Source organism: Lysinibacillus composti (genome assembly GCF_016908465.1).
Lineage (GTDB): Bacteria > Bacillota > Bacilli > Bacillales_A > Planococcaceae > Ureibacillus > Ureibacillus composti_A.
The window spans coordinates 57,672-112,139 of sequence record NZ_JAFBDY010000013.1 but is presented as its reverse complement, the minus strand read 5'-3'; the positions used below and the strand labels follow the sequence as shown (position 1 = coordinate 112,139).

The 54,468-nt window shown below is 35.2% G+C and carries 50 protein-coding genes, 1 pseudogene and 1 riboswitch (1 of these 52 cut by a window edge); of the genes and pseudogenes, 35 read left to right on the top strand and 16 right to left on the bottom strand.

The features are described from left to right. On the top strand, nucleotides 1-216 hold a 216-nt coding region (locus tag JOD29_RS13740), incomplete at its 5' end, for a hypothetical protein (protein WP_205101687.1). A gap of 201 nt (nucleotides 217-417) precedes the next feature. On the opposite strand, the gene JOD29_RS13735 is transcribed toward JOD29_RS13740, so the two are convergent. The 7 genes from JOD29_RS13735 to dnaA form a co-directional block, all read right to left on the bottom strand. Then, nucleotides 418-1,494 (bottom strand): HD-GYP domain-containing protein, encoded by a 1,077-nt coding sequence (locus JOD29_RS13735; RefSeq protein ID WP_124765759.1) that lies wholly within the window; start codon nucleotides 1,492-1,494, stop codon nucleotides 418-420. A 250-nt stretch (nucleotides 1,495-1,744) separates the two neighbouring features. Then, nucleotides 1,745-4,312, bottom strand: coding sequence for a DNA gyrase subunit A (gyrA, locus tag JOD29_RS13730; protein WP_124765756.1), 2,568 nt, complete (start codon nucleotides 4,310-4,312; stop codon nucleotides 1,745-1,747). A gap of 27 nt (nucleotides 4,313-4,339) precedes the next feature. Continuing rightward, on the bottom strand, nucleotides 4,340-6,268 hold the full coding sequence (gyrB, locus tag JOD29_RS13725; protein WP_124765754.1) for a DNA topoisomerase (ATP-hydrolyzing) subunit B: 1,929 nt from the start codon (nucleotides 6,266-6,268) through the stop codon (nucleotides 4,340-4,342). Nucleotides 6,269-6,371: 103 nt separating this feature from the next. Beyond that, nucleotides 6,372-7,484 carry a DNA replication/repair protein RecF gene (gene recF / locus JOD29_RS13720; protein ID WP_124765752.1) on the bottom strand — a complete coding sequence of 371 codons (1,113 nt, stop codon included), beginning with the start codon at nucleotides 7,482-7,484 and terminating at the stop codon, nucleotides 6,372-6,374. A gap of 2 nt (nucleotides 7,485-7,486) precedes the next feature. After that, nucleotides 7,487-7,711 (bottom strand): S4 domain-containing protein YaaA, encoded by a 225-nt coding sequence (gene yaaA / locus JOD29_RS13715; RefSeq protein ID WP_124765750.1) that lies wholly within the window; start codon nucleotides 7,709-7,711, stop codon nucleotides 7,487-7,489. A gap of 354 nt (nucleotides 7,712-8,065) precedes the next feature. Then, nucleotides 8,066-9,202, bottom strand: a complete 1,137-nt coding sequence (gene dnaN, locus JOD29_RS13710) for a DNA polymerase III subunit beta (protein ID WP_124765748.1) — start codon at nucleotides 9,200-9,202, stop codon at nucleotides 8,066-8,068. Nucleotides 9,203-9,372: 170 nt separating this feature from the next. Beyond that, entirely contained in the window at nucleotides 9,373-10,716 is a 1,344-nt protein-coding gene (gene dnaA / locus JOD29_RS13705; RefSeq protein ID WP_124765746.1) for a chromosomal replication initiator protein DnaA, read from the bottom strand. A gap of 531 nt (nucleotides 10,717-11,247) precedes the next feature. On the opposite strand from dnaA, the gene rpmH reads away from it, so the two are divergent. The 11 genes from rpmH (at nucleotide 11,248) to JOD29_RS13650 (ending at nucleotide 22,144) form a co-directional block, all read left to right on the top strand. Next, nucleotides 11,248-11,382, top strand: coding sequence for a 50S ribosomal protein L34 (rpmH, locus tag JOD29_RS13700; protein WP_004233310.1), 135 nt, complete (start codon nucleotides 11,248-11,250; stop codon nucleotides 11,380-11,382). Nucleotides 11,383-11,475: 93 nt separating this feature from the next. Further along, the gene (rnpA, locus tag JOD29_RS13695) at nucleotides 11,476-11,820 is read left to right on the top strand and encodes a ribonuclease P protein component (protein WP_124765744.1); all 345 of its coding nucleotides are present in this window, start codon (nucleotides 11,476-11,478) and stop codon (nucleotides 11,818-11,820) included. Nucleotides 11,821-11,943: 123 nt separating this feature from the next. Beyond that, nucleotides 11,944-12,711 (top strand): membrane protein insertase YidC, encoded by a 768-nt coding sequence (yidC, locus tag JOD29_RS13690; protein ID WP_124765742.1) that lies wholly within the window; start codon nucleotides 11,944-11,946, stop codon nucleotides 12,709-12,711. Beyond that, nucleotides 12,708-13,484: an RNA-binding cell elongation regulator Jag/EloR gene (jag, locus tag JOD29_RS13685; RefSeq protein WP_124765740.1), complete on the top strand. Its 777-nt coding sequence runs from the start codon at nucleotides 12,708-12,710 to the stop codon at nucleotides 13,482-13,484. The genes yidC and jag overlap by 4 nt, the downstream gene beginning before the upstream one ends. Before the next feature lie 274 nt (nucleotides 13,485-13,758). After that, a complete protein-coding gene (mnmE, locus tag JOD29_RS13680) occupies nucleotides 13,759-15,144 on the top strand; it encodes a tRNA uridine-5-carboxymethylaminomethyl(34) synthesis GTPase MnmE (protein WP_124765738.1) in 1,386 nt (461 codons plus the stop codon). Between the two features lie 52 nt (nucleotides 15,145-15,196). Continuing rightward, nucleotides 15,197-17,092: a tRNA uridine-5-carboxymethylaminomethyl(34) synthesis enzyme MnmG gene (gene mnmG / locus JOD29_RS13675; RefSeq protein ID WP_124765736.1), complete on the top strand. Its 1,896-nt coding sequence runs from the start codon at nucleotides 15,197-15,199 to the stop codon at nucleotides 17,090-17,092. 344 nt (nucleotides 17,093-17,436) lie between these two features. Then, nucleotides 17,437-18,153, top strand: a complete 717-nt coding sequence (gene rsmG / locus JOD29_RS13670) for a 16S rRNA (guanine(527)-N(7))-methyltransferase RsmG (protein WP_124765734.1) — start codon at nucleotides 17,437-17,439, stop codon at nucleotides 18,151-18,153. A 347-nt stretch (nucleotides 18,154-18,500) separates the two neighbouring features. Further along, on the top strand, nucleotides 18,501-19,391 hold the full coding sequence (gene noc / locus JOD29_RS13665) for a nucleoid occlusion protein (protein ID WP_124765732.1): 891 nt from the start codon (nucleotides 18,501-18,503) through the stop codon (nucleotides 19,389-19,391). Nucleotides 19,392-19,697: 306 nt separating this feature from the next. Continuing rightward, nucleotides 19,698-20,459 carry a ParA family protein gene (locus JOD29_RS13660; protein WP_124765730.1) on the top strand — a complete coding sequence of 254 codons (762 nt, stop codon included), beginning with the start codon at nucleotides 19,698-19,700 and terminating at the stop codon, nucleotides 20,457-20,459. Continuing rightward, the gene (locus JOD29_RS13655; protein ID WP_124765728.1) at nucleotides 20,452-21,303 is read left to right on the top strand and encodes a ParB/RepB/Spo0J family partition protein; all 852 of its coding nucleotides are present in this window, start codon (nucleotides 20,452-20,454) and stop codon (nucleotides 21,301-21,303) included. The genes JOD29_RS13660 and JOD29_RS13655 overlap by 8 nt, the downstream gene beginning before the upstream one ends. Nucleotides 21,304-21,436: 133 nt before the next feature. Then, nucleotides 21,437-22,144, top strand: a complete 708-nt coding sequence (locus tag JOD29_RS13650; protein ID WP_124765726.1) for a DUF554 domain-containing protein — start codon at nucleotides 21,437-21,439, stop codon at nucleotides 22,142-22,144. Here JOD29_RS13650 and yyaC read toward each other — a convergent pair. Then, a complete protein-coding gene (yyaC, locus tag JOD29_RS13645; RefSeq protein WP_239585721.1) occupies nucleotides 22,061-22,690 on the bottom strand; it encodes a spore protease YyaC in 630 nt (209 codons plus the stop codon). The two genes, JOD29_RS13650 and yyaC, sit on opposite strands and share 84 nt — an antisense overlap. Nucleotides 22,691-22,802: 112 nt before the next feature. On the opposite strand from yyaC, the gene JOD29_RS13640 reads away from it, so the two are divergent. The 3 genes from JOD29_RS13640 (at nucleotide 22,803) to ychF (ending at nucleotide 25,161) form a co-directional block, all read left to right on the top strand. Continuing rightward, nucleotides 22,803-23,732, top strand: a complete 930-nt coding sequence (locus tag JOD29_RS13640; RefSeq protein WP_124765724.1) for a mechanosensitive ion channel family protein — start codon at nucleotides 22,803-22,805, stop codon at nucleotides 23,730-23,732. Next, nucleotides 23,732-23,935: a DUF951 domain-containing protein gene (locus tag JOD29_RS13635; protein ID WP_124765722.1), complete on the top strand. Its 204-nt coding sequence runs from the start codon at nucleotides 23,732-23,734 to the stop codon at nucleotides 23,933-23,935. The genes JOD29_RS13640 and JOD29_RS13635 overlap by 1 nt, the downstream gene beginning before the upstream one ends. 125 nt (nucleotides 23,936-24,060) lie before the next feature. Further along, complete coding sequence (gene ychF, locus JOD29_RS13630; RefSeq protein ID WP_124765720.1) at nucleotides 24,061-25,161, top strand: redox-regulated ATPase YchF; 1,101 nt, start codon at nucleotides 24,061-24,063, stop codon at nucleotides 25,159-25,161. Between the two features lie 29 nt (nucleotides 25,162-25,190). Here the strand turns inward: ychF and JOD29_RS13625 are convergent, their stop codons facing one another. Then, nucleotides 25,191-25,709 carry a DUF3267 domain-containing protein gene (locus JOD29_RS13625; RefSeq protein ID WP_192894235.1) on the bottom strand — a complete coding sequence of 173 codons (519 nt, stop codon included), beginning with the start codon at nucleotides 25,707-25,709 and terminating at the stop codon, nucleotides 25,191-25,193. Nucleotide 25,710: 1 nt separating this feature from the next. On the opposite strand from JOD29_RS13625, the gene JOD29_RS13620 reads away from it, so the two are divergent. The 9 genes from JOD29_RS13620 to JOD29_RS13580 all read left to right on the top strand — a co-directional run bounded on the left by JOD29_RS13620 (nucleotide 25,711) and on the right by JOD29_RS13580 (nucleotide 33,724). Beyond that, nucleotides 25,711-25,860 (top strand): hypothetical protein, encoded by a 150-nt coding sequence (locus JOD29_RS13620; RefSeq protein ID WP_205101686.1) that lies wholly within the window; start codon nucleotides 25,711-25,713, stop codon nucleotides 25,858-25,860. 165 nt (nucleotides 25,861-26,025) lie between these two features. Beyond that, complete coding sequence (gene rpsF, locus JOD29_RS13615; RefSeq protein ID WP_124765716.1) at nucleotides 26,026-26,316, top strand: 30S ribosomal protein S6; 291 nt, start codon at nucleotides 26,026-26,028, stop codon at nucleotides 26,314-26,316. 44 nt (nucleotides 26,317-26,360) lie between these two features. Beyond that, entirely contained in the window at nucleotides 26,361-26,936 is a 576-nt protein-coding gene (gene ssb, locus JOD29_RS13610) for a single-stranded DNA-binding protein (protein WP_124765714.1), read from the top strand. A gap of 54 nt (nucleotides 26,937-26,990) precedes the next feature. Continuing rightward, on the top strand, nucleotides 26,991-27,227 hold the full coding sequence (gene rpsR, locus JOD29_RS13605; RefSeq protein ID WP_122972062.1) for a 30S ribosomal protein S18: 237 nt from the start codon (nucleotides 26,991-26,993) through the stop codon (nucleotides 27,225-27,227). A 274-nt stretch (nucleotides 27,228-27,501) separates the two neighbouring features. Then, the gene (locus tag JOD29_RS13600; protein WP_124765713.1) at nucleotides 27,502-28,443 is read left to right on the top strand and encodes a YybS family protein; all 942 of its coding nucleotides are present in this window, start codon (nucleotides 27,502-27,504) and stop codon (nucleotides 28,441-28,443) included. A 12-nt stretch (nucleotides 28,444-28,455) separates the two neighbouring features. Next, nucleotides 28,456-30,429: a DHH family phosphoesterase gene (locus tag JOD29_RS13595; protein ID WP_124765711.1), complete on the top strand. Its 1,974-nt coding sequence runs from the start codon at nucleotides 28,456-28,458 to the stop codon at nucleotides 30,427-30,429. Then, the gene (rplI, locus tag JOD29_RS13590; protein ID WP_124765709.1) at nucleotides 30,426-30,872 is read left to right on the top strand and encodes a 50S ribosomal protein L9; all 447 of its coding nucleotides are present in this window, start codon (nucleotides 30,426-30,428) and stop codon (nucleotides 30,870-30,872) included. The genes JOD29_RS13595 and rplI overlap by 4 nt, the downstream gene beginning before the upstream one ends. Nucleotides 30,873-30,884: 12 nt before the next feature. Beyond that, entirely contained in the window at nucleotides 30,885-32,243 is a 1,359-nt protein-coding gene (dnaB, locus tag JOD29_RS13585) for a replicative DNA helicase (protein WP_124765707.1), read from the top strand. A 194-nt stretch (nucleotides 32,244-32,437) separates the two neighbouring features. Beyond that, on the top strand, nucleotides 32,438-33,724 hold the full coding sequence (locus tag JOD29_RS13580) for an adenylosuccinate synthase (RefSeq protein ID WP_124765705.1): 1,287 nt from the start codon (nucleotides 32,438-32,440) through the stop codon (nucleotides 33,722-33,724). A gap of 490 nt (nucleotides 33,725-34,214) precedes the next feature. Here JOD29_RS13580 and JOD29_RS13575 read toward each other — a convergent pair whose 3' ends face one another. Then, entirely contained in the window at nucleotides 34,215-35,027 is an 813-nt protein-coding gene (locus JOD29_RS13575; RefSeq protein WP_239585723.1) for a YitT family protein, read from the bottom strand. Between the two features lie 538 nt (nucleotides 35,028-35,565). Between JOD29_RS13575 and JOD29_RS13570 the strand changes: the two genes are divergently transcribed. The 9 genes from JOD29_RS13570 (at nucleotide 35,566) to rlmH (ending at nucleotide 45,373) form a co-directional block, all read left to right on the top strand. Next, nucleotides 35,566-37,047: a peptidoglycan DD-metalloendopeptidase family protein gene (locus tag JOD29_RS13570; protein ID WP_124765701.1), complete on the top strand. Its 1,482-nt coding sequence runs from the start codon at nucleotides 35,566-35,568 to the stop codon at nucleotides 37,045-37,047. A 220-nt stretch (nucleotides 37,048-37,267) separates the two neighbouring features. Then, entirely contained in the window at nucleotides 37,268-37,978 is a 711-nt protein-coding gene (gene yycF, locus JOD29_RS13565) for a response regulator YycF (RefSeq protein ID WP_124765699.1), read from the top strand. Between the two features lie 5 nt (nucleotides 37,979-37,983). After that, nucleotides 37,984-39,828 carry a cell wall metabolism sensor histidine kinase WalK gene (walK, locus tag JOD29_RS13560; RefSeq protein WP_124765697.1) on the top strand — a complete coding sequence of 615 codons (1,845 nt, stop codon included), beginning with the start codon at nucleotides 37,984-37,986 and terminating at the stop codon, nucleotides 39,826-39,828. Beyond that, nucleotides 39,825-41,144: a YycH family regulatory protein gene (locus JOD29_RS13555; protein ID WP_205101685.1), complete on the top strand. Its 1,320-nt coding sequence runs from the start codon at nucleotides 39,825-39,827 to the stop codon at nucleotides 41,142-41,144. The genes walK and JOD29_RS13555 overlap by 4 nt, the downstream gene beginning before the upstream one ends. Continuing rightward, nucleotides 41,131-41,964: a two-component system regulatory protein YycI gene (locus JOD29_RS13550; protein ID WP_124765693.1), complete on the top strand. Its 834-nt coding sequence runs from the start codon at nucleotides 41,131-41,133 to the stop codon at nucleotides 41,962-41,964. The genes JOD29_RS13555 and JOD29_RS13550 overlap by 14 nt, the downstream gene beginning before the upstream one ends. Before the next feature lie 5 nt (nucleotides 41,965-41,969). After that, nucleotides 41,970-42,758: an MBL fold metallo-hydrolase gene (locus tag JOD29_RS13545; RefSeq protein ID WP_124765691.1), complete on the top strand. Its 789-nt coding sequence runs from the start codon at nucleotides 41,970-41,972 to the stop codon at nucleotides 42,756-42,758. Nucleotides 42,759-42,903: 145 nt separating this feature from the next. Next, complete coding sequence (locus JOD29_RS13540; RefSeq protein ID WP_124765689.1) at nucleotides 42,904-44,202, top strand: S1C family serine protease; 1,299 nt, start codon at nucleotides 42,904-42,906, stop codon at nucleotides 44,200-44,202. 188 nt (nucleotides 44,203-44,390) lie between these two features. Further along, nucleotides 44,391-44,555 carry a CxxH/CxxC protein gene (locus JOD29_RS13535; protein WP_124765687.1) on the top strand — a complete coding sequence of 55 codons (165 nt, stop codon included), beginning with the start codon at nucleotides 44,391-44,393 and terminating at the stop codon, nucleotides 44,553-44,555. Between the two features lie 338 nt (nucleotides 44,556-44,893). Beyond that, nucleotides 44,894-45,373, top strand: coding sequence for a 23S rRNA (pseudouridine(1915)-N(3))-methyltransferase RlmH (rlmH, locus tag JOD29_RS13530; protein WP_124765685.1), 480 nt, complete (start codon nucleotides 44,894-44,896; stop codon nucleotides 45,371-45,373). A gap of 66 nt (nucleotides 45,374-45,439) precedes the next feature. On the opposite strand, the gene JOD29_RS13525 is transcribed toward rlmH, so the two are convergent. The 3 genes from JOD29_RS13525 to JOD29_RS13515 form a co-directional block, all read right to left on the bottom strand. Then, nucleotides 45,440-46,759, bottom strand: a complete 1,320-nt coding sequence (locus JOD29_RS13525) for a GntP family permease (RefSeq protein WP_124765683.1) — start codon at nucleotides 46,757-46,759, stop codon at nucleotides 45,440-45,442. A 30-nt stretch (nucleotides 46,760-46,789) separates the two neighbouring features. After that, entirely contained in the window at nucleotides 46,790-48,076 is a 1,287-nt protein-coding gene (gene hisD, locus JOD29_RS13520; RefSeq protein WP_124765681.1) for a histidinol dehydrogenase, read from the bottom strand. A 180-nt stretch (nucleotides 48,077-48,256) separates the two neighbouring features. Then, entirely contained in the window at nucleotides 48,257-49,249 is a 993-nt protein-coding gene (locus JOD29_RS13515) for a LacI family DNA-binding transcriptional regulator (protein ID WP_124765679.1), read from the bottom strand. 344 nt (nucleotides 49,250-49,593) lie between these two features. Between JOD29_RS13515 and JOD29_RS13510 the strand changes: the two genes are divergently transcribed. Beyond that, nucleotides 49,594-50,457 (top strand): glycine betaine ABC transporter substrate-binding protein, encoded by an 864-nt coding sequence (locus tag JOD29_RS13510; RefSeq protein WP_124765677.1) that lies wholly within the window; start codon nucleotides 49,594-49,596, stop codon nucleotides 50,455-50,457. Between the two features lie 79 nt (nucleotides 50,458-50,536). Here the strand turns inward: JOD29_RS13510 and JOD29_RS13505 are convergent. From JOD29_RS13505 to JOD29_RS13495, 3 genes and pseudogenes are all read right to left on the bottom strand, one after another. Continuing rightward, nucleotides 50,537-50,692, bottom strand: a pseudogene (locus JOD29_RS13505) (coenzyme F420-0:L-glutamate ligase); the annotation flags it as partial. Continuing rightward, nucleotides 50,680-51,357, bottom strand: a complete 678-nt coding sequence (locus tag JOD29_RS13500; RefSeq protein ID WP_239585720.1) for a class I SAM-dependent methyltransferase — start codon at nucleotides 51,355-51,357, stop codon at nucleotides 50,680-50,682. The pseudogene JOD29_RS13505 and the gene JOD29_RS13500, both read right to left, overlap by 13 nt. A 272-nt stretch (nucleotides 51,358-51,629) precedes the next feature. Further along, nucleotides 51,630-53,285 (bottom strand): M20/M25/M40 family metallo-hydrolase, encoded by a 1,656-nt coding sequence (locus tag JOD29_RS13495; RefSeq protein WP_124765673.1) that lies wholly within the window; start codon nucleotides 53,283-53,285, stop codon nucleotides 51,630-51,632. A 167-nt stretch (nucleotides 53,286-53,452) separates the two neighbouring features. Beyond that, a riboswitch (Lysine riboswitch) is annotated at nucleotides 53,453-53,638 on the top strand. Between the two features lie 76 nt (nucleotides 53,639-53,714). On the opposite strand from JOD29_RS13495, the gene JOD29_RS13490 reads away from it, so the two are divergent. After that, nucleotides 53,715-54,468, top strand: the 5' portion of a protein-coding gene (locus JOD29_RS13490) for a transporter substrate-binding domain-containing protein (protein WP_124765671.1). 50 nt of this gene lie beyond the right edge of the window; 754 of the gene's 804 nt are visible here — the first part of the coding sequence; it begins with the start codon at nucleotides 53,715-53,717; its stop codon lies off the right edge, out of view.

Below are 54,468 nucleotides of genomic sequence, written 5' to 3'. Positions count from 1 at the left end.
GTATTAGGCACGCCGCCAGCGTTCGTCCTGAGCCAGGATCAAACTCTCCATAAAAGAAAATTTGATAAAGCTCAAATTTTAGCTGGCATCAATTTGATGTCCAAAATTTTTGTTTCTTATAAAGAAACATCTATAATCATTAACGTTCTGTTGTTCAGTTTTCAAGGTTCATTTACCGTCACCTCTTGGCGACTTACTTATAATATCAGGGATTAAAATATAAGTCAACACTTTACAATAAAAAAATATAATTAGATAGGTTTTAATTAATTGTTAATTAAAAGAAGCACACTACATATTTACTTAACAACAATTGTAGTGTGTTTTAAATAGTTCACTAATATTTTAATAATTTAAAATGTTTCATGTGAAACATTCGTTATCAAATTTAATCCTGACTCTGACTCTCAGTATAGATTAGATGATTCGTGAAATGTACAAATTCCGATGCGAGGCCAAATCAATAATTTCAGAAGTACTCATTAATTTTACTAGTGGTCTAGTTGGAGAATATGAATTATTAAACATTACCTCACCTTTTTCAAGGTTAGATAATTCAACTGTTGTACCGATTGGTATATGAGCAATAGTTGAAATTAATGCACTCACCACTTTTATATCAAACTTTCCAAATTCAGATTCCTTAATCATCTCCACCACTTTAAAGGGGGATTCTTTAGCTCGATAGATTCGTTCACTAGTCATAGCATGAAAAGTATCAGCCACCGCTATTATTTGTGAAAAAAATGAGATATCATCACCTAATTTTTTACCTTCTATATACCCACTACCATCCAACCTTTCATGGTGCTGATAAATGGCTACTTTCATTTCTTTTTTTAGAGCAGTTAAATCCTTCACCATATTAAAACTATATAAAGGATGTCTTCTAATCTCTTTAAATTCTACCTCAGAGAGAGATCCCTTTTTATCTCTAATACGTTTTGCAATTTTAGACATACCACAATCAGCTAGTACTCCAGCGATTGCTACCTGTAAAATATAACCTCGATCAAACCCAAGTTTACTTGCCAAAATAGATGATATGATCCCTGTTGCAATACAATGATGATACAGATACTTCTTTGGAACAGAATAATTATTTAGCTTATAAACTTTTGTACGATCTTTAAGGACCTCATCAACTAGTGGTAATATAATTGTTCTTACTTTTGCAATATCAATTATTGATCCTGCTTCCCAACTTAGAAATTCCCTTTCAAATTGATTAACCGCACTTTTGTACATCATTTCAAAAGATAATTCTTGTACAATTGTTTCTTCAGTAGATGATTGTTTTTTTTGTTGATTTTCCTCTCCATCTTCAATATAAACAATTACTTTGGAAATATTAAATGCACTAAAGATTTGTAAATGTTCATTTGTTATTTCGGTATCCTTAAATAGAATTGGATGCTGAGTATTAGCATAGATGTCCTCTGCTACAACTTCACCCAGTTGGAGATCTGAGACTTTAATATATGTAGCTTCCAAACTAAAAACTCCTTTAGTAATTATTATTAAAACAATTTTAATAAGTTATAAAAAAATTATACTATACTCTTAATTTAATATTATGGATTTACATAAAATAATTAATTTTAGCATTTTGAGGAATTCCATAAGAAAATGCTGTATACCATTGTTAAATAAACTATAAATGAATATCCTTAATTGTATATCCAAAATCGGTACTTCCCCAACAAAAAAGGAACCGTGCTTTTCAAAACACGGTTCCTTTAATTTATTCAGTATCGTTATCAGTATCATCTAAGACGTCAGATTTCTCATCCTGATCGACTACATCTGTTATAGATTTATTTTCCTGAACTTCTACCCCATTAGATTCTTCATCCAATTCACCTTCTGGAGTTTCGTCTTCTTCTTCTTTTTTCACACGTGCCACTGTTGCTACGTATTCTTCATCGCCTAAACGAATTAAACGAACACCTTGAGTACTTCTACCAACAACAGAAATATCATTTACATCCATTCGTATTAACATACCGTTAATTGTGATTAACATAATATCTTCTGTACCATCAACAGTTTTTACCGTACACATCGGGCCATTTTTATCAGTGATTTGAATTGTCTTTATTCCTACACCACCACGACTTTGTAAACGGTATTCGGATTCAGGAGTTCTTTTACCATAGCCTTTTTCAGTTACTACTAAAATTTCATGATCTGGTTCAATAATCTCCATGCCGACTACATAATCATCTTCACGCAGTTTAATTCCTCGAACACCAGCTGCAGTACGTCCCATCGAACGAATATCTGTTTCATTAAAACGGATAAGCATTCCATCACGTGTACCAATAATTATTTGTTTTTTACCATCTGTTAAGCGAACTGAGATTAGTTCATCGTCATCATGTAGACTAATTGCGATTAATCCATTTTTTCTTATATTGGCAAACTGTGTAAGTGGCGTACGTTTTGTAATACCAGTTTTTGTTGTGAAGATGAAATAAGCATCTTCTTGATATGACTCAGAACGGATTACCGCTGTAACTTTTTCTTCTTTATCTAAATTTAATAAATTTACAATCGGCAACCCTTTTGCTGTACGTCCATATTCAGGAATTTCATATCCCTTAGTAAGGAATACTTTCCCTTTTGAAGTGAAGAAAAGAATTGAATCGTGTGTTGAAGTGAATAGTAAATGCTCAACGAAATCGTCTTCATGGGTACCCATTCCTTGAACTCCACGACCACCACGTTTTTGACTTCTATACGTATTTGCAGCTAGTCTTTTTATGTAACCGTTATGCGTTAGGGTAATAACTGAGTCTTCACGTGGAATTAAATCTTCGTCTTCAATCATTTCCAGACCGCCAGCTATAATTTCAGTACGGCGTTCATCATTGTAACGTTCTTTAATTTCCGTAATTTCCTTGCGAATGATTTCTAATACTTTTCCTTCATCCGCTAATATTGCTTTCAATTCTGCAATAAGTATTTGAAGTTCCTGATATTCATTTTCAATTTTTTCACGTTCCAGTCCACTTAAACGAACAAGACGCATATCTAAAATTGCTTGTGCTTGTCGATCAGATAAATTAAAGCGCTCCATTAATACTGGTTTTGCTTCCTCACCTGTACGAGAAGAGCGGATTATCGAGATAATTTCATCAATATGATCAAGTGCTATACGTAAACCTTCTAAAATATGCGCACGATCTTCTGCCTTTTTCAGTTCATATTTAGTACGACGAGTAATTACTACTTTTTGATGTTCTAAATAGTGATATAGGACTTGTTTTAATCCTAATACTTTAGGTTGACCATCAACTAAAGCCAGCATATTTACACCGAAGTTTGATTGCATTGCTGTTTGTTTATATAAATTATTTAATATAACATTGGCATTTGCATCTTTACGTACTTCGATAACTATGCGCATCCCTCTACGGTCAGATTCATCACGTAAATGAGTAATACCATCAATTCTTTTATCGCGAACTAATTCTGCTATTTTCTCAATTAACTTCGCCTTATTGACTTGATATGGAAGCTCGTGAACTAAAATTGTTTCTTTACCATTCGGTTTAACTTCAATTTCAACCTTTGCTCGAACAGTAATGGAACCACGTCCAGTCTCATACGCTCTACGTATTCCACTACGCCCCACTATGATTCCCCCGGTTGGGAAATCTGGACCAGGGATAATTTCCATTAATTCCTCTGTAGTAATAGCAGGATTTTCAGATAATGCTATTACTGCATCTATGGTTTCACCTAATTGATGTGGTGGAATATTCGTTGCCATACCAACTGCTATCCCAGATGCGCCATTTAGTAAAAGATTTGGAATCCGCGCAGGTAAAACAACTGGTTCTTTTTCATTACCATCATAGTTGTCTTGATAGTCAATTGTGTCTTTATTAATATCTCGTAACATTTCCATTGTGATCTTGGACATACGAGATTCTGTATAACGCATTGCGGCTGCGCCATCACCATCAACAGATCCAAAGTTTCCATGTCCATCAACTAACATATATCGGAAGCTAAAGTCTTGAGCCATACGCACCATTGCGTCATAAATAGAAGAGTCACCATGAGGATGGTATTTCCCCATAACATCCCCAACAATACGAGCAGACTTTTTATATGGTTTATCCGAAGTATTCCCTAACTCATGCATACCGTATAAAATACGACGATGTACTGGTTTCAAACCATCACGAACATCTGGTAATGCTCGCGATACAATAACACTCATTGCATAGTTTAAGAATGACGTTTCTACTTCTTCACTAATTTTAATTCCTTTAACTCCTGAATGATTACCTTCAGCCACTTAAGTACCCTCCCTTCAAAAGCAAAACTAAATATCTAAATTTTGTACATAAACAGCGTTATCCTCGATGAATTGCCTACGCGGTTCTACTTCGTCACCCATTAAATGATGGAAAACTTGATCCGCTTTAATAGCATCATCTAATTCAATTTGAAGTAGTGTACGATGTTCTGGGTCCATTGTTGTATCCCATAATTGTTCAGCATTCATTTCCCCTAGCCCTTTGTATCGTTGTACAACAGGTTTTGGATTAGCTGATAAACGACTTAATATTTCCTGAAGTTCTTCATCAGAGTAACAATACTCAACATGTTTCCCCTGTTTTACTTGATAAAGCGGTGGTTGTGCAGCATAAACATAACCCGCTTCAATAAGTGGGCGCATAAAGCGGAAGAAGAAAGTTAATAGTAAGATACGAATATGTGCACCATCAACATCAGCATCAGTCATAATAACAATTTTATGATATCTTGCCTTCTCTAAATCAAACTCTTCTCCAATACCTGTACCAAATGCTGTAATCATTGCGCGGATTTCTGTATTAGATAAAATTCGGTTTAAATTTGCTTTTTCAACATTAAGGATTTTACCGCGCAACGGCAGTATTGCTTGGAAGTAACGGTCACGTCCTGACTTAGCAGAACCACCTGCCGAGTCACCCTCTACAATATAAATTTCAGATTCAGCTGGATTTGTAGAAGAACAATCTGCTAATTTACCTGGTAAACTAGATACTTCTAAAGCGGATTTACGACGTGTAAACTCACGTGCCTTTTTCGCTGCAACACGTGCTCTTGCTGCCATAGTTCCCTTTTCAACTATCTGTCTAGCTACTGATGGATTTTCTAATAAGAATCGTTCAAAACCATCCGAGAATAGAGAATTGGTAATGGAGCTTACCTCTGAGTTACCAAGCTTCGTTTTTGTTTGCCCTTCAAATTGGGGATCAGGATGTTTTACTGAAACAATAGCAGTTAAACCTTCACGAACATCTTCACCAGTTAAATTGGCTTCTGAATCTTTTACAAGGCCATTTTTTCGTGCATAATCATTTATTACACGTGTTAATGCAGTTTTAAATCCTGATTCATGCGTACCACCTTCGTACGTATTAATATTATTAGCAAATGAGAAAATGGTAGAAGCATATCCCGCGTTATACTGCATAGCAATTTCAACAGAAATACCATCTTTTTCGCCTGTAATATCAATTGGTTCATGGATCGGCTCTTTTCCTTCGTTCAAATGCTCAACATATGATTTAATCCCACCCTCATAGTGGAATGTCTCAGAATGTTCTTGTCCTGAACGTTCGTCTTTAATAGTAATTCGAATTCCACGATTTAAGTAAGCTAGTTCCCGAACACGTTTTGCTAAAATATCATATTCGTATACTGTTGTTTCTTTGAAGATTTCAGCATCAGCTTTAAAACGTGTTGTAGTTCCAGTATCATCTGTATCGCCAATAACTTTTAGCTCTTGAACTGTACGGCCTCTTTCGAAAATAATGCTGTGAATATGGCCATCACGTTTAACATAAACTTCTGTTGATACGGATAAGGCATTTACAACAGATGCACCTACACCGTGTAGACCACCTGAAACCTTATATCCACCACCGCCAAATTTACCACCAGCATGTAACACTGTCATGATTACTTCAACAGCAGGTTTCCCCATTTTTTCTTGTATACTAACAGGAATCCCACGTCCATTATCTTCTACACGAATCCAGTTATCATTTTCTATAGCAACGATAATATCAGTACAGTAACCAGCTAATGCTTCGTCAATACTGTTATCTACGATCTCCCAAACTAAATGGTGTAAACCTTTTGAACTCGTTGAACCAATATACATACCAGGACGCTTTCGAACTGCTTCTAATCCTTCAAGTACTTGTATCTGGTCTGCATCATACTCGTGTTGTACTTTTTGATCTTCAATAGCCACCATGTTCACCTACTCTTTCATAACCTTAGTATGTGTCAAATAGCATAAGCTTTATCAAAAAATATCATCTTTTTGAAAAACTTTCTAATGCCTTTTTGCACATTTATCAACTTTCTACATCCCCTTGTTTCACGTGAAACAACTTAGCATGTTGAATAGTTTCATGATGAATACCATCAATATTCGTGGTTGTAACGAACGTCTGTACTTCACCTTGAATTGTATTTAACAAATGCGATTGTCGATAATCATCTAGCTCAGATAATACATCGTCCAATAACAAAATAGGAGCTTCCCTTGTCTCTTGTTTAATCAATTCGATTTCAGCAAGTTTCAAAGAAAGCGCAGTTGTTCTTTGTTGGCCTTGTGAGCCATATGTTTGTACATCATATTCATTTACCAAAAATTGTAAATCATCTCGGTGAGGACCTATAAGTGTTATCCCTCGTTCAAGTTCTTTTTGTTTAACTTCAGCAAGCTTTTTTTCCAAATATGTAGCCATTTCGTCGGCAGTCCACTTTGCATCCAATCCTGTTGTAGGCCGATACTTAATTGTCAATTTTTCGAGACTGCGAGAAATGCCTGAATGAATTGGTTCAGCCCATTCTTGTAAAAGTTCTACAAAGTGGAATCTTTTAAGAATAATTTGAACAGCTGACTGAATATATTGTTCTGTATAAATTTCAAATAAGACGGGATCAATACTCGCCTTTCCTTGATTACTTTTTAACAAGTGGTTACGTTGTTTTAGTAATTTCTGAAATGTTAACAATTCGTGTAAATATACTGGTGATATTTGGCCGATTTCCATATCAATGAATCGTCTACGTACCTGTGGACTTCCCTTTACAACATTCAAGTCCTCTGGTGCAAACATAACGACATTCATTTGCCCAATATAATTACTTAATTTTGATTGTTCCAAGTGGTTTACTTTTGCTTTTTTCCCTTTTTTTGTAATAGATAGTTCCATTGGAATATTACCGTAGCGATTGTTTATAACACCCTCTATTTTACCATACTCTGCTTTCCAACGTATCAATTCTTTATCATTACTTGTTCTGTGGGATTTTGCCATAGCTAATACATAAATGGATTCCATTAAATTGGTTTTCCCTTGGGCATTTTCACCTATAAACACATTGATTTTTGGTGAAAAGTTTAACTCTAATGATTCGTAATTGCGATAATTTGAAAGCTGTAGATGCTCTATGATCATTACTATTCCCCACTATTATTGACAATCACAAATCTACCAGTGCCAGGGATTGTTACAACATCATCTTGTCGAAGTTTACGTCCACGACGTCTATCAATTTCCCCGTTTACATAAACATCATTTTCTTCTAAAAACCATTTCGCCATACCACCAGAGCTAATAGCATCAGTTAATTTTAAAGCCTGTCCTAGTGTAATATACTCTGTATCAATAACGATTTCGTTCAAAATTAATTCATCCTCCGATTCAAGACATCTATCTCTCTATCATACCGAAAAAATGTAATTAAGCCAAGAAAAGCGAAGTAACCATCTTTTTCAAACCTCTATTACTTCCCTCTCCCTCTACAAAGTAAGATCGATCAACCATACATTGCAGAAAAAAAGTAGGAATAACTATTTTCATAGTGAAGAATAATTAATGATTCCAAAGCATAATGTGGGTATTAGAAAAAAGTGGCTTGTCAATAAAGTAAAAAAGGTCAGGTGGCATTACTAATGTGAAATACATAATAAAACACAACATAATTTGCAAAATAAAAAAAGATAGCCGCTAACACAGCTATCAGTTTCTTTGTATTTTTAGTAAGTTCTAACCGGTAAGATCAATTGAAGAATTGCATCATCTATTACAGAACGAAGAATAAATGGTCGCATAGCACCAGTAAATTGAATAATAACATCTTGTCCATCAATAGCCTTCAATGCTTCCATCATGTATTTGGCACTGAATGAGATTTTTAAATTCTCTCCATCAAGGGCTTCAACTTGAATTTGTTCTTCAACTTTACCGATTTCAGGTGAGTTCGATGAAATTTCAACGATATTACCTTCAAATGTCTCAAAGCGCACAACATTATTTCGATCTTCTCTAGCTAATAACGAGGCACGGTCAATTGCTTGTAATAGTGATTTCCCGTTGATCGTAACGTTTGTTTTAAATTCAGCGGGAATTAATCTAGTAGTATCAGGGTAATTACCTTCTAACAAACGTGAGAAGAATAATACATTTTCAGTTTTAAATAAAACTTGTTGACTAGTAATCACAATTTGAACAGGGTTTGTAGAATCCTCAAGCACTTTATTTAATTCATTTAAACTTTTACCAGGGATCACAACAGAATTAACATCTGTAGGGACTTGTTCTAATTTTGTTTTTCTTCTAGCTAAACGATGGCTATCTGTTGCAACACAAACTAATTCATCATCTTGAATTTGCCAATTAACACCCGTTAAGACTGGGCGGCTTTCAGATGCTGCAACTGCAAATACTGTTTCACGAATAATAGATTTTAATAAGTCAGCTGGTAAAGAAAATGAACCATCTGCTGAAACTTCAGGTAATAATGGATATTCAGAAGCATCAGAACCAATTAAGTGGAACTCTGATTTACCTGAGCGAATATGTGTTTGTAAACCGTTTACTACTTCAATTTCAACATCATTAGTTGGTAGTTTACGAACAATTTCATTGAACATGCGAGCTTGTAAGACAATCGATCCCGTTTCTGTAATGTTGATTAACTGATCTCCATCTTCTTCAACTGGGATAAATGTTTGAATTGTAATATCCGCGTCACTACCAGTTAAGAATAACCCTTCTTCAGTTACATCAATTTTAATCCCTGTTAAGATCGGAATCGTTGTTTTTGAACTTACTGCCTTCATTACATCGTTTAAACCGTTTAATAAACGATCTCGCATAATATCAAATTTCATTATCATACCTCACTTAAATATATTATTATTTTTTTAAAAGATTTTAATAGTAATAGTAATAGGCGCTGTGGATTTGTGGATAACCTTAGTTTTACCCACGAATACCAAGCTATCCACATGTTGATAAAGTGTGAATAAGTTTGTGGGATATTTTAACGCTTATCCACAGTTTATTTTCCAAGTACACTACGAATTTGCTTAATATCTTGTTGTAGAATTTGATCCTCTTTTAGTAAAGAAGCAATTTTCTCATGGGCATGAATAACCGTTGTATGGTCTCGGCCTCCAAATTCCTCCCCAATCTTAGGAAGTGAAAAATCCGTTAATTCACGCGATAAATACATTGCAACCTGTCTAGGAAATGCAATGGATTTTGTTCTTCGTTTTGCCGAAAAGTCCTCAAGTCTAATATTGTAATGCTCTCCTACCGCATTTTGAATATCCAAAATTGTAATCATTCGTGGTTTAGCATTCGGAATAATGTCCTTTAACGCTTCTGCAGCTAATTCAGCAGTTATATCTTTATTGACTAAAGATGAATAAGCAACTACACGTATTAACGCGCCTTCAAGCTCACGTATGTTGGTATCAATTTGGTTTGCAATATGTAGCATAACTTCATTAGGAATCTCAAGGCCATCTGCTTTTGCCTTCTTCCTCAAAATCGCAATACGTGTTTCAAGGTCTGGAGGCGTGATGTCTGTAATCAAACCCCATTCAAAGCGAGATCGTAATCGGTCTTCTAACGTTGGAATTTCCTTTGGTGGACGGTCACTAGATATGACGATTTGTTTTGATTCTGTATGCAAAGTGTTAAATGTATGGAAAAATTCCTCTTGTGTTGATTCTTTTCCAGCTAAGAATTGAATATCATCAATTAAGAGTACATCAACATTTCGATACTTATTGCGGAAATCCCCTGCTTTGTTGTCTCGAATTGAGTTGATAAATTCATTTGTAAACTTTTCAGATGAAAGATAAACAACTTTTGCATTTGGATTATGCTCAAGAACATAATGGCCAATTGCGTGCATCAGATGGGTTTTCCCTAGTCCAACTCCCCCATAAATAAAGAACGGATTATAGGCATTTGCAGGAGCTTCTGCAACAGCAAGCGATGCTGCATGTGCAAAACGGTTACCAGAACCAATAACGAACGTATCAAAAGTATATTTAGGATTAAGCATCCCTGGAGCAATATCATAGTGTTCATCCTGCTTTGATTGGATGATTGGAGCTGGTAAATCAAAATCTTCAGCGTCTTGATCTTTTTGAACAACAAAATTTATTAGTAAATCTTCACCCGTCAGTTCACTTAGAATGCCTGCAATTAAGTGAACATAATGGTTTTCTAACCATTCACGAGCAAATGAGTTCGGTGCAGCAATCGTGACATTAACACCTTTATATTTAATTAACTTAGTAGATTTAAGCCACGTTTCAAAGCTTGGTTTTGAAATTTTTTGTTCTACTTGTGCTAAGACGCTGTTCCATAATTCATCTAAATGTTCCAAGCTTTTTACTCCTTTACTTTCAAATTGAGTACATAAAAATTTAAAAATTATCTATGCTAATAGTAGAATTTATATCATAACACACATAATCACAGCTTGTGGATAACTATTATCCAAGGGCTGTGATAAATTTTGTCCACAGGTTATTAACAATTGTGGATAAAATATTTCCCAAAAGACATTTCCACAAAAGAAAACACAACTATCGTATCAAAAAAATATAGGCATTTCAATAGCTCTCTAAACTTATCCACATAACATTTAATTATTCACTATACAGTTGTCCACAGGGTCTGATTTTGTGTAGAAGCTGTCGATAACCCATGTGGATAAAAATTTTAGGGGGTAATGATTATCCACATGGGTTTTTGGATAAAAGTATAAGTGTGTGGATAAATGGAATTAAAGGAAAGGATTAAGATTTAGAAGGAAAAGAAATATTGAATTGACAATTTGCTAATTAATTTTATATAATGTTTAGGTCTGTACGAAGAATAGATAATTTAACTTTCATCTGGAGGTGTAATATATATGAAACGCACATATCAACCGAAGAAACGTAAACATAGTAAAGTACATGGTTTCCGCGCACGTATGAGTACAAAAAATGGTCGTAAAGTTTTAGCTGCTCGTCGTCGTAAAGGAAGAAAAGTTTTATCAGCATAAGTCCACTGAGCCTCATCAGTGGTCTTTTTTTTCGATTATTTTTGTAAAAAGGTAGGAAAAGACAATAAAGGATCGGATAGAGTAGGTGAAGAAATGAAAAAACGCCAACGAGTAAAAAAAAATGAGGATTTTCAAAAGGTATTTAAAAAAGGAAAGTCTTTTGCAAACCGACAATTCGTAGTTTACTGTTTGCAAAAAGAGGAACAAGAGGAATTTCGCATTGGACTTTCTGTGGGTAAGAAAATTGGTAAAGCAGTTACACGTGTTCAAATTAAACGATATATTCGTCAAGTATTTTTAGAGTTAAAAGAAGAAGTAAGGCAAGATATGGACTATGTTATTATCGCCAGACATCCGGCGGCCACGTTAGATTTTCATGAAACGAAGAAAAGTTTGGAGCACGTATTAAAAATTGCAAAAGTTTTAAAGAGAAAATAGTCAAATTTTAAAATTATTTATCAAATATTAGTAAAAATAAAACAATTTGTAGAGAGTTACCATTAACACATGATAAAATAGTTTCAATATAAAAATTGAATAGTTGCTTTAGGAGGAAGAAGGTTGAAGAAAAGAACAGGAATTATTCTGTCTCTAACTGGACTAGCATTATTGCTATCAGGATGTACAGAATTTGATCAGCCAATTTCATCTAAAAGTGAAGGCTTTTGGAATGAATATATTGTTTGGCCACTAGTATCTTTAATTAGTTACTTTTCAGACCTTTTAGGGTCGTATGGTCTGGCAATAATCGCAGTAACAATTATTATCCGATTAGTAATACTTCCATTAACAATCAAACAAGTAAAAAGCTCGAAGAAAATGCAGGAAATACAGCCAAAGTTGAAAGAGTTGCAAAAAAAATATGCTTCAAAAGATGCGGTTACACAGCAAAAGTATCAACAAGAAATGATGTCATTAATGCAAAACTCTGGCGTTAATCCAATGGCAGGATGTTTACCGGTATTTATCCAAATGCCAATCTTAATTGGATTTTACCATGCGATTAGCCGTATGAATGCAACACCAACTATTGATTTAGGAACATTTCTTGTATTCCCACTAGGTGATCCGAGTATAGTACTTGCAGTTCTTGCCGGGATAATACAATATATTGTACTAATGACAGGACCTGCAATGGATAATCCACAAATGAAAGTGATGATGTACATTATGCCATTAATGATTGTTGGGTTTGGTATTGTACTACCAGCCGCATTATCATTATATTGGGTTATTGGAAATATCATCTCAGTACTTCAGAACCTTGCTATTTATAAACCATGGAATAAAAAAGTTGAAGCTGCTACTACAGGAGGAGCGAAAAAGTGAAACAAATTACGCAATTAGGCGCAACAAAAGAAGAAGCGATCTCATTAGCGTTACAAAAGCTTGATACTTCCATTGAGGAAGTAGAAGTTGAAGTTTTACAAGAAGCAAAAAAAGGGTTTTTAGGTTTTGGCGTTCGCCAAGCTGAAGTTCGTGTAACTTTAAAAGAGGTAGAAGAACCAGTTAAAGTTAATAAAATCGAAGTTTTAAATGAGGAAGTAACAGTTGAAGAATCTCTACCTGAAGAAGTTAAACATTTAGAACCTATTCAAGTGGAAGAATCTACAGTTCAACAAATGAAAAACGACGAAAATGTGCTAGAAGAAGATCCAATTGAAGTAGCAAAAGCTTATTTGACGAATATTGCTGAGGGTATGGGCATTGGAGATCTAAAAATTCAAGCTGAAACCCAAGGGAAAAACACGTTATTTAAGTTAGAAAGTGAAAAAGCAGCAATGTTAATAGGGAAAAGAGGCGCCACACTAAATGCGCTTCAACAATTAACGCAGCTGGTAATTAATAAAAGTGCAAAAACGTTTATGTTAGTAAAATTGGATGTAGAAAATTACCGTGAACGTCGTGAAATAGCATTAGAACAGTTAGCAGAACGTTTAGCTGACAAAGCTGTTCGTACTGGTAAAAAGGTTTCATTAGAGCCAATGCCTTCATATGAACGTAAAGTGATACATCATACTTTATCGAATCGTATTGATATTGAGACATATTCTGAAGGAACTGAACCAAATCGCCATTTAGTTATTGAACCAATTAAATAATGATGGTTTTCCAAAAAAGGTCTAGTTATTCTAGACCTTTTTTTTTTGCCTTAAAATCTTAAGTTTGAATCTAAACTTATTAACATTAAAATACTGCACAAAATATAGAAAGGTTTTGAGAAAAGGTCGGGAAATGTAGAATTTTGAAATATCCACATGTGGGAAATTGACTTACTTTAGTTTTTACACAAAATGTGTTAATCTAAATCGTTAGTGAGAAGTGTTCGTTATAGTTATCCACATGTGGATAAACTCTAGGAGGATTGAAAACAGAATGGAATTCGACACAATTGCTGCGATATCCACACCAATGGGGGAAGGTGCCATTGCCATTGTTCGCTTAAGTGGGGATGAAGCCGTTCAGATCGCAGATAAAATATTTAAATCGCCAAACAATAAAAAATTAGATGAGCAACCAACACATACGATTCATTACGGGCATTTAATTGATCCGAAAACTGAGGAAGTAGTGGAAGAGGTTATGGTTTCACTAATGCGTGGACCAAAAACATTTACACGTGAGGATGTAATTGAAATTAACTGTCACGGTGGTATTGTTTCAGTCAATCGAGTGTTACAACTAGTTCTGAAAAATGGTGCAAGACTAGCTGAACCAGGTGAGTTTACAAAGCGTGCCTTTTTAAATGGACGTATTGATTTGTCTCAGGCTGAAGCTGTTATGGATCTAATTCGTGCTAAAACAGATCGTGCTATGAATGTGGCACTTGGACAAATGGACGGTAAGCTATCTAAGTTAATTAATCAGTTGCGACAGGCACTACTTGAAACATTAGCCCAAGTAGAAGTGAATATTGATTATCCTGAATACGACGATGTAGAAGAAATGACTGTGCCTATAATGTTAGAAAAGTGTTCTTGGGTACGTGATGAAATAGAAAAGCTTTTACAAACATCGTCTCAAGGGAAAATATTACGTGAAGGGCTGTCAACAGTTATTCTAGGGCGGCCAAATGTAGGGAAATCATCACTATTAAATAGTTTAGTTCAAGAGAACAAAGCAATTGTAACAGATGTTGCGGGTACAACTCGTGATATTATAGAAGAGTATGTAAATGTACGTGGCGTCCCATTACGTTTAGTTGATACTGCAGGTATTCGTGAAACCGAAGATATTGTTGAACGTATAGGGGTAGAAAGGTCACGACAAGTTTTGAAAGAGGCTGATTTGATTTTACTTGTTTTAAATTCTGCTGAGGAGTTATCACAAGAAGATGAACGTCTATTTGAAACAATTGAAAATATGGATTTTATCGTGGTAGTCAATAAAACAGACTTGCCACAGAAGATTGATTTAGATAGAGTAAAAGAACTAGCTGGAAACCGAAGAATAGTAACTACTTCTTTATTACAAGAAGAAGGTGTACGCGAATTAGAAGAAGCAATAGCTGCGTTATTCTTTGAGGGCAAAATTGAATCAGATGATTTAACATATGTTTCGAATGCTCGCCATATTGCGTTACTTCACCAAGCACAGTCAACTATTGCAGACGCAATTGATGCTGCAGAAAGTGGTGTTCCAGTGGATATGGTTCAAATTGATGTAACAAGGACCTGGGAATTACTAGGTGAAATTGTCGGAGATACAGTTCAGGAAAGCCTAATAAATCAATTGTTCTCACAATTCTGTTTAGGGAAATAAACTAAGCTTTGCACAGATTTTGCGCAAAGTTCATATAGAAAGGAAGAAGACCATGCCAACACAATATGAGGCAGGTAATTATGATGTAATCGTCGTCGGCTCAGGTCACGCAGGTGTAGAAGCTGCTTACGCTGCTGCAAAAACTGGTGCAAAAACATTAATGCTGACAATTAACTTAGAATTAATTGCATTTATGCCATGTAATCCGTCAGTTGGTGGTCCAGCAAAAGGGATTGTCGTACGTGAGATTGACGCACTTGGCGGTTTAATGGGTCGTGTAATCGATAAAACGCATATTCAAATGCGTATGTTAAATACAGGTAAGGGGCCTGCTGTTCGGGCATTACGTGCACAAGCTGATAAGCAACTTTACCAACGTGAAATGAAGCGCTTATTAGAGGAAGAGCCAAACTTACAAATTCGTCAAGCAATGGTAGATGAATTAATTATTGAAGATGATGAAGTTAAAGGCGTTATTACCCAAGTTGGGGCTATTTATCGTGCGCAAGCAGTTATTTTAACAACAGGCACATTCTTGCGCGGCGAGATTATTCTTGGAGATTTAAAATATTCTTCAGGTCCAAATAACCAACAGCCTTCAGTCAAGTTAGCAGATAACTTAAAAGAACTTGGATTTGAGATCGTACGCTTTAAGACAGGAACACCACCACGTGTTAATAGTCGTACAATTGACTATTCTAAAACGGAAATTCAACCAGGTGATGACGTACCTCGTGCCTTCAGCTTTGAAACAACTGAATTTATCACAGATCAACTTCCTTGTTGGTTAACTTATACAAGCCAAGAAACACATGAAATTATTGAAGCAAACCTTCATTTATCTCCAATGTTTTCTGGGATGATAAAAGGAACTGGCCCACGTTATTGTCCATCAATTGAAGATAAAATTACTCGCTTTGCGGATAAGCCACGTCACCAAATTTTCTTAGAGCCTGAAGGAAGAGAGACTCAAGAAGTGTACGTACAGGGGTTCTCTACTAGCTTACCAGAACATGTACAACGAAAAATGGTTGCAAGTATTCCAGGACTAGAAAATGCCGAAATTATGCGTGCAGGTTATGCAATAGAGTATGATGCAGTTGTTCCGACACAACTTTGGCCGACACTCGAAACAAAACGTATCAAAAACCTTTATACTGCAGGTCAAATTAATGGTACTTCTGGTTATGAGGAAGCTGCGGGTCAAGGGCTTATGGCTGGAATAAATGCAGCGTCTAAAATTTTAGGGAAAGAAGAGGTAATTTTAAAACGATCTGATGCTTATATCGGAGTGTTAATTGATGACCTTGTAACAAAAGGTACAAATGAGCCATACCGTTTATTAACATCACGTGCAGAATATCGTTTACTTCTTCGTCATGATAATGCAGATTTACGCCTAACAGAAATAGGCTACAAAATTGGGATGATTTCAGAGGAACGTTTTGCAAAGTTCAAACTAAAAGAAGAACAAGTTGCATCAGAAATTGCCCGTCTCCGTGAAGTGATTATTAAACCAAATGAAACAACACAATCAGTAATCCGATCTGTTGGTGGAACAGAATTAAAAGATGGTATCCGCGCGGCTGATTTATTGAAGCGTACTGAAATGCATTATGACTTAGTAGCATCTTTAACGCCTCCTGATATAGAATTAAGTGAGGAAGTAAAAGAACAAATCGAAATACAATTAAAATATGAGGGCTATATTCAAAAGGCCTTAAATCAAGTTGAAAAGCTACACAAAATGGAGAGTAAGAAAATTCCTGAAAATATTGATTATGATGCAATTTCAGGTTTGGCAACTGAAGCACGTCAAAAGCTTAAACAGGTTCGCCCGTTAACCATTGCACAAGCATCTCGTATTTCCGGTGTTAACCCTGCGGATATATCAATTTTACTTGTCTATATTGAGCAAGGAAAAATCGCACGTATAAGTAACGAATAATTATTTTCTACTATATATGCTTGTAACAGATAAAAAAGTTTTTACTTCTATAGAATTGCTTAAAATGAAACATAAGAAACAACCAATTCATTGGGAGCGAATTCTGTTCTTTGCAGGTATTGTCGCAAATAGGTTTGTTGGCCCAAGCCATTGAAAGACGTGCAACTATTGTACACAATTACGCAAAGGCACATTAGATATAAGCGTTCGAGCAATATTGATCATTACCTCGGGCGCTCTTTTTTATATATGGCCATTTGCTATATGAATCAACTAAGATGTATAGCTTCACCATTTATTAAACATAGTTTAATGTGCCATTGATTTAATTAAAGGAGATCAAAATGAACGAACAACAATTTATTGAGGCATTAAAAGAAAAGGGAATAGAGCTAACAGATACACAAATTGCACAGTTCAAAACTTATTTTGAACTATTAGTTGAATGGAATGAAAAAATGAACTTAACAGCAATTACAGATTTAGAAGGTGTATATCTAAAGCATTTCTATGATTCAATTAGTGCAAGTTTCTATTTTGACTTTTCCAACGTGAACTCTATTTGTGATGTGGGTGCCGGTGCAGGTTTCCCGAGTTTACCTATAAAAATTTGTTTTCCACATTTACATGTAACAATTGTAGACTCATTAAATAAACGTATTACATTTTTAAATCATTTAAGTGAACAGTTGAAATTAGAAAATGTAAATTTTGTCCATTCAAGAGCTGAAGAATTCGGTCAAAATTTAAAATATCGTGAACAGTTTGAGGTTGTTACAGCACGTGCAGTGGCTCGTCTATCTGTTCTGTCAGAGCTTTGTATTCCATTAGTAAAACAAGGTGGATACTTTGTTGCACTAAAAGCAGCTGCTGGCCCAGAGGAATTAAAAGATGCAAACAAGGCAATTACAACTTTAGGAGCATCATTAAAAGAGGATTATTACTATAATTTACCAGTGGAAGATAGTGAACGAACTTTATATGTTTTTGATAAAATAAAACAAACGCCCAAAAAATATCCAAGAAAGCCGGGTGTCCCAAACAAAACACCGATTTCCTAGGAAATATATGGGGATAACTCTAAAATAGTGATGGATTGACTTATAGAAAAACATGCACAATCGTTCAGCGGTTCCTATCAATGCATGTTATACTATTAATAATAGACAAAAAAGATTGATAATAATGTTTCACATGGAACAAATTTTCTTAACGAAATGCAGAGATATTTTGAAATAAATTTGCCTTTCGTTGTGCAACTATTTTATATTAATGTCAACTTTAATAGATTTAAATCTTAGTTGTTTCTTAGATTTACTTTCAATGAACTATATACATTTCACTAAGTTTGCGAAATAATATTTTATATAAGAAAGCAAGATAGTTTCTTAAAGGTGGTGCCAATTGGATGAAAAGTCCTTTTTCACGTTTTTTCGGAGGCGGTAAAATCGAGCCAACAGTAAGTAGTGAAGTTACCGCAACGGTAGAAGAAGAGCAAGAGCAACAAGTAAAAACTACTGAAGAAGTATTGAAAATTCCAATCGATAAAATCATTCCCAATCGATTCCAACCTCGTACAGTTTTTGATGAAGAAAAAATTGAAGAATTATCAAGAACAATTCATACACACGGTGTAATCCAACCAATTGTAATACGTCGTTTTGATGATGATCGTTATGAGATTATTGCTGGTGAGCGACGATACCGTGCGATGAAAAAATTAGATTGGACTGAAGTGCCGGCAATTGTGCGTGACTTAAGTGATAAAGAAACTGCATCTATTGCGTTAATTGAAAACCTTCAACGTGAGGAATTAACTGCAATTGAAGAAGCATTAGCTTATCAACAATTGTTAGAGCTTCATTCACTTACACAAGAAGCACTTGCTCAACGTTTAGGAAAAGGGCAATCAACAGTTGCGAATAAACTCCGCTTACTTAAGCTTCCTCAAAATGTGCAAGAAGCTATCCTAAAAAGGGAAATTTCTGAACGTCATGCTCGCGCGTTAATCGCTGTAAAAGATGAGGCTGTTCAAGCTGAACTTGTTAATATGGTTAGAGAGAACGATTGGAATGTTAGACAATTAGAAGAACATATTCAACAACTATTACATCCACAAGAAAAAGAGAAAAAGACTAAACCACAACGTAAAGCAATTAGTAAAGATGTACGTATTGCTTTAAATACAATTAGACAATCCTTATCAATGGTTACTAAAAGTGGTATACAAGTAAAAACAGAAGAGGAAGACACAGAGGAGTACTACCAGATCACTGTGAAAATTCCTAAGAAAAAGTAATAAATTCGCCAAAAAAGTATTAATACATACTTTCATCTGGCTTCAACATAACAAAATAATTACGATTCATGAATACAAAAAAGAGAGCGATGACTTCTACTTAAGTCAGTTCTCTTTTTTTTTTGCAAAAAAAAAAAGAAATATATTAATGAAATAAACACAACTCTAACTTAAATTTGTTAAAATGAAAGAAATAATTCTATAACTAAATAGAGATAAATTTAGATTTAAAGTCTATTACATAGATTATTTTTGTCACTTTTCAAACTTTTTAGATAATCAGATGGATGAAAGCAGGTGCTACGATTGGGAAGAATTATAGCAATCACTAACCAAAAAGGTGGCGTAGGTAAAACAACAACATCTGTTAATTTAAGTGCTTGCCTTGCTTATTTAGGAAAAAAGGTATTGTTGATAGATATTGATCCACAAGGAAATGCTACTAGCGGTGTTGGGGTAAATAAAGGTGAAATTCATAGTTGTATTTATGATGTATTAATTGATGATGAAGAAGTTGAAAATGTATTACAACAATCTAAAGTAGAGAATTTAACTGTAATCCCAGCAACAATATCTTTGGCAGGAGCAGAGATTGAACTAGTTTCAACAATTTCTCGTGAGGTTCGTTTGAAACACGCTTTACAAGAAGTCAAAGATCAATTTGATTATATTATTATAGATTGTCCACCTTCTTTAGGTTTACTTACAATTAATGCACTCACAGCTGCAGATGCAGTCATTATCCCTGTTCAATGTGAGTACTATGCACTTGAAGGGTTAAGTCAACTATTATCAACAGTTCGACTTGTTCAAAAACATTTAAATCAGGGCTTATATATTGATGGTGTATTGTTAACTATGCTTGATGCTAGAACAAATTTAGGGATTCAAGTAATTGAGGAAGTAAAGAAATATTTCCAAGATAAAGTGTATAAAACAATTATCCCGCGTAATGTACGTTTGAGTGAAGCGCCAAGCCATGGAGAGCCGATTATCATTTATGATCCAAAATCCCGTGGTGCGGAAGTATATTTAGAATTAGCAAGGGAAGTGATTAAGAATGGCTAGAGGTTTAGGTAAAGGACTCGATGCGTTATTTCCGACTCAAACTATTGAAACCTTGCAAAGTGATGAAGCAATTGAAAAAATTCAATTAGAATTGTTAGTCACGAATCCTTTTCAACCAAGGAAAATTTTCGATGACGAAACAATTGAAGAATTAGCACAATCCATTCAAGAACATGGCATTATTCAACCTATTGTCGTCAGAAAAAAGGGAAAGAAGTATGAGATCGTTGTAGGTGAAAGACGTTTCCGTGCTTCAAAAATTGCAGGGTTGAATGAAATTCCAGCCATTGTTAAAGAGTTAACAGAAGAACAAATGATGGAGCTTGCAATTTTAGAAAACCTTCAACGAGAAGATTTAACACCAATCGAAGAAGCTGAAGCATACCAAAGTCTCATTGAAAAATTACACTTTACACAGGAAGATTTAGCAAAACGTTTAGGTAAGAGCCGACCACATATTACAAACCATATCCGATTACTGCAACTGCCGGAAGAAGTGCGCAAATTAGTAAATGATGGACTTCTATCAATGGGGCACGGACGAACACTTTTGGGATTGAAAAATAAAAGGAGAATTCCTGAAGTTGCAAGTAAAGTAGTGAATCAATCCTTAAATGTTCGACAATTAGAAACTTTAATTAAACAACTGAATGAAGATGTTCCACGTGAAACGAAGAAAAATAAAGATATTTTCGTAGAAGCAAAGGAAACACAACTACGTGAATACTTCGGTACAAATGTTCAAATTAGGAAAAATAAAAACAAGGGTAAAATTGAAATTGAATTTTATTCTGAGGATGATTTAGAACGAATCTTAGAAATTCTAAGTTTAGAACAGGAATAAATCATGAACGAGCGCCAATATCTAGGCGCTCGATTTTTGTATGGTCAATAAGTTGGAATCTTAGCGCATTCTACCCAAAAGTACTAATCAGATTCGACTACGTTGAGATGTAATTAATGGAAGGGGTAAAATCATGGTGTTATTAGGTTCCATTATTAATGCAGTATTAATAATTTTAGGAGCAATTATTGGTCGTTTTTTTCAAAACATACCTGAAACAATGAAAAACACAGTATTATCTATTATAGGATTAGCTGTTGCTCTACTTGGGATTCAAATGGGGTTTGAAAGTAGTAATTTTATAATAATTGTTGTCAGTCTTGTTGTAGGGGCTGTCATTGGTGAATGGATAGACTTAGATAAGCAATTAAATCGTCTAGGGAAATGGATTGAATCTAAATTTAGAAAGAAGAAATCAGATAGTAATATTGCGGAAGGATTTGTAACTGCCACACTTATATTTTTAATTGGCTCGATGGCAATTATCGGTGCACTTGATAGTGGATTAAGAAATGATCATGATGTTCTGATTACAAAGGGGATTATCGATGGATTTACAGCAATTGTATTATCATCGACTCTTGGTATTGGTGTCTTACTATCTGCATTTCCGGTATTTTTATATCAGGCAATTATAGCAATCTTTTCTGGAGTAATCAGTGCATACATACCGGAAGCAGCGTTAGATATGTTTATAAAAGAAATGACGGCAACAGGGGGCGTCATGATTTTGGCTATTGGATTGAACATCACAGGATTAACTAAAATTCGAGTAGCCAATCTGTTGCCTGGAATCGGAGTTGTAGGAATCATCGTTGCGATCATTTTTTACTTTCAATAAATGACGTTGATGAGCAAGTAATAATGCACGGGCAATTTTATTACTCATGGAATAGGTTACGTTTAAACGAGTGTTTTGTAACACAAGCATTTCCATAAAACCACCAACATTTACAACCCCTTTAATAGAAATATCACCAATGGGAGGGAGCTCTTTTTTTACTGCCTTCCCAGGTAAAAGGGGCCCTTCATGGACAAGAATATGACCAATATTTTTCTCGGATCCTAAACATGCATCGATTGCAACCACATATGGAGTAGTAGGTAATTGTTGAATTTTCTCTACTGTGGATGGTAAATTGACAGCATGTAATGGATCTTCAAGTGTGCCAATGACGTCAAATGGGAACGAGTGATAGCTTTTTAAAAAGCTACCTGTTAATGGCCCAAGGGCGTCTCCAGTAGAACGGTCAGTACCAATACAACAGAAAATGAGATGTTCATGGTCAAAAGGAATATGTTCAAGAAATAAATCACTTAAGCGCCATACAGCTCCGGTTTGCTCATAGTGGACATGTGATTTTAGCATTTGGATTTTATTCATCATTGGATGTCCCACTTTCCTTTTTAAAATGGTAATAATGTGTTTTTTATGGTAAATATGGGTTATATGATTAAGGATATTCAATCTAATAGTTTTTTATACAAGAGGTGGTAAAATGGCCCAGGAAAATATTATGGAAGATGTAGCGGAAGTTAGTGATGTAAAAGGATTAGCAAGAGTTTCGGAGAGGATTTGGAATTATTTAAGTAGTCAAGAATTATGGGATTTTGTAATGGTTGCTTCTATAAAAATTACAGCAATCATTATTGTGTCTTACTTAGTTATATTAATTGGAAAAAAACTTATTACACGAATTTTTAATTTAAGAATGAAGACTCCAATTAACCAGTCGGAAAGACGTTCGAGAACCATTGTTAAGTTATTACATAGTGTTTTATCCTATGTGGTTTATTTCTCAGCCATTATAGCAATCTTATCAGCCTTGAAAATTCAAGTAATGGGGTTACTTGCGGGGGCAGGAATTGCAGGGTTAGCCATTGGTTTTGGGGCTCAAAGTTTAGTAAAGGATGTTATTACAGGGTTCTTTATTATATTAGAAGACCAGTTTGGTGTAGGGGATTATATCCGACTAAATGCAGCCGAAGGGACAGTTGTGGAAATTGGACTACGTACTACAAAAATTATAGGATCTACTGGTGAACAGTATATTATTCCAAATGGATTAATAACTGATGTTATCAACTACTCCGTAAACAATTCAAAAGCGATTATCGATATGCAGGTAGGAATTGATGCAGATATAGAAAAGGTTGAAAATCTAGTTACCGATTATTTAAAGACATTACCTGAGCGGTTTGAGGAGCTAATTAATGTTCCTACATTTTTAGGTGTCCAAAATGTTGTAGGTACAGAAGTAACAATTCGCATCATCGCTGAAACTAAACCTCTTCAACATTACGGTATTGCTCGTGTGATCAGACGTGATGTAAAAGATTTATTAGATAAAAATGGAATTCCAATGGCATATCCAAAAATGATGTTATATGATCGAGGTAGTACAGAATCGGGAGGAAATGAAGCGTAATGGAAACAAAATCATATGAATTGAATGATGTTGTGGAAATGAAAAAGCAACACCCTTGTGGCACAAATGCATGGAAGATCATCCGATTGGGTGCAGATATCCGCATTAAATGTGAAGGCTGCGGGCATAGTGTACTAATTCCCCGTCGTGAATTTGAAAAGAAAATGAAGAAGATTATAACAAAAGCTAATCCTGAATCTTAAAACAATTAGATCATGCTAAAAGGGGATTAGACTTTTTAGTAGTGAATCCATATAATTAACATGGTTCTAAAACAAATTAAAGTAAAGACTAGTAAATCGAATTAGAGAGAAAGGTTGTGTCATAATTGGCATTAACAGCAGGCATAGTAGGTCTACCAAACGTAGGGAAATCTACATTATTTAACGCTATTACAAAAGCGGGAGCATTAGCCGCGAACTACCCATTCGCAACAATTGATCCGAACGTTGGTGTAGTAGAAGTTCCAGATGCACGTTTAGATAAATTAACAGAGCTAGTAGAGCCAAAAAAAACAGTTCCAACAGCTTTTGAATTTACAGATATCGCAGGGATTGTAAAAGGAGCTTCAAAAGGAGAAGGGTTAGGAAACAAGTTCTTATCTCATATTCGTGAAGTTGATGCAATTTGCCAAGTTGTACGTTGCTTTGAAGACGGCAATATTACACACGTATCAGGGAAAGTTAATCCAATTGATGATATTGAAGTAATCAACTTAGAACTTATATTGGCTGATTTAGAATCTGTTGAAAAACGAGTTCAGCGTGTAAGTAAAATGGCTAAGCAAAAAGATAAAGAAGCACTTGTAGAAGAGCCGATATTATTAAAACTAAAAGAGGCACTAGAAGCTGAGAAGCCAGCTCGCTCTGTAGAGTTGTCAGATGATGAATTGAAAGTAATTAAAGGCCTTCATCTTCTAACAATTAAACCGATGCTTTATGTAGCAAATGTATCAGAAGATGAAGTGGCGGAAGCAGACGAAAATGAATATGTGAAACAAGTTCGTGAATATGCGGCTGCTGAAGGAGCACAAGTAATTACAATCTGTGCAAAAATTGAGGAAGAAATTTCAGAATTAAATGATGAAGAAAAAGCAATGTTTTTAGAAGAGCTAGGAATTAAAGAATCTGGATTAGATCAATTAATCCGAGCTTCATATGATTTATTAGGGTTGGCAACATACTTTACCGCTGGTGTTCAAGAAGTACGTGCTTGGACGTTCCGTAAAGGTATGAAAGCTCCTCAATGTGCGGGAGTGATCCATTCAGACTTCGAACGTGGATTTATTCGCGCGGAAACTGTTTCCTATAATGACCTTGTTGAAGCCGGTTCAATGAGTGCTGCAAAAGAAGCTGGTAAAGTTCGTTTAGAAGGTAAAGAGTATATAGTACAAGATGGGGACGTTATGTTGTTCCGTTTTAATGTATAAATAATTTAAAAGCAGGTTTGAGCGTAATCTTACGTTTCAACCTGCTTTTTTGTGTACACATATAACTTTGGTAATTCTGGATCATCCTTAACATATGCATCATTTGGGAATTTCCTCAGCTCTTTGTACATATAAAAATCACCAATGGCCCCGGCAATTAGTAATGAACCTAAAGAAACAAGTATGAAATTATCCAAAGTGAAGCCTAATATAGAAGGAACTACACCTGTTGTCCAAAATGGAAGCATTAACGCTTTTTTCATTGCGCGGTTTTCTAAAGGCTCCATCGTTGTCGCATAAGCAACACCAAGCTTTAAATTTAATCCATAATCCAGTTGCTGAAATTGAACTTTACCGAAGAGCATAAAGCCTATTAAATGAAACACCTCGTGAATGACGATTAAAACAACATAGCCAACAATGAAAATAAATAGATCCCAAATAGAAAAGGATACGGAAAATCGCTGATGAATAAAGCTATTTAAAGCTACAAAAATAATTAACAAAATAATAGTTAACCAAAGATTAGCAAAGGCAATTTTCTTCATATTGAGTTCTATTACAATTGGTTGGTTATTGTTTAACAATATTCTTCACGTCCTTTTGCTTTTAGTAGACGCTGACATTGTTGGAGTGACCAATGTCATTACATTTTCATTTGGCGTCTCTAAATCTTTACGCTATCAGTCAAAAGTGTAATGAACTTAATTATAACCTAGCAATAAAGAAAAGGGTGGAAGTGAATGAGGTTGCAAATAAAGAAAGGGTATGATACAATTCTTTGATGTGAGTAATAAATAATTATTTACTCCTTGCTCCTGAAGATATTCAGAGAGCCAAAGTCCATAAGGAGGTGCAAACAAGATGAAAAAGTATGAGTTAATGTACATTGTACGCCCAAACATTGAAGAAGATGCGAAAAAAGCTTTAGTTGAACGCTTTAACGAAATCTTAACTTCAAATGGTGCAGAAATCATCGAAGCAAAAGAGTGGGGCAAACGCCGCTTAGCTTACGAAATCAACGACTTCCGCGAAGGTTTCTACCAAATCGTGAAAGTAAACGCTGATACAAATGCAATCGATGAGTACACTCGTTTAGCAAACATCAGCGAAGATATTATTCGTCACATTGCTATTCGTGAAGAAGAAAAATAATAACTAATTTTTGAACTAAATGCTGTAGAAGGAGGTTGCATTTGATGATAAACCGTGTCGTACTAGTGGGAAGACTTACGAAAGACCCAGAGCTTCGTTATACACCAAGTGGAGTTCCAATGACTCGTTTTACAGTCGCTGTAAATAGAACATTTTCAAACCAACAAGGTGAACGTGAAGCAGACTTCATTAGCTGTATTGCTTGGAGAAAACAGGCCGAAAACTTAGCAAACTTCATGAAAAAAGGAAGCTTGATTGGACTTGAAGGCAGAATTCAAACAGGTAGCTTTGAGGGTCAGGATGGAAAACGCGTTTATACAACTGATATTGTAGCAGATTCTGTCCAATTCTTAGAACCTCGCAACTCGAGTGGTGGCGGATCTTATTCGTCGAATCAACAATATGGAGGCCAGCCTTCCTATGCTGGAAATCAACCTGCTTATAGTACAAGTCAGCCAAATCAACAATTTGGTGGCGGTATGAATCAGGATCCATTTGGTGGTTCTTATCAACAAAGTCAACCTTCTCAAAATCAGCAAAATTATACACGTGTAGATGAGGATCCGTTTGCTAGTAGCAAAGGTCCAATCGAAGTTTCTGAAGACGACCTTCCATTCTAATATGGAGTCAAGGCGGAATTGAAACTAAAAAAATAATAAAGGAGGAAAACGAAAATGGCACAACGTCGCGGAGGCCGCAAACGCCGTAAAGTTTGCTACTTCACTTCTAACAACATTACGCACATCGACTATAAAGATGTAGATTTACTTAAAAAGTTCATTTCTGAACGTGGGAAAATCCTTCCACGTCGCGTAACTGGTACAAGTGCAAAATACCAACGTAAATTAACGTCAGCTATTAAACGTGCTCGTATTATGGCACTTCTTCCATTCGTAGCTGAAGATAAATAAGAACAAGTAATTTCTAGTAAATAGAAAATACATTTTAAAAGTCGACAAAGTCTATTTAGATTTTGCCGACTTTTTATTTTATGTAACTTTTACAATAATTTTTTTATATGGTGGCCATCTTTATATAAGGGTATTAATGGCTAAAATATGACTTGATTCCTTTAATCCATCCTATCAATTTCTTATACATACTAGGTTTTTGTTAGACAGTAAAAAAAGTGATACAATAAACGAATGAGAAAGATTTCTTGATATAAAAAAAGGAAGGTCAAAAATGCCGAGTAATCAAACCAAAAGGCTTGCTCAAGGTGCCATGATGATTGCGCTATTTGCAGTATTAATTGCTATAGCCTATTATGTACCAATCATAAGCCTATTCGCGACGTTTTTAGCACCTTTACCGTTAGCATGGTATAGTGCTTCATACGATCGAAAGTCTTCCATATTTGTAGCTATTATTGGTTGTATAATCACGCTCTTTTTTGGAGGTTTATTAATAGTACCATTTGCTTTAATTTTTGCATCCATTGGTGTTGTTATGGGGGATGCGCTACGATTAAAACGAAGTAAGATTTATTTATTTATGTCATCAAGCTTAGCGGTATTAATTGCATTTGCTTTACAATATCTCGTATCACTAAAATTATTTGAAGTGGACTTTATTAGAGATTCATTCAAGATGTTGCGTGAAAGCTATGACAGATCCATTGAACTTTCAATTAGTATGACAGGCAAATCGCCAATTTCAGATGAGATGCTAAATAATATTTTTACAACAATGGAATTATCGATACCAGCTTGTATTACAATTGCGACGTTCTTCTACGCCTATATTATAATTTCAATCAATTTACCAGTTCTAAAAAGACTAGGAATAGAAGTACCAAAGTTCAGTGCTTTTAAAAATTTAAGAATGCCAAGAGCAATTTTATGGTATTACTTAATTGTAATATCAATTAACTTATTTGTTCGCCCTGAAATGGGTACAGCACTACATGTAGTCTGCCTGAATTTATCACTTATTTTATGGTTGCTATTAACAATACAAGGTATTTCTTTCATACATTACGTTATTGATGCATTAGGAATGCCGAAGATTGTAAAGATCCTTGCGACTGTGATGGCGATTCCACTCTATTCCTTCTTTGTACTATTGGGAATATTGGATTTAGGATTTAAAATACGTTCACTCGTTAAAGGAAAGATTCAGAAGTAGGGAGCTGATAAAATGGATACTTATAGGAAACGATCAATTCGACATCCCCTTTTGTATCTATCAATCGTTGGGCTAATAGCTGCCGTTCTAATATTTATATGGAATATGTGGTTTGGAATAGCATATACTTTGGTCTTTATGATCGTACTACTATATGCATGGAAAGTAGAAAATATCACTTATTTAGAGGTTGAAAAATATATTGAGTCACTCTCCTTCCGAATGAAAAAAGTAGGAGAAGAGGCACTTCTTGAAATGCCAATTGGGATTGTCCTTGTAAATGATAAGTTTTTAATTGAATGGGCAAACCCTTATATGTCTCAACTGTTGGATGTAGAAACGCTAATCGGTGAAGAACTCTTTATTTTATCAGATGATTTACATGGACTTACAAAGTCTGAAGAAAAAAAAGAAATCATTGTATCAATTCGTGAACACAAATATCGAGTAGTTTATAAGCAAGAAGAAAAGTTACTTTATTTCTTTGATGTAACAGAACGTTTAAAAATAGAGTCAAAGTATTATGCGGATCGTTCGGTAATTGCCATTTTGTTTATTGATAACTACGATGAAATAACACAAGGGATGGACGATCAATCAAGGAGTTTAACCAATACTACTGTTACATCTATTATTAATAATTGGGCTTTTGAACATGGTATTTATGCTAAACGTATTAACTCAGATCGATTTTTGGCTATTTTAAACGAAGCCATTTTACATGATTTAGAGAAGAAAAAGTTTTCTATATTAGATGATATTCGTGAAAAAACTGCACAGAAAAATCTTTCTTTAACATTAAGTATTGGAGTCGGGATTGGTTCCTCTTCCCTTATTAAGCTAGGTGAATTAGCACAATCTAGTTTAGATTTAGTGTTAGGCCGTGGTGGAGACCAAGTAGCAATCAAACAAGCTGATGGTAAAATAAAATTCTACGGTGGAAAAACAAATCCTGTTGAAAAACGGACTCGAGTACGTGCAAGAGTAATCTCGCATGCATTACAAGATTTGATGCAGGATAGCGACCAGGTATTTATTATGGGACATAAAAATCCTGATATGGACTCAATTGGCTCTGGTATTGGTGTTCGTAAAATGGCTGTTATGAACGATGTGAAAAGCTATGTAGTCATTAATTTCGATGAATTAAATGGCAGTGTAAGTAGACTGATGGACGAGATTGAAAATCACTCAGACTTTTATGAGAATTTCCTATCTCCAGACGAAGCCCTTTCTGAAATGACCGATAAATCATTATTAGTTATCTTAGATACACATAAGCCAAGTCTCGTTGTTGACGAAAGACTATTAAAACGCTTTGAGAAAGTAGTTGTCATCGATCACCATCGACGAGGGGAGGACTTCATTCCAAATACAACTCTTGTTTATATGGAACCTTATGCATCATCTACTGCCGAGCTAGTAACGGAGCTATTAGAATATCAACAAGAGGCTGACAGCATTACAAAACTTGAAGCAACTGCTCTATTATCTGGTATTATCGTAGATACAAAAAGCTTTACTCTTCGAACAGGTTCAAGGACGTTTGAAGCGGCTTCCTACTTAAGGAAGCATGGTGCCGATACAATTTTAGTTCAACGATTATTAAAAGAAGATATTAGCACGTATATTGAACGATCGAAAATTATCCAAACAGTAGAGTTTATTTACCCAGGTATTGCCGTTGCAAATGGGAAAGAAAATCAAAGTTATGATTCTGTTCTCATTGCTCAAACTGCTGATACATTATTAACAATGAAAGATGTCACTGCTTCATTTGTTATTGCACATCGACCAGATGGATTAGTGGGAATCAGCGCCAGATCATTAGGTGAAATTAATGTTCAATTAGTAATGGAAAACCTAGGAGGCGGTGGACATTTAACAAATGCTGCATGCCAAATAGAAGCAGAATCTATCGAAGAAACAAAGAGATTATTACAAAATGCAATTTTTGAAACACTAGAGGGGAGAAATGAAGAATGAAAGTAGTATTTCTAAAGGACGTAAAAGGAAAAGGTAAAAAAGGTGAAATTAAAAATGTTGCCGATGGATATGCACAAAATTTCCTGATTAAAAATGGTTATGCTGTTGAGGCAACAAAACAAGCACTAAGTCAATTAGATGGACAAAAGAAATTAGAAGAAAAAAATGCAGCTGCTGAATTGCAACAAGCAAAAGATTTAAAAGAACAACTTGAACAATTAACAGTAGAAATTAAAGCGAAGTCTGGTGAAGGTGGTCGCTTATTTGGTTCAATCTCAACAAAGCAAATTGTTGAAGCGTTACAAAAAGCACATGGTATTAAAATCGATAAGCGAAAAATGGAAAGTGAAGGGATTCGCTCTCTAGGATATTCAAACGTACCAGTAAAATTACATCACGAAGTAAAAGCAACATTAAAAGTACATGTAGTTGAAGAAAACTAAGGAGAGAATTCTATGAACGAACCCATAATTGACCGTGTTCCACCGCATAACCATGAAGCCGAACAGTCGGTTATCGGTGCCATATTCTTAGAACCACAAGCGTTAATTACGGCATCTGAAATTTTAATTCCTGAAGATTTCTACCGAATTGCACATCAGAAGATTTTCGAAACAATGTTATCCTTGAGTGATCAAGGGCAACCTATTGATGTTGTAACAGTCACAGAGGAACTTTCAGCGAAAAAGGAACTTGAAGATGTTGGTGGGCTTTCGTATTTAACTGAACTTGCAAATGCAGTACCAACAGCTGCTAACATTGCTCACTACGCAAAAATTGTAGAGGAAAAGGCTTTACTTCGCCGTCTTATTCGTGTTGCAACGAAAATTGCTGAAGATGGCTATACACGTGAAGATGAAGTTGAAACTCTGTTAGCAGAAGCAGAGAAGAAAGTCATGGAAGTAGCAAACCGCAAAAATGCGGGTGACTTCAAGCACGTAAAAGATGTACTTGTTCAGACGTATGATAATATTGAACAATTACAATCAAGGCAAGGTGACGTTACAGGGATTCCGACTGGTTTCCGTGACTTAGACAGTATGACTGCTGGATTCCAACGAAACGACTTAATTATCGTTGCTGCACGCCCATCTGTTGGGAAAACCGCGTTTGCATTAAATATTGCACAAAACGTAGCAATCAAAGCACGTGAAAATGTAGCAATCTTTTCTCTTGAAATGGGTGCTGAACAGCTAGTCATGCGTTTACTTTGTGCGGAAGGAAATATTGACGCTCAAGCATTACGTACAGGTGCTCTAACCACTGAGGATTGGAGTAAATTAACGATGGCTATGGGAAGCTTATCAAATTCAGGAATTTATATTGATGATACTCCAGGTGTACGCGTAAATGAGATTCGTGCAAAGTGTCGCCGATTAGCTCAAGAAAATGGTCTAGGAATGATCTTAATTGACTACTTACAGTTAATTCAGGGTAGTGGAAAAAGTGGTGAAAACCGTCAGCAAGAAGTATCTGAGATCTCACGTTCACTAAAAGCACTTGCCCGTGAATTAAAAGTTCCAGTTATTGCATTATCTCAGTTATCGCGTGGTGTTGAGCAACGTCAAGATAAACGTCCAATGATGAGTGATATTCGTGAATCTGGAAGTATTGAGCAAGATGCCGATATTGTTGCCTTCTTATATCGTGATGATTATTACGATAAAGAATCAGAAAACAAAAATATGATTGAAATTATTATTGCTAAGCAACGTAATGGTCCAACTGGAACGGTTACTTTAGCATTTAAAAAAGAGTTTAATAAATTTATTAGCATAGATTGGTCACAACATCAGCAACCAGTAAATGCGTAAGAGCCTTCTCCAAGCTGATGGCTGAAGGAAAATATATAATTCTATAAAACTAATTTTAGAACACGAACGTTAATTGAAATCCCTCAATTATATGTTCGTGTTTTTTGCTTTTCTTAATTGACTTATACTACTGTTCATTGATACAATAGTGCTGTTTGATAAAGGACGTTCTCGCGTCTAGCGGAGGTGCTGATATGACATCAGTTGTTGTTGTAGGAACTCAATGGGGAGACGAAGGTAAAGGTAAAATTACAGACTTCCTTTCTAAAAAAGCAGATATAATCGCTCGTTTCTCGGGCGGAGATAATGCAGGTCATACAATCAAAATTGGCGAAGAAACATACAAATTGCATTTAATTCCATCAGGTATTTTTTATAAAGAAAAAACATCAGTTATGGGGAATGGGATGGTAATCAACCCAAAATCCTTAGTAACTGAATTGAAAGGTCTACAAGAACGCGGAATCGATACGTCAAATTTACGTATCTCAAACCGTGCACAAGTGATTCTACCGTATCATATCTATCAAGATAAAGTAGACGAAGCTTCTCGAGGCGATAAAAAAATCGGGACAACTTGTAAAGGAATTGGCCCATGTTACCAAGATAAAATTGCTCGTATGGGTATTCGTATTGCAGATTTACTTGATCGTGAAGTGTTTGAACAAAAGCTTCGTGAAAATCTTGAAAAGAAAAACCGTTTGTTCGAAAAATTCTACGAAGTAGAAGGATTAAAATTCGAGGATATCTTCGAAGAATTTTATGGTTATGGTCAGGAACTTGCCGGGTACGTTACGGATACTTCTAAAGTTTTAAACGACGTATTAGACGAAGGCGGACGTGTTTTATTTGAAGGAGCACAAGGTGTTATGTTAGACGTCGACCATGGTACTTATCCATTTGTTACGTCATCAAACCCTGTAGCTGGTGGTGTGACAACTGGTACAGGTATTGGACCTTCTCAAGTGTCTCGTGTTGTTGGGGTATGTAAAGCGTATACATCACGTGTAGGGGATGGCCCATTCCCTACTGAACTATTTGATGAAATCGGTCATCAAATTCGTGAAGTAGGTCGTGAATACGGTACAACTACTGGTCGCCCACGTCGAGTTGGTTGGTTTGATTCGGTAGTAGTTCGTCACTCTCGTCGTGTAAGTGGTATTACAGATTTAGCATTAAACTCAATTGACGTTTTATCGGGTCTTGAAACGGTTAAAATCTGTACTGCTTATGAATACAATGGTGAAGTCATTACAGAATATCCAGCAAGTCTTCATGTCCTTGAAGGGTGTAAACCAGTTTACGAAGAGCTTCCAGGATGGTCAGAAGATATCACAGGTGTTCGTACGTTAGAAGAACTTCCTGAAAATGCTCGTAAGTACGTAGAACGTGTTGTAGAACTAACAGGCATCAACCTTATGACGTTCTCAGTAGGGCCAGCTCGTGAGCAAACAAACATCGTAAATGAAATTTGGGAGTAATCCAATATTAACTACTAGTGGTTCATACCATTAGTAGTTTTTATTTTATCGATGTTTGTTCTGCGACGAAAGCCTGCGACAGTCGCAAACAGTTAATCCTATCTGAGATTAACAATGTTAGTTCTGCACCGAAAGCTCAAGCGACAGGTGCAAACCCTTATATATAAGGAGACAAGTTAAAGCAGTGTCTATTTAATAATAAAAACAGTAAATGAGATTTGGGAGTAATCCAATATTGCTTCAAAGGGGACTTGGCAAAAAGTGTGTCTATTTAGAACTAAAACAGTTAACAAATTTTGGGATAACTGACATTAAAACTCCTGGGGATTTAAATCTTTAGGAGTTTTTTCTCCAATTTATGCTGATCTCATGAAGGTGGAAAATTAGCTATACAGGAGTTCTGAGGACTCATAAATAAGCGGTAAGATTACATTGGGATCATATAACTTCATAAATATACCGATAAAACCGAGAAGGTTGCAACTTACTTTTAATGAATGTCTTTTTTCTTAAAACGGCCGCCCCGTACTTCACTAATGTTTCCGATAGCAAGGAAAGCATTTTCATCAATGCTACGGACAATACTTTTTAATTTTGATTCCTCCAGACGCGTAATAACACAGAAAATGACCTTTTTATCATTTCCGGTATACGCTCCCTCACCGTGTAAATATGTAACACCTCGTCCTAAGCGATCCATAATGGCTTGCCCTATTTCATTGATTTCATCGCTAATAATGTAAGCAGATTTTGATTCCTCCATACCGAGCACAACTGTATCAATCATTTTAGATGCAATATAATAGGCAACAATTGAGTACATTGCTTCTTCCCATGTAAATACAAAGCCTGCAACTGTAAAAATTAGCAGGTTAATAAATAGGATAATCTCTCCGACAGAGAAAGGAAGCTTCTTATTAAAGAGTATTGCTAATACTTCAGTGCCATCAAGACACCCTCCAAATCGAATAACTGTACCGACTCCAATCCCTAGTAATATTCCACCAAAGATTGTCGCCAATAATAAATCACTTGTGAATGGTTTAATGTGATGTAACAGGACAGTAGTAATTGAAAGTACAGTAATTCCAAGAGCTGTGGTTAGAGCGAATGTTTTTCCTATTTGTTTATAACCAAGGAAGATAAAAGGGAGGTTTAATAGAAAGATGAAAAGACCAAGAGGTTGCTCAACTAAGTGATATAAGATAATAGAAACTCCGACAATACCGCCGTCCATCACGTTATTTGGTACTAAAAAGAGTTCGAGTGCAACTGCCATAATATCGGCGCCCACAATAGTCATCACAACCCGACTAACTATTTGGCTAACTTTTGTTTTCCTTAGGGCAGACGGGTGTGTATGAACGGTATTACTACTCATAAGATTTCCCCATTCTATTTTGGATTGTTTAAAATTAGTTATAAGAAGTAATAGAACTTAATAGAAAGAATAATTAACTTTATTAGTTAATTATATAAGTCTATCAAAGGAAATATTACTAGATTGGATTCATTAATTTTCGACAAATTATCAATAAATAATCAAAATCTAGTAACTTTTTGAATTCAACCATAAACGAACTTCTCTTCTATTAACAATTAAATATATAAAGTCCATTTAAGATAATAGATTGTTAATAGAACAGTTCTGCTAATATTACATTTTTTAAATAAGTAGTTCTAATTTCGTGAAATATGACAAGAAAGGAGCAAATAATACATTTTCATTACAAAAGACTCAAGCTGTCCTTTTAAAATAGATATTATGGTACATTAAAGTGGTGTAAAATTGTCAGTGGAAACTATTCCTAGCAAGGAGAGACTTTGGAAGGGGCTTTATTATGAGTTCGAAACGGAACATCAAGAAAGACTTTACAAAGCAACACAATACTTTGAGTCTTATTAAGAATAAAAATAACCTTATAAAAAAAATAGCAGCTACAGCTTTATTTTCTACGCTTACATTGACTTTAGGATTTGTTCATGAAAGTAACGCTGAAGAATCAATTCAAAAAATCTATCATATTTATGTTGGAGATTCATATATTGGGGCTGTATCTGATACAGATGCTGTTCAAAAAATTGTAGAGGAAAAAGAATCAGAAGCTAGTAAGAAGTACAAAGAGTATTCTATCGATGCAAAGTCTAATCTTTCAATTATTCCTGAACAAGCATTTAATCCCGTAACAAATGATTCAAAAACATTAGATCAACTAAATAAAGAACTTACTGTTCAAGTAGACGCCTTTGCCTTACAAGTAGATGGTAAGCCAGTTGCTTATCTAAAAGACTTAAGTGAATATGATGAAGCAATTCGTCTATTAAAATTAGAGTATGTGTCTGAAAAGCAATTAAAAGAATTAGAAGCGAACGAACTTGTTCAAGGTGAATTACCTAAATTAAAAAATGGTGAAACTCGAGTACATGAACTTGAACTAATTGAAAAAGTGTCTGGTGATTCTACAAAAATAAATCCGGCAAAAATCTTAACACCTAAAGAAGCTGTAAAAGTATTAAAAACTGGCTCTTTAGAAGAAGAAACATATAAGGTGAAATCGGGTGATGTGTTAGGAAGTATTGCACGAGACCATAGCTTAACCACAAAAGAGCTTCTTAAGTTAAATCCTAATTTAACTGCAGACTCCCTTTTACAGATTGGTCAAGAAATTAATGTAACGGTCGAAAAACCATTAGTAAATGTTGAAGTAGTTTATGAAAAGTCAAGGATCCAAAATATAAGTTTTGAAAAGGTCGTTAAAGAAGACCCAGATATGTTTAAAGGCGAAAAGGTTGTTAAACAAGAAGGGGCTTACGGTAAGAAGGAAGTCTCTTATTTAATAAAAGAAGTGAATGGAAACCGGACTCAAAAGAATGTAACAGATGAAACAATTCTTTCGGAGCCTAAAGATTCTATTACAGTTGTTGGTTCAAAAGTTATTTCATCGCGAGGACTAGGGAGCTTTAATTGGCCTACTGCTGGAGGCTACATCTCTAGTGGAATGGGTGAACGATGGGGCGCATTCCATCAAGGAATTGATATTGCCCGTCCATCTAACTATAATATTAAGGCGGCAGATAATGGCGTCGTAACATTTACAGGTTGGGATGGTTCATACGGTAATAAAATCGTAATAAATCATAATAATGGCTACGAAACAGTATATGCTCATTTATCGCAAATAGACGTATCTGTTGGACAAGTTGTACCCCAAGGATCTGTCATTGGTATAATGGGTACAACGGGTAATTCTACAGGAATTCACTTACACTTTGAAGTTCATAAAAATGGATCATATGTGAATCCTCTATCATTATTAAATTAACAAATATCTAAGACAGTCCGAACTTTTTTAGGGCTGTCTTTTTACTTTTAATGAAGTATAGGTGACGAATTCTGTCGAGGATAATTTCCCAGAAAATAATCAGATATACTATATCTGAACCATGCATTGATTCATAAAGCGTGATAGAGTTAGTAGTAGTAAAAATATAAATTAAGCTTGATAAATAGATCATCCCAAAAGTTAAAGGAGAGTTAATTTTATGAATAAAACAATATTAGTAGTTGATGATGAGAAACCGATTGCAGATATTTTACAATTTAATCTAGTAAAAGAAGGATACCAAGTCATCTGTGCTTATGACGGTGATGAAGCATTAGAGAAAATAGAAGAACAGCAACCAGATTTAATGTTACTTGATATCATGCTACCAAAAAGAGATGGTATGGAAGTTTGCCGTGAAGTTAGAAAAAAATATGATTTTCCAATTATTATGCTTACGGCAAAAGGTTCTGAAATTGATAAGGTCCTTGGATTAGAAATGGGCGCGGATGACTATGTAACAAAACCATTTAGTACACGTGAGTTAATTGCAAGAGTTAAAGCTAATATGCGACGATTACAAGTTTCTAACCAAGCTGAAGAGGTAAAAGAAGAATCCAATGATATTGTCGTCGGGTCACTAACTATTCAACCGGACGCATACTTAGTGTTAAAACGTGGTGAAACAATTGAGTTAACACATCGTGAGTTTGAATTGCTTCACTACTTGGCAAAGCATATCGGACAAGTCATGACTAGAGAACACCTATTACAAACAGTATGGGGCTATGATTATTTTGGAGATGTTCGTACAGTTGATGTAACAATTAGACGTCTCCGTGAAAAAATAGAAGATAATCCAAGTCATCCAAATTGGATTGTAACTCGCCGAGGAGTAGGCTATTATTTACGAAATCCTGAACAGGAGTAAATTGAATGCGTAAAGTAAGTTTTTTTAAATCCATTCATGTAAAACTTGTTTTAATATATGTACTTTTAATTATTATAGCTTTACAAATTATTGGGCTCTATTTTTCAAATCAGCTGGAAGACAATTTAAAGGAAAACTTCCAACGGTCCATTTTTGAACGAATCGATTTAGTACAATATAGTATTCGAGAAGAGATGTTAAAGGACCACGATGATGCCCCTCTTTCATTAGAGCAAAGCTTAACGATGATTTTACGTGAATTCTCTACAGGAGATGTAAATGAAATCCGTGTAGTTGATAATCGTAATAAAGTATTAGCAACATCTGAGATTGAAAGTAAGTCCATTGTTGGCCAACGTTCGAATGATGATGTAGCACCGAAATCCATTTCAACAGAAACATATTCAGATAAAATTGCCCTTGATACAGAGACTCGAAAACGCGTTTGGATTTTGGCCACTCCAGTTTTTAACACTGTTGGACCAGATGGCGATGTAATAGGTGCTATTTATATTGAGTCGAACATCGAAAAAGTATTTGAACAAATGGGTGAAATTAACCGGATTTTTGCTGGTGGAACAGCTATTTCTCTTGCTATTACTATTATTTTGGGTATCTTGATTGCAAGAACAATAACAAGACCTATTTTAGATATGCGTAGACAGGCACAAGCAATGGCGAGGGGGAACTTTTCACGTAAGGTTCGGGTGTATGGTAATGATGAAATTGGTCAACTAGCGATTTCCTTTAATCATTTAACCAACCGATTACAGGAAGCAACTTCTACTACAGAAGCAGAGCGACGTAAGCTTACTTCGGTACTAAGTAATATGACAGATGGGGTTATTGCAACTGATCGAAAAGGTAAAATTATTTTAATCAATGAACCTGCGTTAAGTTTATTGAATGTTTTACGTGAAGAGACGTTAAATCGCCCTATTGCCTCTGTTTTGGGTCTTGATAAGGAATATAGTTTTGAAGACCTTATTAATATGAAAGACCCGATTAACCTAGATTTCAGTACACCGGATATAAACTTTATCCTACGTGCAAGTTTTTCAGTGATTCAAAAGGAAACAGGTTTTGTTAATGGGTTAATCACGGTATTACATGATATTACGGAGCAACAAAAAATCGAAATGGAACGCCGTGAGTTCGTTGCCAACGTATCGCATGAATTAAGAACGCCTCTTACAACGATGCGAAGTTATTTAGAAGCATTATCAGACGGAGCTTGGAAAGATGAAAATATTGCCCCTTCATTTTTAAATGTAACTCAAACAGAAACTGAACGAATGATTCGGCTTGTTAATGATTTACTAAACTTATCTAAAATGGATAGTCGAGATTATAAGTTAAATAAGGAACTTGTTGAGTTTAATATGTTCTTCAATCGCATCATTGATCGTTTTGAAATGTCAAAATCCCAAGATGTTCAATTCATTCGTTATATACCAGAAACAACCTATTTTGTTGATATTGATACTGATAAGCTTACACAAGTAATTGATAATATCATTTCAAATGCACTAAAATATTCGCCAGATGGTGGGAATATTCGATTTGGGTTTACCGTACAAGAAAATATGTTAAAAGTGATGGTCTCAGATGATGGAATGGGTATTCCAAAAGAGAATCTAAGTCGTATTTTTGATCGTTTTTATCGAGTAGATCGAGCGCGGTCCCGTGCTATGGGAGGAACTGGTTTAGGCTTAGCTATTGCAAAGGAAATGATCGCAGCACATGGTGGTAAAATATGGGCTGAAAGTGAGTTAGGTGAAGGGACAACCATTTTCTTCACATTACCATTTGAATTGGATGAATTAGATGAGGTGGGTGATTGGGAGTGAAGCATCTTGAACAAATAAAATCTATTGTTCTTTTCCTCCTAGTGGTGCTTAGTCTTATTTTAACGTTCACTATTTGGAGCTACACACCAAACTATCAATATATTGATGAGACACAAGTCGATCGAGTAACAGTAGGTGAACAAAAAAAAATCAATGATATTATCAAACCATATCGAATTGTTCTTAGGGAAGATGGTTTTTGGAGGGGGACAGTATCCACTTCATCAATTAATAAGATGATGACTAGCCTTTCAAGCTGGAATGCATCCAAACTAGAATTTTTACAAAGTAATCTTACTGATGGAAAAATCAATGATATGGTTCGTACAAATAACCGTATGACTCTCTTCTTTTCGGGGGAGGTCCCAATTAAAACTTTTCAGTCAATCTTACATTTTGAACAAGATGATTTACCAAATATGACATTCGATCATCTAATCATCGATTGGAGTAAGCTTGATGCACGCAATACATTACAATTATTTTTGGTCAGTGAAAAAAATCGGACACTTTACAGTACGACTATTACAATAAGCCCTAATTATTTCTACTCAAATATTGCAAGTGCAACTGAAAATAGCGTAGCATACAATGAGATTTTCCGTGAAAATGAATTATCTTTATATGTGTCTGGGATTGATGAGAAATTTACACAGTTTACTTACTATATAGATGATATTTCACCAGAGCTTTTTAAGGAGGCACTTTTTACTGATCCAAGTATTGCAAAGAAAAGTGTTGATAGTTCTGACTCAGAAAAATATACAGACGCCCGGTCAATCATGACTGTCGATAAAAAGAATAAAACTATTCATTATGTATATCCAAAAACAGAAAGCTTCCTTGAAATTCCTAACTCAGACTTGCTTTATGATAGTTTTGATTATGTTAATGACCATGGAGGGTTCACAGGTGACTACCGCTACAGTTACATTAATGTAGGACGACATATAACAGAATACCAATTGTTTATGGAAGGTCTACCAGTATTTAGCTCAGTAACTTCTACACGTATTTCAACTACGTGGGGGGAAAATCAAATCTTCAGTTATCGACGTCCATATTATTTATTAGATATGGATATTTCAGAAAAAAAGAAAGTCCAATTACCATCCGGGCTAGAAATGATTGAGTTAATTAAAGGGTCTGATATAAAGATGTCCTCAATTGATGAGATTTTAGTAGGATATTATTTAGTTAAAAATGAAAATGAACTTCTTCATACGTTAGAACCAAGCTGGTTTATTATTCAAAATGGAAGTTGGACTCGTGTTACGCCAGAGTTACTAGGAGGGGTGGAAGATGGATTGGAGTAGATCGAAATCTATCTTCATCTTCGTGTTTCTCATTTTGGATTTATTTCTATATTCTCTTTACCTAAATCGACATACTGAGGCGGAGAAGGTAGAAATATTAGGTGAAGAAACAATTGAAGCAAAGTTAAGAAATGATAATATTACTTATGTAGCATTACCAAATAATATAGACACTGCAGCTTATTTATCTGGAAAAGTTAAAAACTTTGAAGAAGCAGCTTTACCATCAAATCGTAATCAAAAGGTTAAGGTTGAAAATGAAAATAAGCTTATTGTGACATTGGAGAAACCGGTAAAGCTTCGCAATTTAGATGACGAGGCAAGTTACAAAGAGTTTTTACAGTCTAATGTTTCAGAGGGGGCATCCTACGTTTTATGGGAAATTGACCATGAAAAAAGGGTAGCAACATTCTTTCAACGTATAAATGAACGTACAATTTACTACAACATTAACGGCATTGTAACAATTTATTGGAATGAGCAAGGTGAAGTATATCTGTACGAACAAACGATGTTAGAAGGGTTAGAAGAGAATGAGAAAAAGGAAAATCTGTTATCTCCTCTACAAGTAATCCAAACATTATATGCAAAGCAATTGTTAAAACCAAACTCACGTATTACTCAAATGAAATTAGGGTATTCAACACTTGTGCAACTAACACAAACCCAAGTATTTGTGCCAACATGGGATATACGTGTTGAAAGCGAAAATGGCAATCAAGAGGAATACTTCGTTGATGCTGTTGAAGGAAAAGTTATTGATGTAAATTTAGATACGGTGAATGTCGAAGAAATCGAAGAAGTAGAAAATAGGGAGTAGTTACTATGCGATTTAGTGTTTTAGCAAGTGGCAGTTCGGGAAATGCCATATATGTAGAAAATGACGAGCATGCCTTTTTAGTCGACGTTGGATTAAGTGGTAAGAAAATAGAACAACTTTTTGCTAAAATTGATCGTGATATGAAAAAGTTATCCGGAATTTTGGTTACACATGAACATAGTGACCACATAAAAGGACTAGGCGTCGTTGCTCGAAAATACAAAGTACCAATTTATGCAAATGAAAAAACGTGGAAGGCGATGGACGGTCATATTGGGAATATCCCGGAAGACCAACGTTTTTTATTTAATATGGAAACAGTTCAATCGTTTGGTTCAATAGATATTCAATCTTTTGCAGTTTCTCATGATGCTGCAGACCCGATGTTTTATGCTTTCCATGAAAATAACCGCAAACTTGTATTAATTACTGATACTGGTTATGTCAGTGACCGTATGAAGGGACATATTCGTGGTGCTGATTCTTTCGTTTTTGAAAGTAACCATGACATAGGTATGCTCCAAATGGGACGTTATCCATGGTCGATAAAGCGCCGCATTTTAAGTGATGTCGGCCATGTTTCAAATGAGGACGCGGCAGTTGCGATGAGTGAAGTGGTGTTTGAAAAGCCAACTCAAATCTATTTATCACATTTAAGTAAAGATAATAATATGAAAGATTTAGCTAGAATGACGGTTGAGCAAACATTACAATCCTGTGGCATCATTGCTGGTGAATTTGTTCATTTACATGATACGGATGCAGAAGAACCAACGATGCTTGTACCAGTTTAAAAAACAAATATAAATAATAAGACTTTGTGGAAATAAAAATTCCGCAGGGTCTTTTTTATTTTGGTTTTATTTAATTTTCATGTAATTTTAATGTTCGAATTGTATCATAATGTCAATAAGAGGTAGAAAGGATGGAGAAAATATAATGAGTTATTATAATGAGGATGAACAGAATAAATATAATTCACAATCAGATAATCAAAGTAGTCCAATCTCTCCTTTACAAGAAAGGTTAAAGCGAGAAGAGGAAGAAGAAAATAAAAGACGCACTAAAAAATCGGGTGGAGGTAATAAAGCCGGCTATTTTATGAGTGGGGTAGCCGGTGTAATTGTGGGGGCACTTTTAGTATGGTTGTTGCTCCCTTCTATGGTGAACCAGCTTCCAGGTGGAACAAATAATAATGCAAATAAAAGTGAACCAGCTACAACAATAGATCAAACTGCTACAGAAGTAACAACTGATATTACAAAAGCTGTAGACGAAGTATCAGATGCAGTAGTTGGAATCACAAACATTCAAGAGGTATCTGATTTCTGGACAAGACAATCTACAACACAAGAAGCCGGTAGTGGATCAGGTGTTATATATAAAATAGAAGGAGACACGGCGTTTGTTGTAACAAACAACCATGTTGTAGAAGGTGCGAAACAACTTGAAGTAACACTAAACGATGGGACAAAAAAAGAGGCAAAACTGGTAGGTAGTGATATTTGGACAGACTTAGCAGTTGTAGCTATTGATAGTGAAAGTATTAAAACCGTGGCCAAGTTTGGGAACTCAGACGTATTAAAACAAGGTGAAACAGTCATTGCTATAGGGAACCCGCTTGGTTTAGAGTTTTATGGTTCTGTTACGACAGGTGTTATTTCCGGTAAAGATCGTTCTGTACCAGTTGATTTAAATTCTGATGGTACAGAAGATTGGCAGACAGAAGTATTGCAAACAGATGCTGCCATAAACCCAGGGAATAGTGGTGGGGCTTTAATTAATATTGCAGGGGAATTAGTTGGTATTAACTCAATGAAGATTGCGGAATCATCTGTTGAGGGATTAGGTTTCTCTATTCCAATTAATTCAGTTATTCCAATTATTGAGGAGATTGAAGCAAATGGTGAAGTAATAAGACCACAAATGGGGATTTCACTATTAGATTTAACTGATGTGCCTGCATTCTATCAACAACAAACATTAAAACTTCCTAAAGAAGTGACTACAGGTGTCGTGGTTAATGAAGTGGTAAACGGTTCAGCTGCCGACAGTGCAGGTGTTGAACAATATGATGTTATTGTAGAAATGGATGGCAAGAAAATTGAAAACTCAATTGATTTGCGTAAACATTTATATAATGAAAAAGAGATTGGCAGCAAAATGAACATTAAAGTTTATCGCCAAGGTAAAATTGTAGAAATAGAGCTAACTTTAACTGATCATACAACATTATAAAATCTGTTATGTATTGAGGAGTATGAACAAATTGTGGATAACTTATTAAAAAGTTATTCAGACGAGTGGTGGAAGAAAAGTCCTTTCTTTCTTACTCGTTTTTTGTTTGTTACAATGGGTTGTGGATAACATTGATTAAATTGTGAATAAGTTTGTGGAAATTTCAGAAAGTAAGGAGCATATAAAAAATGAAAAAGTATAGCTGCGAAACTCATATAAATCACGCATTGGACATGTTTGTTGTAGAGACAATGGAGTTTCCAATAATGGATAAACTGAAAGAGGAAGAAAAGTTATCCACAAAGTGTTCTTATTGTGAAGAGCCTGCCGAATATATTGTATCGACAAAATAAATTTACACAATATATAGAATGGGTTTGTGGATATGTGTATAACTTTTGTGGATAAGTTGTTTGTAAATGAAATGTAAGCGTGGATAAAATGTTAATAGCCTAATTTTCTGAATCTAGAAGTTGTATAACTTCAATATATGTTAGGGGATTTTAACGGAGTAGAAACTGCAATTAAATTTGATATGGTGTGGAATGTAATTTGTTAATAATGTGAAAAAAACATATCCACCCAATTCAACGTTACTTAGCCTATTACGTATTAGAGTTATTTGTAATATACCACAGAGTTATCACGATTAAACATATTCCTATGAATGAACTAAAAAGGTGGATTTTAATTGAATATAACAATCATTTCGGTAGGAAAGTTAAAAGAGAAATACTTGAAAATGGGAATCGATGAATATGTTAAACGGCTCGGAAGCTATGCCAAGATTGATCTAGTAGAAGTGGCAGATGAAAAAGCACCAGAGCAATTAAGTGAAGCAGAAATGGATATTGTAAAGCGTAAAGAAGGCGAACGAATACTAGCCAAAATCAATGATGGAGTGCATGTAATTGCACTAGCTATAGATGGAAAAGTGAAATCATCAGAAGAATTAGCGGAGAATATTGAATCATTGATGACGTATGGGACAAGTAAAATTGCCTTTATTATTGGTGGTTCGCTTGGCCTTCATGAAGATGTTCTTAAACGCGCGGATGACAAGCTGAGCTTCGGAAAGATGACATTGCCTCACCAATTAATGAAGCTTGTTTTAGTTGAACAAATCTATCGAAGTTTTAGAATTATAAAAGGTGAACCGTATCATAAATAAATGAGACCGATGAAATTCAAAAAATATGACAATTAGTATAAGCACTAATTGTCATATTTTTAAGTGTTAAATTCCAAATCCTAGTGAGAATAATGCAACTGCGAGTATTACGGCAATAAGTGGAACAAGAACAACTAGACAGAAGAATGCTGGATATGCGCTCTTATGTGTTTCACCGGCAATCGCGCGAATAGTCGTTACGGCATAGCCACCATGTGGTAAGGAATCGAGTGTTCCTGATGAAAGGGAAACCGTTCTATGAAGTGCTTCAGCGTTAACCCCCATATCTAGGTAGTGTGGTCCGAGAATTGGTAATGCAATTGATTGTCCACCTGATGAAGAACCAGTCAAACCAGCGATAACAATTACTGCAACAGCTCCGCCGATTAAGGGATCTCCTGGTATACTTGTCATAAATTCAACTGCTGTTTCAAAAGCAGGAGTAACTTTCGCTACGCCACCAAATCCAACAACAGCTGCTGTATTTCCTATAGCAATTAAAGCTCCTGTAGTACCTTCTCCAACTGCTTTCCAGAAATTTCTGAAATATTTTCTGTTAAATATCCAAGTTGTAATAATCCCACTAAGCAATGCTATTATAAGTGCAGATTGACTTAGAGAATCATGGAAAACAAAAGATACTATTAGAACAGAAAGTAATGGAATTAAGCTAACTATTGGATGAGGTAAATTTGTTCTAATTTCTTTATTGTCTGTCTCACGTTCAATAAAATGCTCGCCATTCTTAACAGCTCTACGGATAATTTTCATTAACCACCAATAACCAAAAATAAGAATAAAAATTGCAACTATTAAACTAACTTCCCAGCCTGCGTATGGATTAGTTCCCAAGAAAGGAATAGGAATCCAGTTTTGAATTTCTGGAGACCCAGCTGATGTCATAGTAAATGTCGTTGAACCGAAAGCTAATGCAGCTGGTATAAATCTTCTAGGTAAATTTGCTTCTTTAAATAAGCTTACCGCCATTGGATAAACTGCAAAAGCAACAACAAAAAGACTAACACCACCATAGGTTAATACTGCACAGGCTAGTACAACTGCAAGTACAGCATTTTTTATTCCAATTTTAGTTACAATCCAGTTGGAAACACTGTCTGCTGCACCGCTATCTTCCATTACCTTACCGAAAATTGCACCAGCTAAAAACATTAGGTACCAAGAAGTAATAAACCCAGAAAATCCATTCATATAACTAGTAACAAAATCTATTTCTCCTTCACCAGCAAGTTGAGGAAACAAGGGTAAACCATTAAGCAAGGCAACTACAACAGCTGAAAGTGGAGCAACTACTAGTAAGTTCATGCCTCGCATAACTAAAACAGTTAATAATACTAAACCGCCGATTAAACCTATCATACTTATCATATTGGTCACCTGCTCACACAAAGTGATGAATTATTCATCACTCTTACCATATTTACGAACGCGAAGTAGTGCTTGCTCTGCATGTCCTGCAAAGTTTTCAAGTTGACAAAGACGTGCAGCATATTCTCCAATCATAGCACTTTGTTTTTTGGAAGTAACCTTTTGATAGGTAACTGTTTTTATGAATTTACCTACCCAAAGTCCTCCAGTGTATCTTGCTGCACCTTTTGTTGGTAAAGTGTGGTTTGTCCCAATTACTTTGTCCCCATAAGCAACATTTGTTTCTGGCCCTAAGAATAAGCAGCCGTAGTTTGTCATGTTTTCTAAGAAGTAATCAGGATTTTTTGTTAAAATTTCAACGTGCTCAAATGCTAAACGATCTGCTTCCTTAAGTGCTTCTTCTTCATTTTCAACAAGGATAATTTGTCCATAATCTTCCCATGAAACTCTAGCGATATCGGCAGTTGGTAAAATCTCAAGCTGACGTTTGATTTCTTTAACTGTTTCCTCAGCGATATGACGAGAAGTTGTAATAAGTGCACCTGGAGATGTTGGACCATGTTCTCCCTGACCTAAAATATCAGTTGCAATCATTTCTGGATCACTTGTTTCATCCGCAACAACTAAAGTTTCAGTTGGTCCAGCAAATAGGTCAATACCAACACGACCGAATAGTTGACGTTTCGCTTCGGCAACAAATGCATTACCTGGCCCAACAATCATATCTACTGGTTCAATTGTTTCAGTACCAATCGCCATTCCAGCCATTGCTTGGATTCCACCTAGTATGTAAATTTCGTCTGCGCCAGCCTTATGCATTGCATAGACAGTTGCTGCTGGGATCTCCCCATTAATTGGAGGAGTACATGCAATAACTCGTTTTACTCCAGCTACTTTTGCTGTTAATACACTCATATGTGCTGAAGCAACCATTGGATAACGCCCACCAGGAATATAACAACCAACACTATTTACAGGAATGTTCTTATGACCAAGAATCACTCCTGGCATCGTTTCTTCTTCCACATCTTTTAATGATGAAAGTTGAATTTCAGCAAATTTACGGATGTTATTTTGAGCAAATTCGATATCTTTTACAGTTTGTTCAGGAATAGAATTGCAAATTTCCTTAATTTGTTGTTCAGATAAACGGAAACTCTCTGGGCTCCAGTTATCAAATTTCTCTGAGAGACTTCTAATTGCTTGATCTCCACTTTCTTCAACCATTTGGATAGTTGATCGAACAATTTCGGAAACCTTTGCATCATCTTTCTGAATATCCTCTTGAACTTTACCTTTTTTTAAATAAACCGCCATTATAAACTCTCCCCCTATAATGCATACGTATGCAAAAATGTGTAAATAGACTCAATTAATCTATAAATGATATTTGTTAGTTTGGAAATGCATACGTATGCAAATTTTCAAAAATTAGAAAAGCTATTTTTATAATAGCTTTAATAAGATGTTAAATGAAAGCGCTTTTACGTGTCAACACTATTTTACAATAGTTGTATCTCGATGGATAAATTGCCCTTTTAATTTTACAGTTTGGAAAGGGGCACTTTTTGTTTTAGTTATAAGTAAATTAATAGTTTCATCTACCATTTGCTCAATGGGTTGTGCCCAAGTAGAAAGCATATAAGAAGGCCAAGAAGCCATTTTTATATTATCAAATCCAATTACAACAGTCTCTTCAGGTACAGCTATTTTCTTTTCACGTAAGGCATCCAATGCGCCAATTGCTGTAATGTCATTTGCTCCAAAAATAGCTTGGGGTTGATGTCCATCTTCTATCATTTTTTTTGTAAGGTGGAAGGCCCTTTCATATGTATAGTCTCCTTCAAGGGCCGTAATCTGTATACCCTTAGAGTTAAAAAATTCAGTAAATCCAAATTCACGCTCTTGATTCGTAGACGTATTTCTTTTGCCGGTTATAAAAACAATGTCCTTCATTCCTTTATCATATAGATAGGCTGCTATATCCCTGGCTGCTGAAACATTATCACAGGATACAGAACTACAAGGGATATTTTTGTCATACCGATTAAACAATGCAATTGGTATATTATGATTGTAAATTTTAGTAACAATATTGGAGGAAATAACTGCATCTGTAACAATAATTCCTTCTACGTTGTACTCTAAAAATTGATTTAGCTCTTCTTGTTGAATTTCTTCATTTTCAGTATACAAAAATAGAATTTTATATCCCTTTGCACGTAATTTCTTTGAAAACATTCCTAAGACTTCATGATAGAAAGGATTTTGTATATCTTTCATTGCTAGTCCTACCATATTAGTTTTTTGTTTTGTTAAACTCCTAGCTAACGCATTTGGGCTATAATTTAATTCTTCTGCAACTTTTAAAACCCGTTCTCTAGTCTTTTCAGAAACACTAGCACCTGGAGTGAAAACCCGTGATACGGTCGACTGCGATACATTGGCAAGTCGAGCTACATCCCAAGCTGAAATAGCTTTCTTATCCATAAGCAAGCTCCATTCTAAAGATTCTATATACTACTAATATTATCATAATAGGAATTTCCAATAACAGATACTGTTAATCCGATAATTGAAAGTATTCAACAAACATGTTTAAAAATTTTCATATCTATATAAATTAATTGATTTGTAGATAATGAAATTTAAGTTACTAATTTAAGTCCTATGAACTTTTTAAACCGCATTGTCTCCCAAAAACTCTGATCATCTGGATTCTTTGCGAATTTGACAAAAGTAACAACTCCTTATAGAATTTAAGTTGTTACTTTTTTCATATAATTCATTCTATTTTAGAAAAAGAAAACTAGGTTATAGGAAAGGGAGATTTTATGAAATTCGGTAGATTATATATGCTCGGATTGGCTTTAGTAGTCAGTTTATTATTAGCTGCGTGTGGCTCTGATGCTGAAGCTACTAAAAGTAAAGCTGTGAATTTAGCTTATGTTGAATGGGAAACAGAAGTTGCCTCTACACATGTAGTAGGACAAGTTCTGGAGGATTTAGGATATGATGTAACACTAACACCTTTAGATAACGGGATTATGTGGGAATCTCTTGCTAATGGGAAGGTAGACGGCATGGTATCGGCTTGGCTACCACAAACGCATGCACCACAAGTGGAGAAATATAAAGACCAAATAGATGATTTAGGTGTAAATCTAGAAGGTGGAAAGATTGGAATGGTCGTTCCTAGTTATATGGATGTAGACTCTATCGAAGATTTAACAGATGAAGCGGACAAAACTATAACGGGTATTGATCCAGGGGCAAATATGACCAAAGCTACAGAAGATGCGTATAAAGTCTATCCTAATCTTGAAGACTGGACTGTACTTACTTCATCTTCAGTAGCGATGACAGGAGCTCTAAAGAAAGCGATTGAGAACGGAGAGGAAATTATCGTAACAGGTTGGTCTCCGCACTGGAAATTTAACGCATTTGACTTGAAATATTTAGATGATCCTGAAGGGATATATGGGACTGAGGAATATATCGGTACATTTGCACGTAAAGGATTTAAAGAAGACAATCCAGGGGCATATACTGTTCTAGATAACTTCTATTGGACTACAGAAGATATAGAAAGTGTTATGTATGATATTATGGAAGGCATGGATCCTAAAGATGCCGCAAAAAAATGGATTGAAGAAAATGAAGCGAAAGTTGCTGAATGGACAAAAGATATTGAATAAGATTTTCTTTACTAGATGTACAATAATTGAATAAATGCCAAAGGGGGGAAGATATCTAATCTCCCCCTTTTTGTAACTCTTATTTTGTAAAATTATCAAAGTAACCTTGAATATAGACAATTGGTGTTCCTTTATCTCCACTACCTGAAGTCAAATCAGATAATGAGCCAATTAAGTCTGTTAGTCTACGAGGTGTAGTACCTTGTGCTTCGATTGCACCAACTAAATCTTCTTTGTACATAAGTAAATTCTATAGCCTAATATTTCCTGATATTTAAAGGTGAGATCATAATGTTTCTCTAAAATTTCATAAAGATCTGGCTCAATTTCGCCTGAATAATTGAAATTCGTAGCCGATTTAATGGATATACTTTTTTCTATACGAATTTCCTCAAAACCTGCCTCTTTTATTAATGCCACCCATTCTTCTTCCTTGGTCAGGGAAGGAAATCCATAAAATTGTTTGATTTCGTTAACTGCCTTCTCCTTTAGTGACTGTGTAATTGTTTGTTCAATTGCAATTAAACGCCCACCGTTCTTTAATACCCGATAGATTTCTTTAAGAGCACTTGGCTTATTTACAAAAGAAAGAACAGATTCAGAGACAATAAAGTCAAAATGATGATCAGGGAATGGCATTTTTTCTACTGAGCCTTGGATTATGTTTACAGATAGATGACTTTTCTTCATTCTTCTTTTAGCTTTTTCAACCATTGTCGGGTTAATATCTATACCAGTTACTTTTGCTCCATATTTGTGAGCTAAGTAGGCTGCTGTTTGCCCAGTACCACAACCTACATCTAGAATGTGAGAAGTTCTGTTAATGTTCTCCCTATTGAATATTTCCTTTGTTAAATTAATACCTCCAGGGTGTGCACCCTCAATACCGAGTTTAGACAAAAAATCTAGATACTTCGAATTTTGAATAATGACCACCTTCTTATTTATTTTTAAGGGAAGAGGGGATAAACATTTTAAAATGTGTGGGAATTTGCGCCTCCAACTTGAGACCAGTATTTAAGCACTTCTTGTATAGTATGAATGTAAAAAATTATGGTTCTTGCTAGAGATTATGGGGCGGTAAAGATTAAAAAATGTGCCAGTCACTACTCGTTGTTACCGAATAAATCGGTATCGATTGAGAAGCGACTGGCACAATTATATGTTAATTATTATTCTTTACTTAGTAAATTTTGAATAACTTGATTTGTTATATTAGGTACTATTTCAAGGGAATATTTCATTTCCATTCTTTCAAGCTTTTTGTGAGCATCCAAACCGTATGGACCGATATTAACAACAGGTACATTAATATCTCTGATATCTTGAAACTCAACATAATGTTTTGTGCCCCAACCAGGGTTGTTTTTTGATACAGCGTTAATCCCATCTTCATCATCACTTAAAGCCATAAAACTCATATCAGAGATATATGGGAAGAAGTTTCGTGTAACAATTGGATGTGGATATTCTGGTTGTATAGTTTCTACAGCTTGATCAAGAGCGTTAATTAATTTCAGCTCATCATCTGTTTTCCCTGTCAATTCAATTCTTGGTGAGTATAGGGAAGAGTAAAACAAGATAATAGCTGGACTTTTATCCTTCATCCATTTCCAGGCCTCTTCAACAACTCGTGCAGCAAACATGCGCGTATCTAGTTCTGATTTTTTCAGAAGACTTTGTTTGAATTCATTCATATGTACAATGAACTCATCGCCGTTTTCTTCACATAATAAATGCTCCATTTCTTCATATGTAAAAACTCTCGGCTTCCAAGGAATTGAAACAAATGGTTCACCACTTATTTCACTATAATTGCGATATCTTTCTTCAAAAGTAGTAAGCGCATTGTTAAAAGCAATCATTGCCTGTTCTTTTAGTTTGGCCAGTACGTCTTTAGGAGACCAAGAATGTATAAAGAAATTATAATAAACATATGCAGATAATGCTGTTTGAACGGTATAAGATGGTTTTAAGTCCGTTTGTTTTAACGATACAGGTGGAACTGTCGTTTCTCCATATGCTTCATTGGAAAGCTCTGTATTATAATTGATTTGTTTTGTTAGTTCGGCGGCAATAAAGTTAGGATCTAAACCTTCAAAAGCTGAACCAACATGTGTTTCTGCACCAGTAATAAAGAATGATGGCAATAGTTTACCTACCGTCCCTTTATAAATATAGCGATTTTCATCACCTTCAAAGCGAGGTGAAACGAAGTCAGAATTAATAGCTGCAATATATTCGAATCCATGTTCCTTTTTCCACTTTTTTAAGACTTTTAAAGCGGAAAGGACTCCATGTGAACCGTCTTCCTCGTCACATTCTGCTAGCAACACTATGTTGCCATCAAGTTCTTCAGGATGTTCAGAATAGTACTTTAATAGATAGAGGTTGCTTGCAACACCACTTTTCATATCAAGGACGCCACGTCCAAATAACCAGTCTCCAGATTCTAAATGCTCCTTAGCAGAAGTTGGTAATTCCTCGTTCTTTAATGCTTCCATTAGGTCGTCCGGGAAACATGCATGTTCTTTCAATTGGTTGAAGTCATCAATCCCAACTGTATCAATATGCCCCATTAAGATAATTGTTCGGTTACTTTTCCCTTTTTTACCCTTAACAAAGGCCATAACATTATATCGTTCTTGATCATCGTCAGTGGTCTTCTCTAATACAACTGATTCAGGATTACTAGAGAAATATTGTAATGAAGAAATAGTCTTAAATAATGATTGTGCGATTGTTGTTTCGCCAGTTGTATTTACAATACTTTCTATGTTAACAAGCTCTTTTGTATAAGCCAATATATCTTCGCGACAGTTCAACATTTGACTGCCTCCTTTTTTGTATATGATTCTATCAAAATGTAACTTAAGATAAAAAACCCGTCAAGTGTAGTCTAAATTATCTGAACAGATGTTGTATTTTTTGAAAAGTTCTACTATAATTGTTGGAGTTATATTAATTTTATATCAAATCCTCATCTTTTCGCATTAGGTGAGGTAGAGGTCGCGGTTTATAAAAGTATTCTATTTGAGATTAAGTGAAATCTATGAAAATAGGAGAAAGGATGAATCGCCGAAGCTTTATGAAATCACTTTTTTTCATTAAGGCTGGGGCTGTACTCAAATAGGGGCAGAACTGTCACAATTCCTTTGGATTGTGGAGAACTATCTTAAGAAATGCAAAAGCTGAGGGTGTACTTAAAGCACTGTCAAATAAAAGCGGCAGTGTTTTTTTTTCAAGGAGGAATACATATGAAAAAGTTATCTATTTTTTTAGTTGCAGCCATGTTGTTGCTTTTATCGGCATGTGGCACGAAGGAAAGTGACCAAGGAGCAAAAGAAACAAAATCAAGTGAATCTGAATATGGTTTAGTAAAAGAAGGATCATTAACCTTTGCAATGACAGGACAGTATCCACCATTAAATTTTAAAAAGGATGGTAAATTGACTGGATTCGATGTAGAAATCGGAACTGAAATTGCAAAACGCTTGGGACTTGAAGCGAACCCTGTTACAAATCCATGGGAAACAATTATTCAAGGGTTAAAGGCAAATAAATATGATGCGATTATCGGAAGTATGACTGCAACACCTGAACGTGATAAGCAAATTGATTTTACTGAACCTTACTATCTATCAGGTGCACAGATTTTCGTTGCAGAAAATAATACGGATATTCAATCAAAAGAAGACTTACAAGGTAAAACAATTGGTGTTATTCAAGCAAGTACTTGGAAGGATATGGCGGAAACATTAACTTCTCCTGATAAGGTGAAAGGATACCCAGTTGACGTGAATGCATTACAAGATTTAGAACTTGGACGCGTAGATGCAGTAATCACTGATAAAATCGTTGGTGTTAGTGCACAAAATGAAAAAGGCTTAAAAATCAAGGAAATTGGTGATTTATTAAACGAGGACCGCGTTAGTATAGGGGTTGTTGAAGGAAATACTGACCTTGCAGATAAAATTAATGAAGCACTTCAAGCCATGATTGATGATGGTA

Coding starts and splice junctions, on each gene's coding strand:
- mnmE (WP_124765738.1), top strand. CDS start 13,759: ATGGAATTCGACACAATTGCTGCGATATCCACACCAATGGGGGAAGGT.
- JOD29_RS13515 (WP_124765679.1), bottom strand. CDS start 49,249: ATGGATAAGAAAGCTATTTCAGCTTGGGATGTAGCTCGACTTGCCAAT.
- JOD29_RS13510 (WP_124765677.1), top strand. CDS start 49,594: ATGAAATTCGGTAGATTATATATGCTCGGATTGGCTTTAGTAGTCAGT.
- yycF (WP_124765699.1), top strand. CDS start 37,268: ATGAATAAAACAATATTAGTAGTTGATGATGAGAAACCGATTGCAGAT.
- rpsF (WP_124765716.1), top strand. CDS start 26,026: ATGAAAAAGTATGAGTTAATGTACATTGTACGCCCAAACATTGAAGAA.
- yyaC (WP_239585721.1), bottom strand. CDS start 22,690: ATGATGAATAAAATCCAAATGCTAAAATCACATGTCCACTATGAGCAA.
- JOD29_RS13495 (WP_124765673.1), bottom strand. CDS start 53,285: ATGTTGAACTGTCGCGAAGATATATTGGCTTATACAAAAGAGCTTGTT.
- JOD29_RS13650 (WP_124765726.1), top strand. CDS start 21,437: ATGGTGTTATTAGGTTCCATTATTAATGCAGTATTAATAATTTTAGGA.
- dnaB (WP_124765707.1), top strand. CDS start 30,885: ATGAACGAACCCATAATTGACCGTGTTCCACCGCATAACCATGAAGCC.
- recF (WP_124765752.1), bottom strand. CDS start 7,484: ATGATCATAGAGCATCTACAGCTTTCAAATTATCGCAATTACGAATCA.
- rpmH (WP_004233310.1), top strand. CDS start 11,248: ATGAAACGCACATATCAACCGAAGAAACGTAAACATAGTAAAGTACAT.
- JOD29_RS13625 (WP_192894235.1), bottom strand. CDS start 25,709: ATGAAGAAAATTGCCTTTGCTAATCTTTGGTTAACTATTATTTTGTTA.
- rnpA (WP_124765744.1), top strand. CDS start 11,476: ATGAAAAAACGCCAACGAGTAAAAAAAAATGAGGATTTTCAAAAGGTA.
- rpsR (WP_122972062.1), top strand. CDS start 26,991: ATGGCACAACGTCGCGGAGGCCGCAAACGCCGTAAAGTTTGCTACTTC.
- JOD29_RS13640 (WP_124765724.1), top strand. CDS start 22,803: ATGGCCCAGGAAAATATTATGGAAGATGTAGCGGAAGTTAGTGATGTA.
- JOD29_RS13655 (WP_124765728.1), top strand. CDS start 20,452: ATGGCTAGAGGTTTAGGTAAAGGACTCGATGCGTTATTTCCGACTCAA.
- JOD29_RS13525 (WP_124765683.1), bottom strand. CDS start 46,759: ATGATAAGTATGATAGGTTTAATCGGCGGTTTAGTATTATTAACTGTT.
- JOD29_RS13580 (WP_124765705.1), top strand. CDS start 32,438: ATGACATCAGTTGTTGTTGTAGGAACTCAATGGGGAGACGAAGGTAAA.
- noc (WP_124765732.1), top strand. CDS start 18,501: ATGAAAAGTCCTTTTTCACGTTTTTTCGGAGGCGGTAAAATCGAGCCA.
- mnmG (WP_124765736.1), top strand. CDS start 15,197: ATGCCAACACAATATGAGGCAGGTAATTATGATGTAATCGTCGTCGGC.
- JOD29_RS13550 (WP_124765693.1), top strand. CDS start 41,131: ATGGATTGGAGTAGATCGAAATCTATCTTCATCTTCGTGTTTCTCATT.
- rplI (WP_124765709.1), top strand. CDS start 30,426: ATGAAAGTAGTATTTCTAAAGGACGTAAAAGGAAAAGGTAAAAAAGGT.
- hisD (WP_124765681.1), bottom strand. CDS start 48,076: ATGGCGGTTTATTTAAAAAAAGGTAAAGTTCAAGAGGATATTCAGAAA.
- gyrB (WP_124765754.1), bottom strand. CDS start 6,268: ATGGTGGCTATTGAAGATCAAAAAGTACAACACGAGTATGATGCAGAC.
- JOD29_RS13540 (WP_124765689.1), top strand. CDS start 42,904: ATGAGTTATTATAATGAGGATGAACAGAATAAATATAATTCACAATCA.
- JOD29_RS13570 (WP_124765701.1), top strand. CDS start 35,566: ATGAGTTCGAAACGGAACATCAAGAAAGACTTTACAAAGCAACACAAT.
- JOD29_RS13595 (WP_124765711.1), top strand. CDS start 28,456: ATGGATACTTATAGGAAACGATCAATTCGACATCCCCTTTTGTATCTA.
- rsmG (WP_124765734.1), top strand. CDS start 17,437: ATGAACGAACAACAATTTATTGAGGCATTAAAAGAAAAGGGAATAGAG.
- ssb (WP_124765714.1), top strand. CDS start 26,361: ATGATAAACCGTGTCGTACTAGTGGGAAGACTTACGAAAGACCCAGAG.
- JOD29_RS13635 (WP_124765722.1), top strand. CDS start 23,732: ATGGAAACAAAATCATATGAATTGAATGATGTTGTGGAAATGAAAAAG.
- dnaN (WP_124765748.1), bottom strand. CDS start 9,202: ATGAAATTTGATATTATGCGAGATCGTTTATTAAACGGTTTAAACGAT.
- JOD29_RS13535 (WP_124765687.1), top strand. CDS start 44,391: ATGAAAAAGTATAGCTGCGAAACTCATATAAATCACGCATTGGACATG.
- JOD29_RS13575 (WP_239585723.1), bottom strand. CDS start 35,027: ATGACTATTGTGGGCGCCGATATTATGGCAGTTGCACTCGAACTCTTT.
- JOD29_RS13545 (WP_124765691.1), top strand. CDS start 41,970: ATGCGATTTAGTGTTTTAGCAAGTGGCAGTTCGGGAAATGCCATATAT.
- JOD29_RS13600 (WP_124765713.1), top strand. CDS start 27,502: ATGCCGAGTAATCAAACCAAAAGGCTTGCTCAAGGTGCCATGATGATT.
- walK (WP_124765697.1), top strand. CDS start 37,984: ATGCGTAAAGTAAGTTTTTTTAAATCCATTCATGTAAAACTTGTTTTA.